Source organism: Stenotrophomonas sp. FR024 (genome assembly GCF_047500745.2).
Taxonomy (GTDB): Bacteria; Pseudomonadota; Gammaproteobacteria; order Xanthomonadales; family Xanthomonadaceae; genus Stenotrophomonas; species Stenotrophomonas maltophilia_A.
This window is the reverse complement of record NZ_JAXAXM020000019.1, coordinates 1-54479: the sequence shown is the minus strand read 5'-3', so window position 1 is coordinate 54479 and position 54479 is coordinate 1. Positions and strand designations below refer to the sequence as shown.

Below are 54479 nucleotides of genomic sequence, written 5' to 3'. Positions count from 1 at the left end.
AGATCGGCGCCAACCGGTTTGATGAATGAGGGAAAGCTTGCATTTTTTGGAGCCAACGCTCATAATTCCGCTTCTGATGCGGGGTGGAGCAGTCTGGCAGCTCGTCGGGCTCATAACCCGAAGGTCGCAGGTTCAAATCCTGCCCCCGCTACCAAGTAAAGAGATCGCCTTCGAAGTCCTGCTTCGAAGGCGTTTTTCTTTGGGGGCTGCGTCGTTTCTGTGTGATTGGGGTCAGATCCCTTTTCCCGTGGGAAAAGGATCTGACCCCGGGTCCGCACCTTGCACCAGCGCGGTGCAGTCGCTATCATCAGCGGCCTAGCAATACCCCTGAAGGCGGCCTCCCGGCGGGAGTCCGGACCCGGAAGGAGGGCCGCAACCGGCAGGCACTGCAGGTTGCAACCGGAATCCAGTCACCGGAGTCTTTCCGGAAAAGGGGCCCAGCGGGCCCTTTGTCGTTTCCGGGGCGTCATGTTTCCATGCCGGCCAAGGCCGGCACCCAACCAAGAGATCAAGGCAGGCTGTGAGCGACAAGGCAACCGACATCGCGAATCTGCTCGCCCCGACCGTTGTGTCGCTGGGCCTGGAGCTGCTGGGCGTTGAGTATCTGCCGGCCCCCGGCGGTGCGACCCTGCGCCTTTACATCGACGTGCCGCTGGCTGAACAGCCCGAGCGCATCATCAATGTCGACGACTGCGAGCGGGTCAGCCGCGAAGTGTCGGCGCAGCTGGACGTCGAAGACCCGATCAGCGGCAATTACACGCTGGAAGTGTCCTCGCCGGGCGTGGATCGCCCGCTGTTCAACCTGGAGCAGTTCGCTCGCCACCAGGGTGAATCGGCCAAGGTCACGCTGAAGCTGCCGCAGGACAACCGTCGTCGCCTGCAGGGCCGTATCGAGGCAACCGACGAGGCCGCAGGCACCATCACCTTCATCGTCGACAAGACCGAAGTGGTGGTGTCGGCCGACAACATCGACAAGGCACGGATCATGCCCGACTGGGTGGCGCTGGGGCTGGCCCCGAGCAAGCCGACCGGTCCGGCGCCGAAGCGTCCGAAGCCGAACACGAATTCTTCTTCCAACGAGCCGGCGGCAAAGAAGCCGCGCGCGGAGTGAGCCAATGAGCAAGGAACTGTTGCTGGTAGTCGACGCGGTCGCCAACGAGAAGGGCGTGCCGCGTGAAGTGATCTTCGATGCCATCGAGGCCGCCCTGGCCTCGGCAGCGAAGAAGCGCTATCCCGACGAGGAAGTGCTGACCCGCGTGGTCATCGACCACAAGGATGGCAGCTACGAAACCTTCCGCCGCTGGGAAGTGGTGGCCGACGACGTGGTCATGGAATCGCCGGACCGCCAGATCCGCCTGATGGACGCCGTCGACGAAGCCGAAGGCGTGGACGTCGGCGACTACATCGAAGAGCAGATCGAGAACCCGGACTTCGGCCGCATCGCCGCCCAGGCCGCCAAGCAGGTCATCGTCCAGCGCGTGCGCGAAGCCGAGCGCCAGCAGGTCGTGGATGCGTGGAAGGATCGCGTCGGCGAACTGATCACCGGTGTGGTCAAGCGCGCCGAGCGCGGCAACATCTATGTCGACCTCGGTGGCAATGCCGAAGGCTTCATTCCGAAGGACAAGGGCATTCCGCGCGACGTGCTGCGCGCCGGTGACCGCGTGCGCGGCTACCTGGCCGAAGTCCGTTCGGAACCCCGTGGCCCGCAGCTGTTCATCAGCCGCGCCGCCCCGGAATTCATGATCGAGCTGTTCAAGCTGGAAGTGCCGGAAGTCGGCCAGGGCCTGGTGGAAATCAAGGCCTGCGCACGTGATCCGGGTGACCGCGCCAAGATCGCCGTGCTCGCCCACGACCAGCGCACCGATCCGATCGGTGCCTGCATCGGCATGCGCGGTTCGCGCGTGCAGGCCGTGTCCAACGAGCTCAATGGCGAGCGCGTGGACATCGTGCTGTGGAACGACAACCCGGCCAACTTCGTCATCAACGCGATGGCGCCGGCCGAAGTGCAGTCGATCATCGTCGATGAAGACAAGCACTCGATGGACCTGGCCGTTGCCGAAGACCGCCTGGCCCAGGCGATCGGCAAGGGCGGCCAGAACGTGCGCCTGGCCAGCCGCCTGACCGGCTGGCAGCTCAACGTGATGACCCAGGACCAGGTCACCGCCAAGTCGGAGGCCGAGCAGGCTTCGGCCCGCCAGCTGTTCATGGACAAGCTGGAAGTGGACGAGGAAATCGCCGGCATCCTGGTCAGCGAAGGCTTCGGCACCGTCGAGGAAATCGCGTATGTCCCGGTCGGCGAACTGCTGGCCGTGGAAGGTTTCGACGAAGACATCGTCGAAGAGCTGCGCGCTCGTGCCCGCGATGCGCTGCTCAATGAGGCCCTGGCAGTCGAAGAAGGCCTTGAAGACGGCCAGCCGGCGCAGGACCTGCTGTCCCTGAAGGGCATGGACGAAGCCACCGCATATGCGCTGGCCGGCCACGGCGTGCGTACCAGCGAGGACCTGTCCGACCTGGCCGCCGACGAGGTCATGGACTTCGGCATCGAAGGACTGGATCAGGCGCGCGCCGCTGCGCTGATCCTGGCCGCCCGTGCCGAAGAGATCGCCCGACTGGAACGCGGCGAATGAGCCGGCAATGAACAGGGCCCTGAGCCGCTCAGGGCGTAGAATCCGCGCCGCCTCCAGATGCGGGGGGGCGCCCACAAGATCATAGGATCCGAATGTCGCAGCAAACCACCATCCGCAAGCTTGCCGAACTGGTCAACACGCCGGTCGAAAAACTGCTGGAACAGCTGGCCGGTGCCGGCATGAAGTTCAGCGGTCCCGACCAGGTCGTGACCAGCTCCGAGAAGGTGAAGCTCCTGGGCTTCCTTCGTCGTTCGCACGGCAAGCCCGAGCAGGCCCCGGAAGAGAGCGATCAGTCTGCAAAGAAGATCACGCTCAACCGCCGGAAGCAGCAGGAAGTGACGGTCAATTCCGGTCGCAGCAAGACGACCGTGAATGTCGAGGTGCGCCAGAAGCGCACCTACGTCAAGGATGGTGCGCGCGCCATGACGCCGGACGAAGAGCGCGCCGACATCCTGCGCAAGCTGGAAGAGTCGCGCGCCCGCAACCTCGCCGAACAGCAGGCCCTGGCCGAGAAGGATCGTCTGCGCGACGAAGCCATCGTCCGTGCCCGTGAGGAAGAGATTGCGGCCAAGGAACGCGCAGAGGCCGAGAAGAAGGCTGCCGAGGAAGCTGCGGCCGCCGCCAAGGCTGCCGAGGCACTGGCTGCCACCAAGCCCAAGCGCGCTCCGATCGATGAAACCGCGCCGCGTCCGCCGCGCACGCCGGCCGCCGCTCCGGCTGCGCCGCGCAGTGCGCCGCCGCCGCCGCGCAACGACGACCGCAACAACCGCAGCGCGCCGCGCAACGAGCGTGGCCCGGGCGACCGTTTCGCCGGCCAGATGCACCTGTCGGCTGCCGACCGTGCGCGTCGTGGCAACAGCAACAACAGCAACACCCGTGGTCGGCCGGGTGGCCGTAACCAGGCCGGTGGCCGTCGCGACATGTCGCGCGGTGGCAACAATGCCGGCCCGCACGCCTTCGAGCGTCCGACCGCGCCGGTGGTGCGTGAAGTGGCGATCGGCGACACGATCACCGTGGCCGACCTGGCGCAGAAGCTCGCGCTGAAGGGCGGCGAGGTGGTCAAGGCGCTGTTCAAGATGGGCGTGATGGCCACCATCACCCAGTCCATCGACCACGACACCGCCGCGCTGGTGACCGAAGAACTCGGCCACAAGGCCATCCGTGCCAACGACAACGACGCCGAAGACGCACTGCTGGCCTCGACCGGTGAAAACCAGGGCGAAGCCACCCAGCGTCCGCCGGTGGTCACCATCATGGGCCACGTCGATCACGGCAAGACCTCGCTGCTGGATTACATCCGCCGCACCAAGGTCGCCACCGGCGAAGCCGGCGGCATCACCCAGCACATCGGTGCCTACCACGTGGATACGCCGAAGGGCGTGATCAGCTTCCTGGATACCCCGGGCCATGCTGCCTTCACCTCGATGCGTGCCCGCGGCGCCAAGCTGACCGATATCGTGGTGCTGGTCGTGGCCGCCGATGACGGCGTCATGCCGCAGACCAAGGAAGCGATCCAGCACGCCCGTTCGGCGGGTGTGCCGCTGATCGTGGCGATCAACAAGATCGACAAGTCCGACGCCGACCCGATGCGGGTCAAGAACGAACTGCTGTCCGAGCAGGTCGTGGCCGAAGATTTCGGTGGTGATACCCAGATGGTGGAGATCTCGGCCAAGACCGGCCTGGGCATCGACGATCTGCTGGACGCCATCTCGATCCAGGCCGAACTGCTGGAACTGAAGGCCGTCGACGAAGGCCGCGCCTCGGGCGTGGTGATCGAATCGTCGCTGGACAAGGGCCGCGGCCCGGTCGCTACCGTGCTGGTGCAGCAGGGCCGCCTGAAGAAGGGCGACTACCTGGTGTGCGGCATCCAGTACGGCCGCGTGCGTGCGCTGTTCGACGAAACCGGCAAGCAGCCGGAATTCGCCGGCCCGTCCATCCCGGTGCAGGTCCTGGGCCTGTCCGGCGTGCCGGAAGCCGGTGACGACTTCGTGGTCGTTGAGGACGAGCGTCTGGCCAAGGACGTTGCCCAGCAGCGTGAGACCAAGCGCCGTGAATCGCGCCTGGTCGCCACCGCCGGCAGCCGCATGGAAGACATCATGGCGACCCTGGGCAAGGGCGAGGGCCAGCAGGTCCTCAACCTGGTCATCAAGGCCGACGTGCAGGGTTCGGTGCAGGCCCTCAGCCAGGCGCTGGTGGCGCTGTCCAACGAAGACATCCGCATCAACGTGATCCACTCCGGCGTGGGCGGCATCACCGAATCGGACGCCAACTCGGCGGCCGCTTCGAAGGCCACCGTCATCGGCTTCAACGTGCGTGCGGACGCTTCGGCCCGTCGCATCATCGAATCCAACGGCGTCGATCTGCGTTACTTCTCGATCATCTATGACGTGATCGATCAGGTGAAACAGGTGGCTTCCGGTCTGCTGGGCGTGGAGATCCGCGAAGAGATCATCGGTATCGCCGAGGTCCGCGACGTCTTCCGCAGCTCCAAGCTGGGCGCCGTGGCCGGCTCGATGGTCATCGAGGGCGTGGTCAAGCGCAACAAGCCGATCCGCGTGCTGCGCGACAGCGTGGTGATCTTCGAGGGCGAGCTGGAATCGCTGCGTCGCTTCAAGGAGAACGTCGAGGAAGTCCGCAACGGTACCGAGTGCGGTATCGCGGTGAAGGCCTACAACGACGTCAAGCCGGGTGACCAGATCGAGTGCTTCGAGCGTATCGAAGTGCCGCGCACCCTGTAATGTGATGTGGCCCGACCAACGGTCGGGCCCTACCATGATGTAGAACCCGACCAACGGTCGGGTACCATGTAGTAGCGCCCGACCGTTGGTCGGGCGACAATCGAATCAAAGGTAGCGCCCGACCGTTGGCCGGGCGACAACTGAACCAAGAGCTCCTCGTGCCAAAGACTTTCCATCGAACCGACCGTGTCTCCGCCCAGCTGCGCCGTGAACTCGGCACCCTGGTGCACAACGCCGTGCGCGAGCACGGGTTGCCCTCGGTGAGCGTGTCCGACGTGGAAATCACCCGCGACATGGCCCATGCCAAGGTATTCGTCACTGCGCTGATGCCGGAACGTTCGGCTGAAGCCGTGGCCGGCCTGAAGGAGCTGGGCTATCGCCTGCGCATGGACCTGGCCCGTGCGATGAAGCTGCGCCACGTGCCGGAGCTGCATTTCCACTACGACGACTCGGTCGACCGTGGTGAGCACATCGACAACATCCTGCGCGACCTGCCTGATACGCTGGCCGCCGAGAAGCGTCGCGAGAGCGACGAAGAATAACCGCGCGACGCCGGGCATGCCCGGCGTTGTTGCATTCCGGCTGCGCGATGTCTGATGCAGACCGCGCTGCAGCAGTCGGGCATGGCTCGACTCTACAAAATCCTGTCATGACCCGAATTCAGTTCCGCCGCCTGGATGGCATCCTGCTGCTCGACAAGTCGACCGGCATGAGCTCCAACGCCGCCCTGCAGGTGGCCCGTCGCCTGTTCCGTGCCGAAAAGGGTGGCCATACCGGCAGCCTCGATCCGCTGGCCACCGGCCTGTTGCCGCTGTGCTTCGGCGAGGCGACCAAGATTGCCGGTCTGCTGCTCGGCTCGGCCAAGGCCTACGACGCCGAGATCATGCTGGGCCAGACCACCGACACTGACGATTCCGAAGGCCAGGTGCTGCTGCAGCGCCCGGTGCCGGCGATCAGTGCCGAGGCCCTGCAGGCGGCGCTGGCGCCGCTGACCGGCAGCATCCGCCAGCGTGCACCGATCTATTCGGCACTGAAGCAGGGTGGGGAGCCGCTGTATGTGAAGGCCCGCCGTGGTGACGTCATCGAAGCGCCGGAGCGCGAGGTGCAGGTGCACGCCATCGAGGTGATGGAGCAGCAGCCCGAGCGGTTGCGGCTGCGCGTGACCTGCGGCTCCGGCACCTACATCCGCAGCCTGGCCCGCGACCTGGGCGAGGCACTGGGCTGCGGCGCTCACATCACTGCGTTGCGCCGGCTCTGGGTCGAGCCGTTCCATGAACCGGCGATGGTCACCCTGGACCAGCTGCGGGCGATGGTCGAGGCCGGTGACGAGGCCGGGATGGACGCGCTGCTGCTGCCGCTGGCGGCCGGCCTGGCTGAATACCCGCGGGTCGACCTCGATGCCGACCAGGCCCACCGCTTCTGCGTCGGCCAGCGCCAGCGGGACCTGTCCTGGCCGCATGGCCTGGTGGCGGTGTTTGGTCCGGACGACGCTGTCCAGGGCCTGGGCCAGGTCGACGAAAGCGGCCTGCTGGCCCCGCAGCGTCGTTTCAACCTCTGACCGGGCCCGGGCGGTTCAGCCCCGGTCCTTGTCCCGGAAGCCCCCGACCGTTACAATTTCGCGGCCGTTTTCCGGCAGCCTGCCTGGCGCAGGTTTCATCCTCGTAGTCCACGGCGAGCCTGGCGGTGCGCGAAGCGCGTTCCTGCCGGCCACGCATCACAGAGAAAATGAAATGTCGATCGACACCCAGAAGGTCATTGAAGACAACAAGCGCAGCTCGGCTGACACCGGCTCCCCGGAAGTCCAGGTTGCGCTGCTGACCGCCCGCATCGAACTGCTGACCGGCCACTTCAAGACCCACAAGAAGGATCACCACAGCCGCCGCGGCCTGCTGCAGATGGTCAACCGCCGTCGCAGCCTGCTCGACTACCTGAAGAAGAAGGACGTCGAGCGCTACAAGGCCCTGATCGAGAAGCTTGGCCTGCGTCGCTAAGCAACGAATCCCCCGCGGCGCAGCGATGCGCCGCGGTTTTGTTTTGTAGTACCGCAATCCCCGATTCGGGCCGGAACGATCCGGCCACCCGCTGGCGGCAAGGGTCGCCGACGGTCCAAATTCGCAGACAGCATCCCCAAGGACACCCTCCGTGGCAAAAATCACCAAAACCTTCCAGTACGGCAAGCACACCGTCACGCTTGAGACCGGCGAAGTCGCCCGTCAGGCCAGCGGCGCCGTCATCGTCAAGATGGACGACACCGTACTGCTGGTCACCGCCGTCGCCGCCAAGAGCGCGCGCGAAGGCCAGGACTTCTTCCCGCTGACCGTCGATTATCAGGAAAAGTTCTACGCCGGCGGCCGTATCCCGGGTGGTTTCTTCAAGCGTGAAGGCCGTGCGACCGAGAAGGAAACCCTGATCTCGCGTCTGATCGACCGTCCGATCCGTCCGCTGTTCCCGGAAGACTACAAGAACGAAGTGCAGATCATCGCCACGGTCATGTCGTTGAACCCGGACGTGGACGGCGACATCCCGGCCCTGATCGGTGCCTCCGCTGCCCTGGCCCTGGCCGGTACCCCGTTCATGGGTCCGATCGGCGCTGCCAAGGTCGGTTACAAGAACGGCGAGTACATCCTGAACCCGACCGTCAGCGAACTGGCTGACTCGCAGCTGGAACTGGTCGTCGCCGGTACCTCCAACGCCGTGCTGATGGTTGAATCCGAAGCCGCGCTGCTGTCCGAAGAAGTGATGCTGGGCGCCGTGACCTTCGGTCACCGCGAAATGCAGAAGGTCATCAACGCGATCAACGAGCTGACCGTCGAAGCCGGCACCAAGCCGTCGACCTGGGAAGCCCCGGCCAAGAACGACGCGCTGATCTCCGCCCTGAAGGAAGCCATCGGCCCGCGCCTGGGCGAAGCCTTCCAGGTGCGTGACAAGCTGCAGCGCCGCGACGCCATCTCGGCAATCAAGAAGGACGTGTTCGAAACCCTGGCTGGCCGCGTGGCCGCCGAAGGCTGGAACCCGGCCGAGCTGTCGAAGGAATTCGGCGAGCTGGAATACCGCACCATGCGTGACTCGGTGCTGGACACCAAGGTCCGTATCGACGGCCGTGCGCTGGACACCGTCCGCCCGATCGCCGTGAAGACCGGCGTGCTGCCGCGTACCCACGGTTCCTCGCTGTTCACCCGTGGCGAAACCCAGGCCATCGTGACCATCACCCTGGGCACCGCCCGTGACGGCCAGGTCATCGACGCCGTTGCCGGTGAGTACAAGGAAAACTTCCTGTTCCACTACAACTTCCCCCCGTTCTCGGTGGGTGAGTGCGGCCGCATGATGGGCCCGAAGCGCCGCGAAATCGGCCACGGTCGCCTGGCCAAGCGCGGCGTGCTGGCTGTCATGCCGTCGCTGGAAGCCTTCCCGTACACCATCCGCGTCGTCTCGGAAATCACCGAGTCGAACGGTTCCTCGTCGATGGCCTCGGTCTGCGGCTCGTCGCTGGCCCTGATGGACGCCGGCGTGCCGGTGAAGGCTCCGGTGGCCGGTATCGCCATGGGCCTGGTCAAGGAAGGCGAGCGCTTCGTCGTCCTGTCCGACATCCTGGGTGATGAAGATCACCTGGGCGACATGGACTTCAAGGTCGCCGGTACCGCTGAGGGCATCTCCGCCCTGCAGATGGACATCAAGATCGAAGGCATCACCGAAGAGATCATGAAGCAGGCCCTGCAGCAGGCCAAGGCTGGCCGTCTGCACATCCTGGGCGAAATGGCCCACGGCCTGACCGCTCCGCGTGAAGAGCTGTCGGACTACGCGCCGCGCCTGCTGACCATCAAGATCCACCCGGACAAGATCCGCGAAGTGATCGGCAAGGGTGGTTCGACCATCCAGGCCATCACCAAGGAAACCGGCACCCAGATCGACATCCAGGACGACGGCACCATCGTCATCGCTTCGGTCAACGCCATCGCTGCGCAGGCCGCCAAGGCCCGCATCGAGCAGATCACCTCGGACGTCGAACCGGGCCGCATCTATGAAGGCAAGGTTGCCAAGATCATGGACTTCGGTGCGTTCGTCACCATCCTGCCGGGCAAGGACGGTCTGGTCCACGTCTCGCAGATCTCCAGCGATCGCGTCGAGAAGGTCGGCGACGTGCTGAAGGAAGGCGATGTGGTCAAGGTCAAGGTGCTGGAAGTCGACAAGCAGGGCCGTATCCGCCTGTCGATGAAGGCCGTTGAAGAAGGCGAAGCCGCCAGCGCCGAATAATCGACCTCCGGTCGATTACGGTAGGTGTCAACCTTGGTTGACACGCTTCTGGAATCGCTGAATTGAAAAAGCGGGCTTCGGCCCGCTTTTTCTTTGCCTCGCTGTTATGAAGAGCCGCGCACCCAGGTCGTTGCATGTCCTGCCGCAGTGCACGAGAGGCGCTACGCAGCCATCGTTCTGTCGCGGTTGCGCGGATCGCACCTGTCCACTGGACGACATGCCGCGACAACCGTCCCGCAGCCCCATCCGTTTGCTAACGTGGCGGCGCCTTCGAACCGGGAGATCCTATGTTCCGCCAGACCGTGGCCGTCCTTGCCGTGCTGATTGCCGGCGCCCTGCCCATTGCCTTGCATGCCGCGCCCGCACAGCCGCCGATCTTCGGTGCCTACTACCCCGGCGGCTCGGCCGAGCGCTACCCGGTGTCGAGCATTCCGGCCGAGCGCCTCACCCACCTGTTCTACGCGTTCTCCACCATCGAGGACGGCCGCTGCACGGTCGGCGCCGAAGCGCCGAAGAATTTTGCTGCGCTGGCCGAGCTGAAGAAGGCGCACCCGCATCTGCGCACGCTGATCTCAATTGGCGGATGGGGCGCAGGTGGATTCTCCGATGCAGCGCTGACCGAGGCCAGCCGCAAGCGCCTGGTCGACTCATGCATGGCGCTGTTCTTCGATCGTCATGCTGGCAGTTTCGATGGCGTGGACATCGACTGGGAGTTCCCGGTCAGTGGCGGACCGAAGGAGCTGGCACACCGCCCGCAGGACCGCGCCAATCTGACCCGGCTCGCGCAGGCGTTCCGCGTGGCCCTTGATGCGCATGGCCGCAAGGCGGGGCAGCCGATGCTGTTGACCGCCGCACTGGCCGCCGGTCGCCTGCAGACCGATGGCCCCTATGATCCAGCCGCAAGCTATGACCTGCCGGCGCTGGCCAAGGTGTTCGATTTCATCAACCTGATGAGCTACGACATGGGCACCGGCTTCTCGGCGGTGTCGACGTTCAATGCGCCCCTGCATGAAGTGCCGACCGATCCGCTGGCGCCGGAACTGCGGCGCTGGAACAACGTTGCCGGCGCGGTGCAGTACTACCGCGAGCGCGGGGTGCCAGCCCACAAGCTGGTGCTGGGTGTGCCGTTCTACGGGCGCGGCTTCAAGGTCACCGGCGATGCGCCGGATGGGCTGTACCAGTCCTACAGTGCACCGGCCGATGCCGGCGACTGGCGCGTGATCAAGGCGCGCTATCTCGACCAGCCGGGCTGGACGAAGCACTGGCAACCACAGGCGCAGAGCCCGTGGCTGTACAACGCCGAGCAGAAGGTTTTCATCAGCTATGAAGACCCGCGCTCGATCGGCCTGCGTGCGCAGTTCGCCCGCGAGCAGGGCCTGGCCGGCGTCTTCATGTGGGAGCTGACCGGCGACGACGAACAGGCCAGCCTGCTCAACGCCATGCTGGGCCCCTGGCAGAAGGCACGCATCGGCGATTGAGCTGCATCAGGCGATGTCCGGCGCAACGCCGCAACGCCATCGGCCCGACCCCGCACAGCATCTCCATGCCCGCAGCGCTACGCTGCGGGCATGATCCATCTCGAACGCCTGGACCATCTGGTCCTCACCGTCGCCGACATCGACCGCAGCTGTGATTTCTACCGGCGCGTGCTCGGCATGCAGGTCGTGCGCTTCGGCGCCGGTCGTACCGCGCTGCAGTTCGGCCAGCAGAAGATCAACCTGCATCCGGCCAGCGCCCCGCTGCAACCGCATGCGCTGCGGCCCATGCCGGGCAGCGCCGATCTGTGCCTGGTCACGCGCACGGCGACGACCGATGTGCTGGCTCACCTGCAGGCGCAGTCCGTTGCAGTGGAGGAGGGGCCGGTCGCACGTACCGGCGCGCTGGGGCCGATCGAATCGGTGTACTTCCGCGACCCGGATGGCAACCTGATCGAAGTGAGTCGTTACCCCGGCGAGGCATGATCCTGCTTGGGTAGCGTCGAACTTGCTCGACGGAGCTTGGCGCGAGATCAACAGCTGTCGAGCATGCTCGACGCTACAGGGGGCGTTGCGCGTAACGGTCGGTAGCGCCGGGCCATGCCCGGCGACGGCTCAGTTGGCCCAGACGCTGTTGGGGTCGCCATTGCGGGCGCGGCGTTGGCTGGCCACAGCCAGGCGGGCGAAGCCGAAGGCCATGGCCAGCGCGATGGCATCGACCCAGAACAGCGGCCAGTGGCCACGCGCGGCCGCACGCCACAGCCAGTCACCATTGAGCGCGCCATGCAGGATCGGCACCAGCGCGGTGCTGATCGCCGCCGCCCACAGCAGTTCGCGTGCCGCCTGCGCCGGGCGTCGCAGCGCGGCCCACAGCGCACAGGCCGCCCAGCTGCCGAAGCAGGCCCAGCGGATGCCGTGGTCGACCGCGGACGGTGCCAGCCGCTCCAGCACCAGTGCGGTGACGAACGCCACCGAAATCGCAACGCACAGCCCGATGCAGACGCCGACCGTGGCCCGTGCCATGTTCACCCCGGCACGCGGTTGCTGCGGCTGGCGACGCTTGCGCCGCGATTCGATCCACAACAGGTTGCCGGAGTAGAACAGGAAGGCACCGCCAAGGCCGAGCAGGAAGTACAGCCAGACCACCACGCCGTTGCCGAACTCGCCGAAGTGCAGCGCGTAGGCGGCGCTGAGCGTGGCGTGGTTGGCGTCGCGCTGGCCGGGCAGCTGCGAGGCCAGGACGTTGCCGGTGGCCACGTCCAGTGCCACCGCGCCGAGCGGGCCGAGCGTGCCGGTGGATTCGCCGGTGATCTCGATGGTGGCGTTGGCATCGCCGGCGTTGGCCAGCTTCAGGTAGGCCGGTTCGAAATTGGCCACGCCCTGTGCGCGGGCCACTTCAAGCGCGCGTGCATACAGCAGGCGCAGGCTGCCAGGCGGTGCCGGGATGCCGCTGGCGTCGCGCACAGGCGCGGTGTCCATTGCGGTCGGTACCGCCTGCAGGGCCTTGCCGTCGTAGATCAGCGGGTTGAGCAGGGCCATCTGCACGAACACCAGGCAGAGCAGGGCGCCAGTGACCGCGAACATCAGGTGGAAGGGCAGGCTGAGCACGCCGATCACGTTGTGCGCGTCCTGCCACAGCTGCTTCAGGTTGCGGCCCGGACGCAGTGCGAACAGATCACCGAACAGCTTTGGCAGGTGGATCACCAGGCCGCTGAGCAGTGCCATGCCATACAGCAGGCTGACGATGCCCATCACGTAGATGCCGGCCACCGGCAGGCCGAGGCTGTAATGCAGCTCGTTGACCAGTTCGGCCAGCCCGGTCTGTGGCGGCGTCGGGCTGCCGGCGATCTGTCCCGGCCAGGCGTAGCGCCAGCTGCCGTCATCGGCCTGCCAGTAGGCCAGTGGCTGCGGGTGTTCGGTGCCGGGGAAGGTCATGCCGACGTGGCGGCGCGCTTCCGGATGCGCGGCAAGCACGTCTTCCAGCAGGTACTGCGCGTCGTCCAGGCCGGCGGGGAGTGCGGTGGCTGCACCGGGCGTCTGCCACAGCGGCAGGTCGTGGTGGAACAGGGTCAGCGCACCCGCGTAGAAGGCCACGAACAGGCCGAAGCCGGCAACCAGGCCGACCCAGGTGTGCAGGGTGGTGAACGTGCGCAGCGTCTGCGAACTGAACTTCATGGGAAAGGTCTCATTGCACCGCGCCGGTCAGGCGCAGCAGCCCGAGCACGGCAAAGCCGGCGGCGGCGCTGCCGGCCAGCACCAGCCAGGCGCGCAGCGCGCTGCGGAAACTGAACGCCCACAGGGCGGCCAGCATCCACAGCGGGATGAAGGCGATGAGGGTCGGCACCAGCGCCCGTTGCCACGGGCCGGGCGGCAGCCAAGCCAGCAGGCCGGTGACGGCGGCGGCGAGGAGGAAGCCGGCGATGATGCCGGCAAGGGCACGCGGCCACATCAGGGCGACTCCGTACCGGGGCGGTGCCAGGCTGCCAGCGCCGGCAGCAGCATGGCGGCCAGCATCCAGGTGCACAGCATCGCCACCAGGCCGGCGGCAAAACCAAACTCGGCCATCCACAGCCACAGCGCGGCGGCAGCGGCGACCAGGCCGATCTGGCGGCCAAGGCGGCCGGCACGGCGCAGGCGCGGCCAGCGGCAGTGTGGCGAGGCGGCATAGAAGGCCAGCGCCGAGAACATCGCCGCCAGCATGCCCAGGCTGCAGAAGCCGAGCGTGGAAAGGCCGACGGTGATCATCGCGGGCGGCCAGCGTGGCAGCGGGCCGGCGAACGCGGGGCACGGGCGGGGCCGGCGGGAGCCGGTCGGAGCGGGTGGCGCATCACGGGGTCCTGGGGGAAAGCGGGCAGGCTGGCACAGGGCGGCCTGCGCCGACATGGTAATCATTGCAATTTCACGCTGCCAGCGAGACCCATTCAGCGGACCGTACGGTAGGCCTTGGGCTTTCCCCTGCGCTGGTTTAAGATCAGCGTAGAACCCTGACTGGAACAAGGTGGCCCGCGCCCAGCGCCGGCCGAGCGTGCGACATGAGCACTACCACCGCCCACTGTTGACCTGCCCCCGAAGGCCCTGTGTTCCAGGCGCCCTCGTGGCGCTTTTTTATTGCCCGGGCGCCGCCCCGGGAACGCTTTCCAGCCCGCCCCGCGGGCCCCGCACGAAGCCACTGCGATGATCAACATTACTCTTCCCGACGGCAGCCGCCGCGAATTCGAAAACCCCGTCAGCGTCATGGAGGTCGCCCAGTCGATCGGCGCCGGCCTGGCCAAGGCCACCATCGCCGGTGCCGTGGATGGCGTGCTGGTCGATGCCAGCGACGTCATCGACCACGATGCCAGCCTGCGCATCATCACCGCCAAGGACGAGGAGGGCGTGGAGATCATCCGCCACTCCTGCGCCCACCTGGTCGGCCACGCCGTCAAGCAGCTGTACCCGGACGTGAAGATGGTGATCGGCCCAGTGATCGCCGAGGGCTTCTACTACGACATCTACTCCGAGCGCCCGTTCACCCCGGACGACATGGCCGCGATCGAGAAGCGCATGGGTGAACTGATCGCCCAGGACTACGACGTCATCAAGAAGGTGACGCCGCGCGCCGAAGTGATCGAGATCTTCAAGGCCCGTGGCGAGGACTACAAGCTGCGCCTGATCGAGGACATGTCCGACGACATCCAGGCGATGGGCATGTATTACCACCAGGAATACGTGGACATGTGCCGCGGCCCGCACGTGCCGAACACGCGCTTCCTGAAGGCCTTCAAGCTGACCCGCATCTCCGGTGCCTACTGGCGCGGTGACGCGCAGAACGAGCAGCTGCAGCGCATCTACGGCACCGCCTGGGCCGACAAGAAGCAGCTCGAGGCGTACATCAAGCGCATCGAAGAAGCCGAGATGCGCGACCACCGCCGCATCGGCAAGCAGCAGGACCTGTTCCACCTGCAGGAAGAAGCGCCGGGCCTGGTGTTCTGGCACCCGAAGGGCTGGGCACTGTGGCAGGTGGTCGAGCAGTACATGCGCAAGGTGTACCGCAAGACCGGCTACGGCGAAGTGCGCTGCCCGCAGATCCTGGACGTGAGCCTGTGGCAGAAGTCCGGCCACTGGGACAACTACCAGGACGCGATGTTCTTCACCGAATCGGAGAAGCGCACCTACGCGCTCAAGCCGATGAACTGCCCGGGCCACGTGCAGGTGTTCAACCAGGGCCTGCACAGCTACCGCGACCTGCCGATCCGCTATGGTGAGTTCGGTGCCTGCCACCGCAACGAGCCGTCCGGCGCGCTGCACGGCATCCTGCGCGTGCGTGGTTTCACCCAGGACGACGGCCACGTGTTCTGCACGGAAAACCAGGTCGAGGCGGAAGTGACCGCGTTCCACCAGCAGGCGCTGGCGGTCTACCAGCACTTCGGCTTCGATGAGATCCAGGTCAAGATCGCGCTGCGTCCGGAATCGCGCCTGGGTGACGACGCCACCTGGGACAAGGCCGAGGGCGCGCTGCGCTCGGCACTGTCCAGCAACGGGGTGGAGTGGCAGGAGCTGCCGGGCGAGGGCGCCTTCTACGGCCCGAAGATCGAGTACCACCTGAAGGACGCGATCGGCCGTACCTGGCAGCTGGGCACCATGCAGGTCGACTTCATGATGCCGGGCCGTCTGGGCGCCGAGTACGTGGACGAGAACAGCCAGAAGAAGCACCCGGTCATGCTGCATCGCGCCATCGTGGGCTCGATGGAGCGCTTCCTGGGCATCCTGATCGAGCACCATGCCGGCCAGTTCCCGACCTGGCTGGCGCCGACCCAGGTGGTGGTGGCCAACATCACCGACGCTCAGGCCGAGTACGTCTCGGGCGTGACCAAAACCCTTGCGGAGCAAGGCTTCCGCGTCAGCTCGGATTTGCGTAACGAGAAGATCGGCTATAAAATCCGCGAGCATACGTTGCAGCGCGTGCCCTACCTGCTGGTCATTGGTGACCGCGAGAAGGAAAATGGGGCTGTGGCGGTGCGTACGCGTTCTGGCGAAGACCTGGGCAGCATGAGCCTGCAGGCCTTCATCGAGCGGCTCCAGGCCGAGGGCGCGTAAGCAAAGGTCCGGTCCGGGGGCACAGGCACCCGGACCGGTTCGATACCCTTGGGAGAACGTAATATCAGCACCCCTGACAACAAACAGAACCGCAAGAATCAGGAAATCCGTGTGCCGCGCGTCCGCGTGATCGGCAGTGACGGAGAAATGATCGGCGTGTTGTCGCGCGACGAAGCGCTGTCCATGGCCGAAGATGAAGGCCTGGACCTGGTCGAAATCCAGCCGCAGGCCGATCCGCCGGTCTGCAAGATCATGGACTTCGGCAAGTTCAAGTTCGAAGCGCAGAAGAAGGCCAGCGAGGCCAAGAAGAAGACCAAGCAGGTCGAGATCAAGGAAGTGAAGTTCCGTCCGGTCACGGACGAGGGCGACTACCAGATCAAGCTGCGCAAGATGCGCGGGTTCCTCGAAGATGGTGACAAGATCAAGGTCAACATCCGTTTCCGTGGCCGTGAAATGAGCCACCAGGAACTGGGCCGCGAAATGGCCAACCGGATCGAGACCGATCTGGGCGAGGACATCGTCATTGAATCCCGTCCGCGCCTGGAAGGGCGTCAGATGGTCATGATGATCGCGCCGAAGAAGAAGACCTGAGGCCTGACGGGCCGCCTTCCGGGGCGCCTGGCTGAATGGTTCAGGGTAGAGGGACGCCATGGGCGTCCCTTTGCTTTTGCAGGAAGCCGGTGAATTGCCGGCGAAAGGGTTGCAGGGGCTGGTGGCAGGGCGGTTTTGCCTGTATCATGCCCGGCTCGACCCACCCAGGACGGGTCGTACGCCGATCATGGCAGGACGGAAAGAGCGGCCCAGGCCGCCGCCAGATCAGTCAGAAACCAGGGTCATATCCCATCAAGGACATTGCAATGCCCAAGATCAAGACCAACCGGGCAGCGGCCAAGCGTTTCCGCAAGACCGCCTCGGGCAAGTACAAGTGCGGCCACGCCAACCGTAGCCACATCCTCACGAAGAAAGCGACCAAGCGTAAGCGTAATCTGCGTCAGACGGGCCATGTCCGTGCAGAAGACGCAGGCCGTCTGGACCGCATGCTCCCTTACCTCTGAGGAACTGAAAAATGGCACGAGTTAAGCGTGGCGTACAGGCGCGTCGCCGCCACAAGAAGATTCTGGATCTCGCCAAGGGCTATTACAACGCCCGTCGCAAGGTCTTCCGCGTCGCCAAGCAGGCGGTCATCAAGGCACAGCAGTACGCCTACATCGGCCGTAAGCAGAAGAAGCGCAACTTCCGTTCGCTGTGGATCACCCGTATCAATGCGGCTGCCCGCATCAACGGCCTGAGCTACAGCCGCTTCATGAACGGTCTGCTGAAGGCCGGCATCACCCTGGATCGCAAGGTCCTGGCTGACATCGCCGTGCACGACGCAGCCGGCTTTACCGCGCTGGCCGAAAAGGCCAAGGGCGCGCTGGCGGCATAAGTCCTTCCCGATGCCGTAACCGTTCACTCGGAACGGTGTCAGGTCAAGGCAATGCATGGGGAAGGGCGCAAGTCCTTCCCCATTCTTTTTTGGGTCCCGGTGAGGCCATGACGGCAGCGCGGGGACGGCGGTGGCGACAGGGGTCGGCCCTTCGCGCATCGCGATGGCAGATCGACTGGAGTTCCGGCCCCCCATGAGCGACATCCAATCCCTCACCACCCAGGCGCTGGCCGATGTGGCCGCCGCACAGAGCCCCGACGTGCTGGAACAGCTGCGCGTGGCCCTGCTTGGCAAGAGTGGCAGCATCACCTCGCAGCTCAAGCAGCTCGGCGCCCTGCCGGCCGACGAGCGCAAGGCCGCCGGTGAAGCGATCAACCAGGCCCGCGACGCGCTGACCCGCGCGCTGGGCGAGCGCAAGGCGCTGCTGGAAGACGCGGCACTGGATGCGCGCCTGGCCGCCGAAGCCATCGACATCACCCTGCCGGGCCGCAATGGCGACCGCGCCGGCCTGCATCCGATCACCCGCACCCTGGAGCGCATCACCGGCATCTTCGGCCGGCTGGGCTACGAGCTGTCGGAAGGGCCGGAGATCGAGGATGACTGGCACAACTTCGAGGCGCTGAACTTCCCGCCGCACCACCCGGCGCGCGCCATGCACGACACCTTCTACTTCGGCGACGGCCGCCTGCTGCGCACGCATACCTCCGGTGTGCAGGTGCGCTACATGGGCGACCACGCGCCGCCGCTGCGCATGATCGCCGCCGGCAAGGTGTACCGCAGCGACAGCGACCAGACCCATTCGCCGATGTTCCACCAGGTGGAAGGCCTGCTGGTGGACGAGCATTCGACCTTCGCCGACCTGAAGGGCACGCTGGCCGAGTTCGTGCGCGCCTTCTTCGAGCGCGACTTCGAGATGCGCTTCCGTCCCAGCTACTTCCCGTTCGTTGAACCGGGCGCGGAAGTGGACATCGCCTGGCAGCAGCCCGATGGCAGCACCCGCTGGCTGGAAGTGCTCGGCTGCGGCATGGTCCATCCGAACGTGCTGCGAAACGTCGGCATCGATCCGGAGCGCTACACCGGCTTTGCCTTCGGCATGGGCGTGGAGCGCTTTGCGATGTTGCGTTACGGCGTCAACGATCTGCGCGCGTTCTTCGAGAACGACGTGCGCTTCCTCAAGCAGTTCGCGTAAGCGCCGGTCCGTAGAGTCGAGCTTGCTCGACTGCTTCTAAATTCGCAGGCCCAGGCGCATGCGCCGGGCCCACCAGGGTGACACCATGAAATTCTCCGAAAACTGGCTGCGCAGCCACGTCCCGACCCGCGCTTCGCGCGATGAACTGAGTGCGGTGCTGACCGCCATCGGCCTGGAAGTGGAAGACGTGACCGCGCTGGGCGAAGGCCTCGAGCACGTGGTCGTGGCGCGCATCGTCGACGCCGTACGCCATCCGGAAGCCGACCGCCTGCAGGTGTGCAAGGTCGATGCCGGGCAGGGCGAGCTGCTGCAGATCGTGTGCGGCGCACCGAACGCACGTCCGGGCCTGGTTGCGCCGCTGGCGATGGTCGGCGCGCAGATTGGCGAGCTGAAGATCAAGCCGGCCAAGCTGCGCGGTGTCGAGTCCAACGGCATGCTGTGCTCGGCCAAGGAGCTGGGCCTGGACAACGATGCCTCCGGCCTGCTGGAACTGCCGGATGACGCACCGGTCGGCCAGGCTCTGGTCGAGTACCTGGGCCTGCCGGACGCCAGCATCGAGATCAAGCTGACCCCGAACCGCGCCGACTGCTTCAGCCTGCGCGGCATCGCCTACGACGTCGCCGCGGCCACCCGCAGCGACGTGCTGGATTTCACCGCCGAGGCGATTCCCGCCATCGGCAGCCGTGAGCTGGCCATCCAGCTCGACGCCGGCGCCGAAGCACCGCGTTACCTGGGCCGTGTCATCGAAGGCGTCAACGCCGCCGCCAGGACCCCGCTGTGGATGGCCGAGCGCCTGCGCCGCAGCGGCGTGCGCCCGGTCTCGCTGCTGGTCGACATCACCCAGTACGTGATGCTCGAGCTCGGCCAGCCGATGCACGCGTACGACCTGGGCACCCTGCAGGGCAGCATCGCCGTGCGCCGTTCGCGTGCCGGCGAGAGCCTGAAGCTGCTGGACGGCCGCGATGCCGCGCTGGACGACAGCTTCCTGGTGGTCACCGACGCCGATCGTGCGGTCGGCCTGGCCGGCCTGATGGGCGGCTTCGACACCCGCGTCACCGACGCGACCACCGCCGTGTTCCTGGAAGCCGCGCACTTCGCGCCGGCCGCGATCATGGGCCGTGGCCGCAAGCTGGGCCTGCACACCGATGCCGGCCACCGCTTCGAGCGCGGTGTCGACCCGGCACTGCCGCGTACCGCCATCGAGTACGCCACCCGCCTGGTGCTGGACCTGGCCGGCGGCACCCCGGCGCCGGTCACCGAGGCCGTGCGTGAGGCCGATCTGCCGCAGCCGGCAACCATCGTGCTGCGCCGCGCCCGCATCACCCGCGTGCTCGGCATCACCATCGAAGATGCGGAAGTGGAGCGCATCCTGCGCGCGCTGGGCATGGACGTGGTTGCCACCGCCGACGGCTGGCAGGTCACGGCGCCGAGCCGCCGCTTCGACATCGCCATCGAAGAAGACCTGATCGAAGAGCTGGCCCGCATCCACGGTTACGAGCAGATCCCGACCACGCTGCCGGGCGGCGCCTCGCGCGTGGCGATGCCGAGCGAGACCCAGCTGGACGCGCTGAGCGTGCGCCGCCAGCTGATCGCCCGTGACCAGCAGGAAACCGTCAATTTCGCCTTCGTCGACGATGCGCTGCTGAGCCAGTGGCAGCTGCGCGACAACCTGGTGCCGCTGGCCAACCCGCTGTCGGCCGAACTGGCGGTGATGCGCCCGTCGCTGCTGCCAGGCCTAGTCGCCACGTTGGGCCGTAACGCCGCCCGCCAGCTGGGCCGCGTGCGCCTGTTCGAACTGGGCCGCGTGTTCGCCCAGCCGGCCGGCGACGGCCGGCCGGCGCCGCTGGAAACCCCGCGCGTGGCCGCTGCGGTCTGTGGCGATGCACAGGCACTGCAGTGGGGCCTGCCGGCCCGCAAGGTCGATTTCCATGACCTGAAGGGCGATCTGGAATCGCTGGCCGCTGCCAGTGGTGCGGTACTGGAGTTCCGCCCGTCGGCCCGCCCCTACGGCCACCCGGCCCGTTCGGCCGAGGTGTTCCGCGATGGCGTGGCGATCGGCTGGATCGGGCAGATCCACCCGCGTCTGGCCAAGGCAATGGACATCGAAGCCGACGTCTACGCCTTCGAACTGGACCTGGGGCCGCTGACCGCCCGCCGCCTGCCGCGTGCCGGCGAGCTGTCGCGCTTCCCGGCAGTGCGCCGCGACCTGGCATTCCTGGTGCCTGAACAGGTGGCCTGGGCCGATCTCGCGGCCACCGTCCGCCAGGCTGCTGGCCCGCTGCTGCGCGACCTGAACCTGTTCGACCGCTACGTCGGCCAGGGCGTCGAGCCGGGATTCAAGAGTCTCGCTATGGGCTTGATTTTGCAGGACAAGTCGCGCACTCTGACGGACCGCGACGTGGATGCGGTGGTGGCCGAGGCGGTCACTGCCATCGAGCGTGAACATCACGCCCGGATCCGCGGCTGAGCGGGCAGCACTCGGGGGTAGCAGGCAATGGCATTGACCAAGGCGGAGATGGCGGAAAAGCTGTTCGACGAAGTCGGTCTGAACAAGCGGGAAGCCAAGGAATTCGTCGACGCGTTTTTCGATGTGCTGCGTGAAGCATTGGAACAGGGACGTCAGGTGAAGCTGTCGGGCTTCGGTAATTTCGATCTGCGGCGCAAGAACCAGCGCCCGGGTCGCAACCCCAAGACCGGCGAGGAAATTCCGATTTCCGCCCGTACGGTGGTCACCTTCCGTCCGGGCCAGAAGCTCAAGGAGAGGGTGGAAGCTTATGCTGGATCCGGGCAGTAACCGCGAACTACCGCCGATCCCGGCCAAGCGCTACTTCACCATCGGTGAGGTCAGCGAGCTGTGCGACGTCAAGCCGCACGTCCTGCGCTACTGGGAAACCGAGTTTCCCAGCCTTGAGCCGGCCAAGCGCCGAGGCAACCGCCGCTACTACCAGCGCCACGACGTGCTGATGGTGCGGCAGATCCGCAGCCTGCTGTACGAACAGGGCTACACCATCGGTGGTGCACGCCTGCGTCTGGATGGTCCCGATGCCCGCGAGGAATCGGCGCTGAGCAACCAGATCATCAAGCAGGTGCGCATGGAGCTGGAAGAAGTGCTGCAGTTGTTGCGCCGCTGATCCCATTTCCATCGTAATCCGCTATACTTCACGGCCCGCCGCACTGGCGGGCACATCGCAGCATCAGTCGGGGCGTAGCGCAGCCTGGTAGCGCATCTGCCTGGGGGGCAGAGGGTCGTCGGTTCGAATCCGGCCGTCCCGACCACTGTGATGAATCAAGAAGCCTGCGCAGCAATGCGTGGGCTTTTTTCTTATCAAACCCTATCCCCGCCTATCCAAGGTGATCAGAGTTCTTGAGTACCCTTCATAAGGGGATGATCACGTCATAAGGGGATGATCACGGTGGCAGACCCGTGCGCTACACTTTTTGGACTTGAGAAGTCGCAATCTGTGAGATAGATGAGTGTTCTCATCAACCATAGCAGGACAATGGACATGAAACTGCGCAAGTTGAAGGATGGCTTCGAGGCCCTCAGGCGGCAAGCTCGTCCGTGGATACGGTCGCGAAGGATGGAGATTTCGGTGCTGGTTGTTTGTTCATTTATGGTGCTCCTTGCCCCGCTGTATGCACTCGGCAACCCTTCTGTAAACAAGTCGTGGGTGACCGTTTATGAGGCACCGAAAGCCGGTGGCACATCCGTCTCGTCACCGCCTGGCCAAGTCGAGAAGCCCTCAAGTGATGAGGCCTTTGGAAGGCATCTGGATACGGTGACCGGTCTTTACAGTACTGTCATCACGGTGCTTACCGTAATGCTGGCGGCAGTAGTGTCCCTAGCCTTCTTCACCGTTAGGGCGGGTAGTCGAGCGGAAATGGATAAGGCACTTAGAGATGTTGTTGAATCGCAGGATTTTAAGAATTTCCTCCAGACGAAGATTCAAGCCGGCGTCGCGACCGGCATCGAGAACGAACTCGGGAACGTCCAAGATCTGGTCGATGAGTTAAGAAGAATGTATGAGGCATTGGACGACGTTGCAGTGCTAAGCGAAAGCGAGAATTCAGATGGCGATAGTAAAGCTTAGAACTCCCATTGGCCCGCCCGCCGCGAAAGGTTCTCCACAAGGGGCTATAGAGTCGCTCGCCACTCTCCAGGCCGAGATGGCCAATCGAGGTATGGGCTCCGCTCCGTGTCGCGTCGATGATGTGGCGCAAATGCTCGGCATCAAAGTTGTGCATGAGCAAATGGATGACGAAGTTTCCGGCTTTCTTGAAAAAAGGGGCGACATTTGGGTTGCAGGCGTGAATTCGTACCATCATCGGGTGCGTCAACGCTTCACCATCGCTCATGAAATTGCGCATTACATCCTGCATAGAAGGGAACAGAATCAGTTCCGTGACTACACCTTTGCTCGGCGCAACGACGATCGCTCAGACATGGAGCGTGAGGCTGACCAGTTCGCCGCCCAACTACTGATGCCGGAGGACGAGGTGCGGGCTGCAGTTGACAAAGGGTTGAGAAACCTTAACGATCTAGCTCGTCACTTCGATGTGTCCACCTTGGCGATGCGCTATCGGCTGGATAATTTGGGCTACCGGATGGGTTAGAAATGAACGAAGTTGCAGGGAAGCGATACGTGCCGATTCTTCGCTCGCGAGATGCTGAAATTCGCGCTTATGCTGAGCTCTCTGGCTCAGTAAAAGATGCTCTGCTTCCCGTCGTCGAGTACACAAAATCGCGCCGGACGAAGAAGAATACAGAGGGCTCTGTGAGCGTCTGCGTGTCTAAAATTGAGGAGCATCTTGCCGGGCGCTCCTACATTGCTGACGTTACTACGATGGATAGCCTCAGTAACGCAGAAACGGCCATGTTGCTGGATGCCGACAACGGATTTCGCAATTGGCGAGCATTTGTGCTTTCGTCGCTTAATTCAGCCTGCATACCGACTGTCCACCTCACCGATCCGTTCGATGAAAGAAGCGTGTTGGTGCAGTGCAAGGCGTTTCTAAATCGCTCAACGCATATTGCATTCCGTATCCCTGTGGATTATGACTCTACTTCCCGACTTGTTGATGTTCTCAAGAGAGAACTCGGCGGATTGGAGCAAGTGATTCTCATCTGCGATGGTGGCTATGTAAGCAAGTCCACTTACGCAGCGGCTCTGGCTGACAGCAAGCAAACCCTAGTGGCCGCTGGCGCTGGTTTTGCGTTGCGAGCTGTAGCCTGCAGTAGTTTTCCGAAGAGTGTTGTGCTTCCCGACTATGGTGGTGATGAGTATGGGAAGTTTGAACTGCTCGAGGTGAAACTCTCAGAGGATGTGAGGGCTGAACATGGTCTCGGTGACGTGGTTCATGGTGACTATGCTCTCGTTCATCCAGAAGACTTCAAGGGGATCGTGACCAGTTGGGTGCCCCGCGTAGATGTTCCCTTGGATCAGACACTTTTCTATCATCGTTACCGCCGTCCGAACGGGGGGTATGATCTCGCTGCAGATAAGGCATTCCACGACCCAGACTACGTTGCTCTCGACTGCTGGGGGCATGAGAACATTAAAAGTGCTGCTGGCGGCGCAGTTCAAGGCAGATCTCCTGCTCACTGGATATCTGTTCGCATCAACTTCCATCTTTCTCGACAGTCAAATCGGATCGAGCTAGCGTATCTTCTTAGGTAGTCGGAGAGTTTCGACGTCATCCAGCGTCAGACGCTCACCTCGCTCCGAGTTGAAGATTGCGAACTTCTGGTTCGCTCGGTTGTAGATGGACGTGATTGCACTGTGTGACAATTGCGCCGTCGTCAGAAGATTGACCGCAGATTGGCGGAGCATTTGGATATTGCTCGGGCCCCTGCGCGCGCCTAACATCTGGCGTAATTCGTCAGCTCTGAGCCACTGAATTGCTCCTGTCTTAGACAGGCGCTGCCGTTTGGCTGAGAGCCGACGGCGGCTGATCGTAGTTTCGCCTAAGTCGATCAGTCCAATCCTTTCCGGCATAATATCCTTAATCGTGGGCATTAAATTGGGTGCTGCCGCGACATAGACCTCGAGAAATCCCTCTACGTAGTCTTCGACCTGTCTGGAGAGCTTTGCTAGGTTGTCCCTAGGCCCTTTCACCTCGATGGCAACCAGGCGATTAGGTCCGACGATTGCGATATCGGCTTTTCTGCTCACATCCTTGTAAGGTAGTTCGAGAGCAATTATCTCGTCTTGCTGCAATTGGGGCAGCAGCCATCGAATTAATCTCAGTGTTTCATCTGCGGCGTAGTTCATAGGTCGCAATTCAGCTCCAAGTCCAGAATTTTCGCGCCCAGGAAGGTAGTCTATCGCCATCGTTAGGCATGCGCTCGCTCCCAAGCTCGTTCTCGGCTTAGCCTGAGGGGGGGGGGGCTCAGTCCATGGCACGTCTGCCTGTCCTGGTTCACTGCTTTCCTGGACAGCTGCTCTGCGCTTGCCAAGCGATAGATGAGTTCCGGAGCGCCCTCGTCCAGCCCATGCAGGATGCCGCTGCCCACGAAGCCGTGGGCAGTGAGCAGGTGCTGCATGCCGATGTTGGAGGCATTGGTCGAGGTGAACAGTTTGCGCCGGCCGTGCAGTGCGATGGCCTGGCGCAGCAGTGCGGTACCGATGCCCTGGCCGCGCTGTGCGTGCGCCACCATCAGCATTTCGACGAAGGCTTCGCCGAAGAAGTGGTGATGAATGACCAGGTAGCCGACGGCCCTGCCGTTCTGCTCGGCAACCTGCACGCCGCCGCGTGCCAGCCAGTCGCCGATCTGCAGGGCCCGGCCTGGATCGTTGGCCGCCACGCTGTCGAGCGCAATCAAGGCATCGGCGTCCTGGATGCTGCCGTCACGCAGGTGTGCGGAGTGGGAAGTCCGGCTCATCGCGGGCGCAGCTGCAGCAACAAGCCGCCGCCCGACACAAAGCAGGCGAGCAGGACGGCGATCGACAGCGGCAGGTGGAATTCATCGCGACCGAACAGGGCAAACGCCAGATGGATCAGCGCCGTGCCAATACCGAGTGCGCCACAAACCAGCGCATGGTCGCGCGCCGACGATGTGCCCAGCAGGGTCTGGCGATACCCCCAAAGCACGAAGCCGATCGCAAGCAGGTTGAACAGCAGGAAGCCCCGGATGCCACCGGGCACATGGAACATGGCCCATTCCTGCCAGAACGCAGCGTCGATCTGATGCAGGATCAACGCCAACAGCGTCGCCAGATACCATCGTTCCATGTCGCGCTCCCTGCCATGTACAGGCCATAGTCTATCGGCTCTGTCCCGCACGCATGCCTACCCGCCGCAGCCAGCGCGTGCTCGGCAGTCAATACACGCGGAACTCGGCCCGGCAGCCGTCGCTGACCCACACGCCGCGGCGGTCCCAGCCCCAGTTGCGGTCCTCGATGCAGGCCGTCACCGACTTCTGCTTGACCAGGCGCACCTCGTGGCGCACACGGATACGGCATTCCTTGTCCTTCTTTTCGTAGGACTCGCAGACCAGGCGCTCGCCATCATCGTCACGGTCCCTGCCGCGGCCCGGCCAGCGTCCGCGCCCATAGCCGTCGGCGACGAACTCGGCGCGGCAACCGTCGGTCACCCACAACGTGCGGCGGCTCTGGCCCCAGTTCTGGTTCTCCACGCACCGGGTCACCGACAGTTGCCTGGCCAGGCGCATGGGGCCCTCGATCGGGCATTGCGCGGTCTTGTTGAACTGCGATTCGCAGCGCAGCGCCGGAATGTGATCGGTGTCGTAGTCCTGTGCGGCTACGGTGGTGGCGGCCAGCAGCAGGGCAAGGGAGGTGCCGGTGATCGTCAGCAGCAGGCGATGGGACATGTGCAGGCTCGGTGGGGATGGGGCGGCAAGAATGGCCCAGTCCGGGGCTGCCGGAACGCTTCGTTCCGAAGATGGCTCAGTGGCGGTTTAGTAGTACGCGCGGGCCCATGCAGAGGCTTACATCCCGTATCATCGCTGCACATCCGATCGCATCGGTTTACACCCTCTTACATGTCTCCCACGCCGGTCGGCACAGCCTGTGGCTGTTGTCACTGGCATGCGGCCGGCGCGTGGAGGAGGATGCGCGGACCACGACGACCACAGGGGGTTGCGTTGATCAGCAGTACCGTCATTCATCGCTCGGCCGACGCAGGCGGCGCCGAGGTGCGGGTCCTGGACACTACGTTCAAGGGCAAGCATGTGTTCATTGCCTGGGGCCTGCGCGGGCCGGAACTGACCCGCAGCGCGGACCCGGCTGCCACCGTGGCCGCACGCAAGGCGCTGCACGCGGTTGCCGGCCACAGCGAGGGGCCGCGCAGCCCGGAAGTGTTCATCGCCAACCAGTCGGCGGTGGCGATCACGGTCTATCGCCTGCTTACCGAGGCGCGCTCCGGCGATGCCATCTTCTTCCTGTGCGATTCACAGGCGGTGGTCGATTGGCTCATCACCGCGCTGGAAGTGCAGGGCGCGGACTGATCCCGCGCTCCGGCGCGCATGGATTCACGCCAGCGCCGCGTCCACCGCAGCCCGTGCGTGCAGTGCAGTGGTATCGAACAGCGGCACGGCGCTGTCCTCCGGCCCTACCAGCAGCATGATCTCGGTACAGCCCAGGATGATGGCTTCGGCACCGCGCGCCACCAGTCTCGCGATCACGCCGGCGTAGACCTGTCGTGAGTGCTCGCTGACCACACCGGCGATCAGTTCCTGGTAGATGATGTCGTGCACGCTGCGACGATCATCGCCTTCGGGAACCAGCACCTCCAATCCGAAGCGATCCTGCAGCCGGCCGCGGTAGAAGTCCTGTTCCATGGTGAAGGCGGTACCGAGCAGGCCCACCTTGCGTGCGCCTGCCTGCACGATGGCCTGGGCGGTGGGGTCGGCGATATGCAGCAGCGGCAGTGGGCAGACCGCCTCGATGCGGTCGGCCAGCTTGTGCATGGTGTTGGTGCAGATCAACAGCAGATCGGCGCCACCGGCCTGCAGGCGCCGTGCAGCGTCGGCCATATGGTCGCCCAGCGCATTCCAGTCGCCGTCATGCTGCAGCTGCTTGATGCCGGCGAAATCCACCGACCACAGCAGCAGCTGCGCCGAATGTGCGCCACCGAGGCGCTGCCGCACGTCCTCGTTGATGAGCCGGTAATACTGCGCCGAGCTTTCCCAGCTCATGCCGCCGATCAGGCCAAGGGTCTTCATGCACAGCTCCATGCCGGGGAGCCGTCATTGCAGCACAGCCGATGCGGGAGTTGCACTAAACATTAGTGATTGCTAATGTGTTGGTCATGATCGAGAACGCCCTCTTCAAAGCGCTGGCCGACCCCACCCGCCGCCACATCTTCGAAAAGCTGGCCGAGGGCGGGCAGCATGCCAGCGCGCTGCGCGAGGGCATGGCGATCAGCCAGTCTGCGATGTCCCAGCACCTGGCGGTGCTGCGCGATGCCGGGCTGGTGAGCGAACAGCGCCAAGGCCGTTTCGTCCACTACGAGGTCGATCCGCGCGGGCTGGCGCACATCGGCAACTGGCTGCAGCGCTACCGGGCCTACTGGCCCGCGCGGATGGATGCCTTGCAGGATCTGCTGAAGGAGATGGACTGATGGACGATGTTCTGAACGAAGCGGCTCCCGCGTTGGTGATGGAGCAGTGGCTGCCAGCGCCACCGGAACGGGTCTGGCGCGCACTGTTCGATCCGGCGCTGCGTGAGCGCTGGTTGCCTGCGGCCGATCTTGCCGATCCGCAGCCTTGCCTGTGCGAGGAGGGGCGGGAACTGGGGTTCCGCCTGCGCGATGCGCAGCCCCCGCATCTGCACAGCCTGGTGTGTTTCCGGCTGCGCGCGGATGACGGCGGGGGGACGGTGCTGACCATCGTGCATCGGCTCACCGACCTGCGCGCGCTGCTGCCGTTGGCCGCCAACGACGATCATCGCACCATGATGCGCGCGGCCTGAGCCGGCGCCTGGATCGAACGCTACAGGGAGCAGGCACATGCGGGACAGAATGCAGCTGATACCAATGGTCGTGGAACGCAGCGAGCGCGGTGAGCGCTCCCATGACATCTACTCGCGGCTCCTGCGCGAGCGCATCATCTTTCTCAACGGTGAAGTCGATGACACTGTGTCGGCGCTGGTCTGCGCGCAGCTGCTGTTCCTGGAATCGGAAAACCCGGAGAAGCCGATCCATCTGTACATCAACTCGCCGGGTGGAGTGATCTCCAGCGGCCTGGCGATGTACGACACCATGCAATACATCTCGGCCCCGGTGCATACGCTGTGCATGGGCACCGCGCGGTCGATGGGTTCGTTCCTGCTGATGGCCGGCGAGCCCGGTCACCGTGCGGCGTTGGCCAATGCCAGCCTGCATGTGCATCAGCCGCTGGGCGGGGTGCAGGGCCAGGCGTCGGACATCTTCATCCATGCCGAGGAAATGCAGCGCACCAAGCAGCGCATCACCCGGCTGTATGCGCAGCATTGCGGACGCAGTGTCGAGGAGGTCGAGCAGACCCTGGACCGCGATCGTTTCATGAGTGCCGAGCAGGCATGCGAATGGGGCTTGATCGATCAGGTACTGGTACGGCGCGACGCGCTCGCGGCCTGAGCCTGCCTCTGTAACCACCGCATCCATGCTGCGCTGTGTGTGCCGCGCCAGGCCGGCGCACTCTATGCTGGTGGGATCTTCTGAAGTGGATGTCCGATATGGCCCTGCATACCTGGTGGTGGTTCCTCGCCACGGTGTTCGTTCTGTGTGGTACGCCGGGGCCGAACATGCTGCATATCCTCGGTCGCAGCGTCGGGCTCGGCTTTCGCGGTAGCGTGCCGGCGATGGCTGGCTGCCTGCTGGCGATGCTGCTGGTGCTGGCGGCCTCCGCAGCAGGCCTGAGTGCGCTGCTGCATTCCTCGCCGATGCTGTTTGAGGTGCTGCGCTATCTGGGCGTGGCCTATCTGGCCTGGCTGGGCCTGAAGGCATGGCGTGACAGTTGCCGGCCGGCACCACCGGTGACGGTCGATGCCGCGTTGCCGGTTGCGGCGTCGCTGGGCGCGTGGAAGGTGTTCCGTGGTGGCCTTCTGGTGGGCCTGAGCAATCCCAAGCTGCTGCTGTTCGCTGCGGCGTTCCTGCCGCAGTTCGTCGACCCGTCGCGTGGCCAGGCGCTGCAGTACAGCGTGCTGGTCGCCACCTTCGCCGGCTGCGAACTGTTCTGGTACGTGATGTATGCCGCCGGTGGCCATGGCCTGCGCCGATGGTTGGCCAAACCCTTCGCGCGGCGCTGGTTCGAGCGGCTGGTGGGCAGCGTTTTCCTGGCCTTTGCAGTGGCCCTGCTGCGTTTCCGCCCGCGCTGATTCACGCCGCGCACGCGGCCTGTTCACGACTGCCGCATCGGCTACGGCCTAGCCTGATCATCCAGTACGCAGTCCCCACGGGGAAAGGTTTGACATGATCAAGTGGGCCATCATCTTCGCCATCATCGGCGTCATTGCGGGCGTGCTCGGCTTCGGCGGCATTGCCGGCGCCGCGGTCGGCATCGCCAAGTTCCTGTTCTGGGCCGGCATCATCATCGCCGTGGTGCTGTTCCTGCTCGGCATGACCGTAGCGAAGAAGGTCAGCTAGCGTTGATCGCGCAGCAGCGTACTCAGTGTGCGCTGCTGCGCGAGAACAGATTGATCACCAGTACGCCAGCACAGATCAGGCCGATGCCGATCAACGCCGGTGCATCCAGGCGCTGCTTGAACACCACCAGCCCGATCAACGAGATCAGCACGATGCCGACGCCGGACCAGATGGCGTAGGCAATGCCGGTCGGTATCGATTTCATGGTCACCGACAGCAGGTAGAAGCACAGTCCATAGCCGACCAGCGCGCCCAGTGTCGGCGCCAGCCGGCTCATGCCGTCGGATGCCTTCAGCAGCGACGTGGCAATTACTTCCAGCACGATGGCAGCGGCAAGGTAGAGATAGGGATTCATTGAGCGCTCCTGCTCACTGCGGGTCGCATAGTTTCAGGGCCTGTTCGGCCATCGCCAATGCGTTGGCGCGTTCTTCCTCGTCCAGCGGACGCCCATAGGCCGTGGCCCAGTAGCCATCGGCAGCGCAGCGCGCCGCATACAGTCGCGGATCGTTGGCTTCGCCGGCGAACTCGGCCAGCATCGCACGCTTCCAAGTACGCCAATGCGCGAGCAGGGCTGGTTCCATCAGGTTGCCCAGGGTCAGGCCGATGTCGTTGTCCTGTTCCTGCTGCAGCAGATGCTCGAAATTGGCCTGCACATAGGCGCGGCTGAAACGGCCATGCCCTTCGGGGTTTTCCTGCAGCAGGGCACGCACCCGCGCTTCGAATTCGCCGATGAGCGCTCCGATGGCTTCATCCACCAGTGCCTGCTTGCTGCTGAAATGATGGAACAGCGCACCCTTGCTGACACCGGCGGCCTGTGCGACGTCCTGCACGGTCAGCGCGGCCAGGCCATTACGGCCGATCACTTCAATGGTGGCCTGCAGCAGTGACTGGCGCACGCTGTCGGGCGCCTTGCGGCGCGAACGGGAGGGGGATGCGGACATGGCGGGAAGAAACCGACTGGACGGTACGATTGTAACGCAGGCCCGTGGTGTCACCGCGCTGCCGGCCAGGGCCGGCAGCGGAACCGTCATGCGTCGATGCGGGCGAAACGCGGCTGCGGTCCGTGTTCGCCCGGTACCTGTTCGACGAACATGGCATACGGGCGCACCCACAGGCCGCCTTCGCCATAGAGCGCGCGATACAGCACCAGTGGCTCCAGCGTCTCGCTGCTGCGGACGATATCGAGCACTTCGTACTCGCCGCCCTTGAAGTGGCGGTAGCGACCCGGGGCCAGGGTGGGTAGCGGGCTCAGCTCAGCCATGGGGTGCGAGCCTCACTTGCGTGCCGGGCTGGTCGGCTTCGCGCAGTAGGCATCGATGGCCTCGGCGGTATTGGCCAGGCCCTGTGCCTGTGCCAGTTCCCACGGGCGTTCGCAACGCTGGTTGTGCTCGCACCACTGGTAGCCGGCCGAACCAATGCATCCGTGGGCATCGCGATCGCCGCCCACCTTCGGTACCGCAGACGAGGTGGGCGCCGCATCGGCACGTGCGGCGGCGTCGTGCTGGTTGGCGCACGCGGTCAGCACCAGCAGGACTGGAATCAGAAGAAGCGCTTTCATCGGGCGGGCTCCGTGCCTAAAGCGACAGTGTCTGTCGCAAATAGCCCTCCAGCAAGCGCTCAGTGCATGGCGGCGCGGATCAGCTCTTCAATCAGCACCAGATAGCTGGCCACGAAATAGAACTTCAGCAGCGTCCAGCGCTGCTGCGAGAAGAAGGTGCGCATGTGGAAGGGGCCCCTGTTGGTGACGGTAGTGTGAAGCTCCGTCAACTCCGTGACAAGGGTCACGGAACGCCTTCACTAAACAGCCTCAGGGATGTGAGGGTTGGGAAGCGCCCGACCGAATCCTGAGGCATTTTCGTACAAATCTGATGGGCCATCTCCGACGCGATCGATAGCCTGAGGGTGTACTGGCACGTGGCCCTGCCGCCTGTCACCGCCTCTTTCCTTCCGCAGGAGCTTCTCATGGTCTTTACTGTCCAATGCACTGCCCGGCACTGGTCCGTGTTGCATCCGAAGGCGGGTGACGCCACCCGTTACGCCCGCGGTGCCGATGCCTTCGACGCGGCCGCTGCGCTGGCCCTCGAGCACCATCGTCGCACCGGCCAGCGCAGCACGGTCCGGGTCGAGGCGCTCGGCAGCACCGTGGATGCGCTCCATATCGGGGAGTGACGCCACCGGCCGAGGCGCAGTCAGCCACGGTTGAGTTGTTTGAATGGGGAAAAAACCGCCGTGGTGCGACCCCCTGTGCGCCGCGCCACGAATCCCGGATGCTTGCGCCATCGTATTCATCCGGAGATTCCGATGGGCAAGGCACTCACCTGGCGCACCCTGGCCTGCACGCTGCTGCCGATGCTGGCGGCCGCAGGCGGCGCGCAGGCGCAGAGCTATGGCTACGGTTATGACGATGATCGCTATGGCGGTCGTGATGGCGGCGGCATCGTCCGCTGCGAATCGATCAAGAACCGCAGCAATGAATGCCGTCTGGAAGGCCGTGCCCGGATGATCCGCCAGTTGTCCGGTTCGCCGTGCGTGGAAGGCGAGACCTGGGGGCAATCGCGCTACGGTGTGTGGGTCACCCAGGGCTGCCGTGCCGAGTTCGTTGGCGAGTACCGCCGTGGCGGTGGCTGGGGTGGTGGCCATGGCAACGGCTGGGGCAACGGTGGCAATGGCTGGGGCGGGGGTGAGGTGATCACCTGCCATTCCAACGGCCACCGCCAGGAGTACTGTGATGCCCGCATCCGTCGTGGTGTGCGCCTGGTGCGTCAGGATTCACGCAGCGCCTGCATCGAGGGCCAGACCTGGGGCTGGAACCGTCGTGGCATCTGGGTCAGCGACGGCTGCCGGGCGCAGTTCCAGGTGAATTGAGCTCGCCCATCGAAAATCAGAATAATCTGATACAGCTCACATTTTGAACGTCGTATCTTCTGTGATCAGGGCACCCTGCGTGCCCCTGATCCGTCGCGATGAAGTCTGCCGAAACCGGCACGCCCGTCCCGCCACCGTCGATACGCTGCCTCAAGGAGTGAGCTGCATGTTGATCCGCCTGCAATGCGAGCAACGCCAATGGCGCGTGCTGCACCCGGACCGGCCGGAACCGATCGAGTTCCGCGATGGTGCCCGGGCCTACGATTTCGCTGAAACCCTTGCACGCCTCCACTTCGTCGACACCGGGCAGCGCGCTGCGGTGCGGGTGGAGGCCAGCGGTGCGTTCGTGGAAGCGGTCAGCTACGGCTGAGGGTTGGGGTTTCCGGCCAGATCATCGTTCCGGAGCCCGCTAGCCACGCACGGCGTGGATCTACTTTGCATCTGTCTCCACGCATGGCGTGGATCGACCCCTGTTCCGCAGTAGATCCACGCCATGCGTGGATCTACTGGTGGTGACCGGCCTCAGCCTGCCGCGCTGAGCGGCGGGGTCCCGGCAGCCAGCTGCGGCCAGCGCTTGAGCACCGCCGCGCGGATGCCCGCCGCATCGATACCGGCTTCGGCCAGCAGGTCCTCACGGCTGGCGTGGTGCTGGTAACTGTCGGGCAGGCCCAGGTGCAGGATCGGGCGCAATACGCCTTCGGCGTTGAGCAGTTCGCCGACGCCGGAGCCGGCGCCGCCGGCCACCACGTTGTCTTCGATTGTGACCAGGCCCTCGTGCTGGGCGGCCACGGCCAGCACCAGCTCGCGGTCCAGCGGCTTGATGAAGCGCATGTTGACCACGCTCAGGCCCAGTTCGCGCCCGACCTGTTCGGCGGCGGCCACGGTGCTGCCAAAGGCCAGCAGTGCCACGCGGCTGCCCTGCAGGCGCAGCTCGCCCTTGCCGATCGGCAGGGTCGACAGGTCGGTGCCGGCGGCAACGCCGGTGCCGGTGCCGCGCGGATAGCGCACGGCGGCCGGGCCCGGGTGCTGCAGGCCAGTGCTGAGCATCTGCCGGCACTCGGCTTCATTGGACGGAGCCATCACCACCAGGTTCGGCACGCAGCGCAGGAAACTCAGGTCGAGGTTGCCGGCATGGGTCGCGCCGTCCGGGCCGACCACGCCGGCGCGGTCGATCGCGAACAGCACGTCCAGGTCCTGGATGGCCACGTCATGCACCAGCTGGTCGTACGCGCGCTGCAGGAAGGTCGAGTAGATCGCCACCACCGGCTTGCCGCCCTGGGTGGCCATGCCGGCGGCGAGGGTGACCGCGTGCTGCTCGGCAATTGCCACGTCGAAATAGCGTTGCGGATATTCCTTGCTGAAACGCACCAGGCCGGAGCCTTCGCGCATCGCCGGGGTGATGCCGTACAGGCGTGGCTCGGCAGCGGCGGCATCGCACAGCCAGTCGCTGAACACATCGGTGTAGGTCGGCTTCTTGGCACCGGCCTTGGCCACCAGGCCCTTGTCCGGATCGAACGGGCCGACGGCGTGGTAACCGATCTGGTCGCCTTCGGCCGGCTCGTAGCCCTTGCCCTTGGTGGTCATCACGTGCAGCAGCTTCGGGCCCTTGGAGGCGCGCAGCGTCTTCAGCGTGGACAGCAGGGCCGGCATGTCGTGGCCGTCGATCGGACCGGTGTAGTGGAAGCCCATTTCCTCGAACATCGTGGACGGCACGAACATGCCCTTCCAGTGTTCTTCCCAGCGCTTCACGAAGCGCGCCGGGTTGTTCTTCTTGTCGCCGAGGATCTTCTTGCCGCCTTCGCGCAGCGCATTGAGCGTGCGGCTGCCGGTGGCGCGGCCGAGCATCTTGGTCAGACCGCCGACCGCCTCGGAGATCGACATGTTGTTGTCGTTGAGGATCACCAGCAGGTTCGGCTCGGGCTCCATGCCACCGGCGTGCATCAGCGCTTCGAACGCCATGCCGGCGGTCATTGCGCCATCACCGATCACTGCAACGACCTGGCGGTTGTCGCCTTCGGACTGGCGGGCGATGGCCATGCCGAGTGCGGCCGAGATCGAGGTCGAGGAGTGGCCGACGCCGAAGGTGTCGTACTCGCTCTCTTCGCGCTTCGGGAACGGCGCGACGCCGTCCTTCTGCTTGACGGTGTGGATCTCGTCGCGGCGACCGGTCAGGATCTTGTGCGGGTAGGTCTGGTGACCGACGTCCCAGACCAGCTGGTCCTGCGGAGTCTGGTACAGGTAGTGCAGCGCCACGGTGAGTTCGATCACGCCCAGGCCGGCGGCGAAGTGGCCGCCGCTCTTGCCCACCGACTCGATGAGGTAGGCGCGCAGTTCGTCGGCGACCGCCCTCAATTCGGATTCGTCGAACGTGCGCAGGTCATCCGGTGTCTGGATGCGCGCGAGGCGGGGATAGCGGGCAGAGTCGATCATCATGTTCGCACTTGTTCTGAACGCCCATTTTCGCCCTCAAACGGGGGTGGGGCAAGCAAACGCCGCCGCCCGTGACAGGACGGTGAGGGTTGCATTTTCAGCGATTCAGGTGCTCAGTTTTGACCGCTTGGGCAATTGCGCCTTCAGGAAGGCCATCTGGTCGGCCAGGATGTTGCGGTTGGACAGGATCAGATGCTCGATCCAGCTGGGCCGGTAAGGCACCGCCAGCAACGGCATTCCGGCCTGCTGCGGGGTGCGGTCGCTCTTGCGCGAGTTGCAGTGGAAGCAGGCGGTGACCACGTTTTCCCAGCAGTCCAGGCCACCCTTGGACAGCGGCATGACGTGGTCGCGGGTGAGCGTGGGGCGGTTGAACTGCTGGCCGCAGTACATGCACAGGTGTGCGTCGCGGGCGAACAGGGCCGGGTTGGTCAGGTTCGGCGTGGGGTCGATCGCGCGGGAGCGGGCGTGGCCGCGGGCGGCGATGATCGGGTGCAGGTCCATGCCGCTCTGCAGTCCGCTGAAGCGGTTGGTACCGCCGTGGATGTGCAGGCAGGGATCGCCGAGTGTCCAGGCGACGGCTTCGCGGGCGTAGAGGCACGCCGCATCCTGCCAGGTGATCCAGTCCAGTACGCGTCCGTGGGCATCAAGCGAGAGCAGCCGGACCGAACCGGGGCGATGCAGCGTCGTGGCGTTGGGCGATGCTTCGGCGCCCGGAGCAGAAAACGGAGCTCCGGCTTCGATCAGACCCAAGCGTGTAGTGTCTGTCTCCATCGGGAGAACAGCTTATACCTGAATGTTGACGATTTGTGTATCGCCCCGAGGGCGATGCCCAAATCGCAATGATTCAGGTCCACGCATTCCTCCTATCCCCCGCACCTGTCGGTGCGCCCCCTTTAGCAACCCAGCCCGCCGTTGGCGCGCTGGGTTGCCCGCGCATTCTTCCTAATCCCCGCGCCTGTCGGCGCGCCCCCTTTAACAAAAGGGGGCTTTTCTCCAGATGGATTTCGGTGGTTTCCATCCACGCATGGCGTGGATCTACGGTGTCGACCAAGGTCGACACCTACCAGCAGCAGAAATCTGTCGAGGGCGGGGTGGGTCCGGTTGCGGGGGCGTGAGCCGCATGGATGCGGCGACCGAGCTTACATGGACGTACTTGCAGCGTCCCCCGCAATTGGACCCACCTCGCCACCCAGCAGGAAGCCCGCTCTTGCCGTTGCTGTTGCTGTTGCGGTTGCCGGCCAGCGGCCGGCACTACCGCGGGTGCCGGGCGCCGCCCGGCTCAGGCGCCGAAGCGCTCGTCGTCCATCGCCATCAGCGGGGCGGCGCCGGCCTGGATCGCGGCGGCGTGGGCGAGGGTGCGCGGCAGCACGCGGGCGAAGTAGAACCGTGCGGTCTCGCGCTTGCCCTGAGCGAAAGCGGCGCCGTGCGCGCTGGCATCGGCGGCGGCCACGCTGCGGGCCCACCAGTAAGCCAGCACCACGTAACCCGAATAGAACAGGTAGTCGTAGCTGGCCGCGCCGAGTTCGTCCGGATTGGAAGCCGAACGCTGCAGCACATCCATGGTCAGCTTGCCCCATTCGGCGGCCTTGGCGCGCAGCGGGCCGATGAACTCGGCCAGCGCTTCGTTGCCCTCGTTGGCCTTGGCGAACGCCTCGATCTCGGCCAGCATCAGCTTCAGGCCGGCGCCCTGGCTGGACGCGGTCTTGCGGCCGATCAGGTCCAGCGCCTGGATGCCGGTGGTGCCTTCATACAGCGTGGTGATGCGCGCATCGCGGGCCAGCTGCTCCATGCCGTGTTCGCGGATGTAGCCGTGGCCACCGAAGCACTGCAGGGCGTTGTAGGTGTTCTCGATGCCCCATTCGGTCTGGCAGGCCTTGGAGATCGGGGTCAGGAAGCTCACCAGGGTGTCGGCGCGCTCACGCTCGGCGGCATCGTCGGCGTGGTGGGCGACGTCGATCAGGGTGGCCGCGTGCAGTGCCAGCAGACGGCTGCCTTCGACCAGTGACTTCACCGTCAGCAGCATACGGCGCACATCCGGATGGACCAGGATCGGGTCGGCCGGCTTGTCCGGGAACTTTGCGCCGCTCAGGGCGCGCGACTGCAGGCGCTCACGGCTGTACTTCAGTGCGTTCTGGTAGGCGCGCTCGGACAGGCCGATGCCCTGCAGGCCGACGCCCAGGCGCGCGGTGTTCATCATGGTGAACATGGCCTGCAGGCCCTTGTGCGGCTGGCCGACCAGGTAGCCCTGCGCACCATCGAAGTTCATCACGCAGGTGACCGACCCCTTGATGCCCATCTTGTGCTCGATCGAGCCGCAGCGCAGTGCGTTGCGCTCGCCGACGTTGCCTTCGCGGTCGACCTTGAACTTCGGGGTGACGAACAGCGAGATGCCCTTGGCACCCGGAGGGGCGTCGGGCAGCTTGGCCAGCACCAGGTGCACGATGTTGCCGGTCAGGTCGTGCTCGCCGGCAGTGATGAAGATCTTGGTGCCGGTGATCGAGTAGCTGCCATCGGCATTCGGCTCGGCCTTGGTCTTGAGCAGGCCCAGGTCGGTGCCGCAGTGCGGCTCGGTCAGGCACATGGTGCCGGTCCAGCGGCCCTCGATCAGCGGCTTCAGGAAGGCCTCGTGCTGCCAGGCCTCGCCGTGCTGCTTCAGCGCTTCGATGGCGCCGTGCGAGAGCAGCGGGAAGTTGCCCCACGCCAGGTTGGCGGCGTTGATCATCTCGTTGAGCGGCACGCCCAGGGTGTGCGGCAGGCCCTGGCCGCCCAGCTCCGGCGACGCGGTCAGGCCGGTCCAGCCGCCATCGACGAACTGGTCGTAGGCCTGCTTGAAGCCGGGCGGGGTGGTCACTTCACCGGTGGCCTGGTCGAGCACGCAGCCGATCTCGTCGCCGACGCTGTTGAGCGGGGCCAGCACGGTGGCGCTGAAGCGGCCGGCTTCTTCCAGCACGGCATCGACCACGTCGGCGGTGGCGTCGGTGAAGCCCAGGCGGGCGAACAGGGGTTCGACCTTGAGCACATCGTGCAGGGCGAAACGGAGGTCGGAAAGCGGGGCGGTGTAGCTGCTCATCGGTACGTCTCGATTTGATCAGGGACAGGGGGAGCGGCGCCGGGCGCCGCGGCGGAAAGCGGGAGTCAGCGCAGCACGCCCGGCAGGCCCGGGGCCTGGTTGAGGGTGCTGCGGCTGCTGATGTCGAAGCTGCGCTGCTTCTTTTCCTGCGGCGTTGCTGCCACCGTTCCCTTCAGGCCATAGGCCAGGGTGCGGTTGCTGGCCAGCGCATCGGCCACCACCAGGCGTGCGGCCGAGCTGGGCACCAGATCGACCTGGATGACGTCGGCCGAGGTGCCGCCGATGGAAATGCCCGGCTTGGCCTGCAGGGTGCCGGCGTCGCTGTCGCCGACGGTCAGCGCCAGCGCGACGTCATCGAAGGTCATGGGCATGGAGCTGTAGTTCTGCAGGCGCAGGGCTACGGTCCAGTTGCCGTCGGCGCGCACGGTCAGCTGCTGCAGGCTGGCCGCCGGTTCCGAAACACGCTTGACGATGCCGTTGTTGCAGGCAACAAGGGCGAGGGTGCACAGGACGATCAAGGCGATACGGAAGCGGTGGAGCATGGGCGCAGGTCCTCTGGAGGGGTGCGTTGGATAAGCATACTACGGCGTATGGTCGTTTGGATCGCCTGTGGCGACCCGTCGCAGAGGGTAGCGCGTGAAGATGGCGGCCGGGCGTGCGCGGCGCCGGATGGCGCGCGCGTGGTGCGCCGGATACGACGCGGTTCAGTCGGCGGGCGTATCGCGAATCGGAGCCATCAGGCGCAGTGGGCCGAGGTCGTAGCCCATCGTCTCGGCTTTCTCTTTCAACTGTTCGAACCGGGTGCGATCCATTTCCGGCAGGCGCGAGAGGATCCACAGGTACTTACGGTCCGGCTCACCGACCAACGCCCACTGATAGTCCGGGTCCAGTGCCAGGACCCAGTAGTCGGCCCAGACCAGCGGCACCCAGCTCAGCCAGTCCGGCACGAAGCGCACCTGCAACTGGCCGGGATGGCCGGCAACCGGGCGTGCAACGCCTTCAGCAACCACGCGTTCTCCGTCGCCGTTGCGGCAGGCATTGGTGACACTGATGCGGCCATCGCGGCGCAGCCCGTAGTTGGCGGTGATCTCGCCGACGCACTGCTTCTGGAACGACACCGGAAGATGCGCGATCTCGTGCCACTGGCCTGCGTAGCGATCAATGTCCAGCGTGTCGACTGCGCGCACCGGTTCGGCGGCGATCACCGGGGAGGCGGCCAGCAGCAAGCAGGCGAGCAGGGCGGGGCGCATAGGCATCGGCAGGCTCCAGGCAGGAGTCCTGAGCTTAGGCGAGCGGCCACGGGCGCGTGTAAAGGTTCCATGCGCCGGCACCATTGCCGTCGTCAGTTGGGGCTACTGCTCGAACGGGCGTTGACTGCGCTCGTCGCCGTCAAAGGTAAGTGTCCGCGTATGCAACGTGCCGCTGCTCATATCCCATTTGAAGGTGTCCAGCCCTCCGCCGCCAGTTCCCTTGGAATGCAGGCGTACTGCGCCGCGGGTCAGATTGTCGGTCAGCAGCAGTTGCGCGGAGCCGTCGGCGTCCACACGGAGTCCGGCCCGGTCCCGCCACCGGTCCTCGCCCTGTCCCTTCGGGGCGTCCAGAGCAAGAGCGACGCTGTTGTCCTCGAACGTGCTCAGGCCGCCTCGCTCGGCGCCGGAAGCGTCGAAAATCAGGATGCCGGCAGCGCGGCTTCGTCGCCCTTCTTCTACGCTGTCCTGGCCAATCTCCACCCGTACCACGCCGTGCTCGTCGAGTACCTGCAGCTGCCGCGTGCTCAAATGATCGACGTGTAATGGGGCATCGCGCTGCGAAAGCAGCCAGGCCGTGACTGCGGCCAAGCCAAGCAACAATACGGACAGCCCGGCAACCACCCATTGCAGGCGACGCAGCGATTGCTGTAGTTGGGACAGGGAAGGGGTGTCATCCATGTCATCAGTGCTCCATGCAGTGAACCAAGGACGGTACTACAGAGACGGCAGGCACGGTCGCGCAAAAAAAAGACCTGCATTTCTGCAGGTCTCTGAAGATGGTGGCCGAAGACGGAATCGAACCGCCGACACGGGGATTTTCAATCCCCTGCTCTACCAACTGAGCTACTCGGCCAAATTGTGTGGCAACCGTGATCAAACCCGGTTTCCGGAAAAAAAAGACCCGCATTTCTGCAGGCCTTCGAAAGTGGTGGCCGAAGACGGAATCGAACCGCCGACACGGGGATTTTCAATCCCCTGCTCTACCAACTGAGCTACTCGGCCACATTTTTCGTTGCAGCGAGGTCGCTGCCAAGGACGCGTATATTACGGAGGTCGGCTGCCTTCGGCAAGCGTTTTGCCAAGATTTCTTCACATTGCCGTCTGCGCGCTCGCAAGTGCTTGATCCTCCGTTCTGGGGCGGGGCGTGGCCAGTCGATAATCGTCTGCGATGGAAATCAGCAGGTCGCCGCAAGCGCCAATGCTGCAAGGGCAAGGGCCGTGCCGGACCCGCGCCGGTCCGGGCAATGGAACGCTGTTTTCGTGGCCACCATCGGGGATCGCTGCGGCGTAGTGTCGGCACTCCTTTCTCCTGATGCTGGCAACAGCAGAGACCTGGCCATGTCCGATTCCTCGACCACCTCCCGCATCGTGCTCGCCTCGCGTCCACAGGGCGCACCGACCGCCGGCAATTTCCGTCTGGAGCAGGCCACGCTGCCGGCGCCCGGGCCGGGCGAGGTGCTGCTGCGCAACCGCTACCTGTCGCTGGACCCGTACATGCGTGGGCGCATGGACGAGGGCCCCTCGTATGCCGCGCCGGTGGCGGTGGGCGCGGTGATGGAAGGGCAGACCGTGGCCGAGGTGCTGCAGTCCAACGCCGAGGGCGTAGCCGCAGGTGAGCTGGTGCTGGCGCCGGGTGGCTGGCAGACCCACGCGGTGCTGCCGGCCAGGGCACTGGGGCGCCGCCTGGACCCGGCCGGACTGCCGCTGAATACCGCGCTGGGCGTGTATGGCATGCCCGGCTTCACCGCCTATTCCAGCCTGCATGAAATCGCCCGTTTGAAGCCGGGCGAGACGCTGGTCGTGGCTGCCGCGACCGGGCCGGTGGGCGCGACCGTGGCCCAGCTGGCCAAGCTGCAGGGCGCGCGCGTGGTCGCCATCGCCGGCGGCGAAGCCAAGCGTGCCTATCTGCAGACGCTGGGCGTGGACGTGGCGCTGGATCATCGCGCCGCTGATTTCGCCGCGCAGCTGCGTGCGGCGGTGCCCAGGGGTATCGACGTGTATTTCGAGAACGTAGGCGGGCACGTGCTGGATGCAGTGCTGCCGCTGCTCAACGACTTCGCCCGCATTCCGGTGTGCGGCACCATCGCCACCTACAACGAGCGGGGCGTCGAGCAGCCCGGCCCGGACCGGTTGCCCGCACTGTTCAGCCAGATCCTGCGCCAGCGCCTGACCGTGCGTGGTTTCATCGTGCACGACTTCAACCACCTGTGGCCGGAGTTCGAACGCGAGATGCCGCAGTGGCTGCGCGACGGCCGCATCCAGTACCGCGAGGATGTGGTGGAAGGGTTGGAGAATGCGCCGGAGGCGTTCTTCGGGCTGTTGCAGGGGCGCAACTTCGGCAAGCTGGTGGTGAAGCTGGATTGAGGCCTTGGCGGTGTGCCGACCAAGGTCGGCACCTACGGGAAGCTGGGTGTGCCGACCAAGGTCGGCAGCTACGGGAAGCTGGGTGTGCCGACCAAGGTCGGCAGCTACGGGAAGCTGAGTGTGCCGACCAAGGTCGGCAGCTACGGGAGGCTGAGTGTGCCGACCAAGGTCGGCAGCTACGGGAAGCTGGGTGTGCCGACCAAGGTCGGCAGCTACGGGAAGCTGGGTGTGCCGACCAAGGTCGGCAGCTACGGGAAGCTGAGTGTGCCGACCAAGGTCGGCAGCTACGGGAAGCTGAGTGTGCCGACCAAGGTCGGCACCTACGTCAGGCAGTCGAGGCCTTTTCCCGGCGCAGCAGTTCGCGCTTGCGCGCTACGCCCCAGGCATAGCCGGACAGGTCGCCATCGCGGCGCACCACGCGGTGGCAGGGCACGGCCACCGCCAACGGATTGCTTGCGCATGCGCGTGCGACGGCACGGCTTGAGCGCGGCGCGCCAATACGCGCGGCGATATCCGCATACGAGGTAGTGTGCCCGCGCGGAATCTGCTGCAGTGCCTGCCACACCCGTTGCTGGAACGCGGTGCCACGGATATCCAGCGGCAGCGTGGCGCCCCGCGAAGGATCCTCGACCATGCCTACGACCTGTGCCACCAGTTGCTCGTAGCCTTGGTCGGCGCCCACCAGTTCGGCCTGTCGGAAGCGTTGCTGCAGCGACTGCAGCAGGGTCTCCGGATCGTCGCCGAGCAGGATCGCGACCACGCCGGTGGCACTGCTGGCCACCAGCACGCTGCCCAGTGAGCTTTCGGCAAGCGCGAAGTGGATGACTTCGCCGCGCCCCCCTGCGCGCCATTGCTTGGGCGTCATGCCCAGCAACTTCGGTGCGTTCTCGTAGAAGCGTCCACTGGAACCGAAGCCAGCATCGTGGAAGGCGTCGGTGATGCGTTCCTGTTGTTCCAGCCCGGTGCGCAGGCGGTCGGCGCGGAGCGCGGCGGCGTACTGCTTGGGGGTCAGCCCGGTGGACTGCTTGAACAGGCGATGCAGGCGCGTCGGGCTGCAGCCAGCAATATCGGCCAGTTCCTGCAGCGAGGGTTCGTCGAGGCTGGTCTGCAGGTGGCGGCAGACCCGTTCGATGCGGTCATCGAGGGCGGTGGTGGCGGTACTGTCCATGGCCGGATTCTGGCACGTGCCGGTGCTGCGGAAACTCCGTTTCCTGCACTCACCTGTGAGGCCCGGAAACGGAGTGTTGGCGGGCCGAACGCACGGCATCGTGGCGGCCACTTCACAACCGGTACCACGACCATGCGCCTGAACAACAAGATCGCTCTCATCACCGGTGCCAGCGCCGGTATCGGCCGCGCCAGCGCGCTGCGCTTCGCCGCCGAAGGAGCAAAGCTGGTGCTCAACGCACGGCGGCCGGAGCCGCTGCAGGCGCTGGCCGAGCAGATTCGCGCTGCCGGTGGCGAAGCCGTGGTGCATGCCGCCGACGTGGCCAACCCGGGCACGGCGCAGGCGCTGGTCGATCTGGCCCAGCAGTCATTCGGCGGCCTGGACATCGCGCTCAACAATGCCGGCATGCTCGGCCCGGGCGTGCCGGCGGCGGAGTTTCCGGTGGATGCCTGGCGCGAGGTGATGGCCACCAATCTCGACGCCGCCTTCCATGCGGCACGCGCGCAGCTGCCGGCACTGCTGGCGCGCGGCGGCGGCTCGCTGGTGTTCGTCGGTACCTTCGTCGGCCACACCGTGGGATTCCCGGGCATGGCGGCCTATGCGTCAAGCAAGGCCGGGCTGATCGGCCTGAGCCAGGTGATCGCTGCCGAATACGGTGCGCGCGGCGTGCGCAGCAACGTACTGCTGCCCGGTGGCACCGATACGGAGATGGGCCGGCAGGCCGCACCGACCGGCGATGCCCGCGACTTCGTGCGCTCGCTGCACGCACTCAAGCGCCTCGCCGAGCCGGAGGAGATCGCCAATGCGGCGCTGTTCCTGGCCAGCGATGAGAGCAGTTTCGTTACGGGCACCGCGATGCGCGTGGAGGGTGGGGTGTCGATCACCCGTACCTGAGCGCGGTCACGTGCGTGGTGAGTAGCGAATGCCGCTGCTGGCCATGAAGCCTTTCGGATCGAAACGGGCCCAGGCTTCGCCCCAGTTGAACCGGGCGCAGCCGCCGGTCAGTTTTCGCCCCAATGCCGTGGCCAAGGTGCGGCGCATGAACGCGACTTCGGCATCGATCGCTGCCTGGGTTGGCCAGCCGTCTTCCAGTGTTGCACCGGGTAGATCGACGCCCATCGTCACCATGTCGAGCTGTTGCCCGTGGAAGCACAGGCTGATGCCAGCGGGCGCACCGCCCAGGCTGAGCCGGTGCAGGCTGAGCCAGTGATAGCCGGTGCCGACGTCGTGCTCCCCTCGCACCAGCGTGGCGAACGCGATACGCGCCTCATCCCGTGACAGGGTGGGGCCGATCAGTGTCGGCAGATTGCCGAGCTGGATGCTGCCGTCGGTCGCATCGAGGCGCATCGGCACGGCGTGTGCTGCGTGCTGGGCAGAAGAGGGCATGGCATACCGGTGGGCGTGGTGCCTCGGATTCTGGCTGCACGGGGGCCGCAGCGGCAAGCCAGTGCCTGCACATGACGTTGGCACAGGACTGACCTGTGGCTTACCCGGCAACCTCTAGCGTGATGGGCAACGTTGGCGTTCCGCCGGCGAGGGAGATTTCAATGAACGAGCGAGGCAAGGATCAGGACCCGAAGCAGGGCATCCAGGAAAGCCGCCAGGACAGGAAGCAGGACGACGTGGCCAAGCAGCGGCCGGGGCAGCGCGATCAACAGGTGCGCGATACGCACTCGCGCAGCCCGCAGCGCAAGGACGGCGGCGAGGAGCCGGCCTGAGCCGCGGGCGCTGAAAAGAAAAAACCCGCAGATCACGGAGATCTACGGGTTCTTCTGAATAGTGGTGGAGCCAAGGAGGATCGAACTCCTGACCTCGTCATTGCGAACGACGCGCTCTCCCAGCTGAGCTATGGCCCCACGGCAGGGCATCAGTCTAGCCAAGCGCCTGCCGCTTGCCAAGCCGATCAAAGGAATTCCATGTCGAGACGCGAGGCACATCAGCGGGTGACTGTGCCGAAACCGCTTGTTTCGCCGGGTTTGGGTGCTGCGCAACGAAATCGTAACAATTTGGGGGATAATGGCGGCTTGCGCAGTTATCCTCCTTTTTGCCGCCCGGCTCGCGCAGGCCGCACGGACGCCTCCTCAGAGCATTTCATGCCCTCCCATTCCGATTCCCGCCGCCTGTCGGGTATGTCGTCTTCCTTTGTTTCCTTCCGCCGCCATCCGCTGGCCCTGGCCTGTGCCGGCCTGGCCCTGGTCGGCAGCTTCGGCGCCGCCGCACAGGACAGCGCGCCGACCCCGACCGGGCTGGACACGATCACCGTGACCGCCGAACACCGCGAGCAGAACCTGCAGGAAGTGCCGGTCTCGGTCGGTGTGGTGCAGGGCGAGCGCATGCGCGACTTCACCGCCGGCGGCGACGACACCCTGCTGGCGCTGTCCGGCCGCGTGCCGAGCCTGTATGCGGAAACCACCACCGGCCGCATCTTCCCGCGCTTCTACATCCGTGGTCTGGGCAACATCGACTTCTACCTGGGTGCCTCGCAGCCGGTGTCGATCATCCAGGACGACGTGGTGCTGGAGCACGTGGTGCTGAAGTCCAACCCGGTCTATGACGTGGACCAGGTGGAAGTGCTGCGCGGCCCGCAGGGTTCGCTGTTCGGCCGCAACACCACCGCCGGCATCGTCAAGTTCGACACCCTGAAGCCGACCCAGGACTACACCGGCCGCGTCAGCGCCAGCTATGCGACCTACAACAGCGTGTCGATCGACGGCGGCTTCGGCGGCCCGATCAACGACATCGCCTCGTTCCGCGTGTCGGCCCTGTACCAGCACCGCGACGACTACGTCGACAACACCTACAAGGGCCCGAGCGCCGACGGCACGGTCAGCCCGAAGAAGAACGCCATGGGCGGCTTCGATGATCGTAACGTGCGTGCGCAGCTGCTGCTGACCCCGAGCGACCAGTTCTCGATCCTGGCCTCGGCCCACGCCCGTGACTACGAAGGCACCTCGACCCTGTTCCTGCGCGGTGCGCTGACCAAGGGCTCGAACAAGACCGACGTGCCGCGCGACAAGGTCGCCTACGACGAAGCCGGCAACAACCCGCAGGCGTACAAGACCTATGGCGGTTCGGTGAAGGCGCGTTATGACTTCGGCGCGATCGACTTCACTTCGATCACCGCCTACGAAACCACCTCCGGTTACAGCCGTGGCGACACCGACGGCGGTGCCGCGGTGAACTTCCCGGTCAACGGCGTGCCGAACGGCTACGGCCAGTCGATGGGCCGCATCCGTGACCTGGACCAGTGGACCCAGGAATTCCGCCTGGCCAGCCATGACGACAGCGCCCTGCAGTGGCAGGCCGGTGCGTTCTACTTCAACGGTAGCGACACCACCGACTTCTACCAGCGTGCATGGTTCCTGCAGGGCGCGGCCCGCAACCCGAACAACTGGGTGCGCCTGCGCAACAAGAACACCTCGTGGGCCGGGTTCGGCCAGATCAGCTACGCCTTCACCGACAAGTTCACCGTCACTGCCGGCCTGCGCCAGACCAAGGACGAGAAGCACACCCGCCTGCTGAAGACGGCTGACACTGCCGCCGGCGTGGTCACTTACAAGGGCCGCACCGACGTCAAGATGTCCGATACCACCCCGAGCTGGGATCTGAGCGCGATGTACCAGATCACGCCGGACGTGAGCGTCTACGCCAAGGTCGCACGCGGCTTCCGTGGCCCGACCATCCAGGGCCGTTCGGCGGTGTTCAATGCCGACTTCACCACCGCTGATTCCGAGACCATCCTGTCCTGGGAAGCGGGCGTGAAGAGCAGCCTGTGGGACAACCGCCTGCGCCTGAACGCCACCGCGTTCACCTACACCGTCAACGACATCCAGCTCAACGGCAACGATTCGGACGGCAATGGCGTGCTGTTCAACGCCGACAAGGCCAAGGCCTACGGCTTCGAAGCGGACATGGAGCTGCGCCCGATCCCGAACCTGACCCTGAGCGCCGGCCTGAGCCTGCTGCACAGCGAGATCAAGGACAAGCGCGTCTACGCGCAGGTCTGCGGCCTCAATGGCCAGGTGGTCTGCACCGTAGGCGACCCGACCATCAAGGTCGGTGCCAACACCTTCGCGCAGATCGACGGCAACCCGCTGCCGAACGCGCCGAAGTACAACGTCAACCTGGCGGCCCGCTACGACTTCCCGGTGAGCGACGCCGGCACCATGTTCGTGTCCACCGACTGGAACAAGCAGGGTTACACCAGCTTCGTGCTGTACGACAGCAAGGAGTTCAACTCCAAGGGTGACTTCGAGGGTGGCCTGAAGATCGGCTACTCGGGTAACTACGGTGCCTACGAAGTGGCGCTGTTCGCGCGCAACATCACCAACGAGAAGAACCTCAAGGGTGTGATCGAGAACTACATGGCCGCGGTCTACAACGAGCCGCGTACCGTCGGTGTCTCGCTGAACATGAACTGGTAATGCGCTGTCGCGATGGCGGGCCAGCCTGCCATCGCACTGCCTGAATCAAGAGGGCGGCCCGGTGATCCGGGCCGCCCTTTTCGTTGCGTCAGACCGCAGTGAGGTCGCTGTCCTGGCTGCGCTGGCCGAAGGTCAGGGCCCAGGTGGCGCTGTCCACCTGCTGGCGGTCCTGTTCCTGCTGCTTGCGTGCGCGGCTGGCACCGAACCAGCGGCCCTCGCCGTTGATCAGCGGCGCCATGCGCACCACGTCCACATACTCCGGATCGATCTCGCTGGCGCGCTGCAGCCAGGTCAGCGCCAGGAACGCATTGGCCGGGACGCCGTTGCCGAAGTGGTAGACGTCGGCCAGGTAGCCGGCCGCCCACAGTTTGTCGTCGTCCTCACCGCGCCACCACAGCGGAATCAAGGCGCGTTCGACCGCTTCGCGCTTGTGCGCGTCGGCCTGGCCATCGAATGCCAGGCAGGCCAGGTTGCGGCAGGTCGGGCCCCACACGCGCTCACCGGCGTCGGCTTCGCGCAGGCAGCGCAGGTACAGCTCGCGCGCACGCGCTTCATTATCCGCGCCGCCTGCAGCGACGAGGCGCACGGCCAGGTTGTAGGTGGCGATCAGGTCGCCGCCTTCGACGGCACGCTCCTGCCAGTACAGGGCTTTCTGGGCATCGACGAAGTCCGGCTGGTCGCGGCCGCCCAACCGGCCTTTGTACAGGTCGCACAGCGCGGCCATCGCACCGGCGTCGCCGTCGTCGGCCATGCGCTGCAACAGCGACAGGCCTGCGGCCTGCGAGACATCGCAGAACAGATTGGAAGCGAAGGTGACCGTGGACGTCTTCTGCTGCGCCGCCAGTTTCAGGGCGCGCTGCAGCAGGGGGTGCGCACGTGCCGGATCGGCTGCCTGGCCGAGCAGCCCATGCTCGATGGCGGTTGCGGCCCAGAGCAGGCCGAGCGCGGAATCACCTTCGCGCGCGGCGTAGTCCACCACCTGCGCGAACAGCGCTTCGGCGCCGTCAACATGGGCGAACCAGGTGCAGGCTTCCAGGCTGCTGAAACCTCCGTGCAGGACCATGTCTCGATCCAGCACCCAGGCCTGCTGCAGGTCCTCAAGCACGGCCTGCATGCATCCGGCATCCCATTGCACCTGGTCTTCGATCTCCTCGATGCGCCCGAGATGAAAGCGGAGTGCAGCACGCTGGGTCAGGACTTCAGCACGCACGTAGCCCTCCAGGTGCCAGTCAAGGATCTGTGCATACGCGCGCTCATGCACGGCTACCGCTTCGGCATCCCCGCGGCGCGGCAGGTCTCCCATCCAGTCCTGTTCCTTGCACCAGCGCAACGCATTGCGCTGTGCCAGCTCCAGGCCACGACACCAGCCGCCATCGATGAAATCCTCCATCGCTTCGTGACTGCCGCCCCAGCGCGGGTACAGGTAGTAGAGGGTGTCTTCCAGCGTGCCCAGGTCGTCCGGTCGCTGCTCCAGCACCAGGCGCATCCAGTACGCGAGAGGCGCATCGAAATCGTCCTCGCTGCGATCGCGCAGCAACGTGGGCAGCGTATCCGGCAGCGTCTGCAACGGGGCACCGAAGCGCGAAAGCAGCTGCAATGCCTGCGGCCAGGCTTGCGGATAGTGCTCGGCCAAGGCGGCTTCATCGGATTCGGGCGATTGCCCCGCCTGCAGTGCGCGCAGCCAGTTTGGCTCGCGCAGGTAGCTGGTGATGCGCTTGATGCCATCCAGCGCCAACGCCGGGCGCTGCGACAGCGCGATCGCCTGCAGGTAGGCATGCACGGCGTGGTCGCGTGCCTGCTGTGCGGCCAGCCACTGGCTGTCTTCCACCAGTGCGGCCACATCGGCGCTGCGCAGGGCGCCAGCGGCCGACTCCCAGCAGGCACCGAGGCGCAGGTGTGCGTAATAGCTGTTGGGAGCAGCGGCAACCCATCGTTGCGCCTGCTGCAGGCGCTCATCCAGGGGCAGCGCCGTGTCCTGCAGGTTGCGCAGGCGCCAGCGGATGCCGGGCAGCGGCCGGGTGCCGTTCAGCCAGGCCTGTTCGTGTGGGGCAAGCAGCGCCTCAAGTGCTGCATGGTCGTGTTCCTGCAGCGCGGTGCGCGCCTGCGCGCGCCAAGCCAGGTCGTCCATGGAAAGGCCGTCTTTTGCAAGTCCATTTGTCATCTGATGCAATCCAACAATAGCGGGGACGCTATTGGACAGGCCCGCGCCCGCGTCGGCAAGCATGGCAGATGCTCATGTTTGCGGCGCCGGCGCCGGGTTGCCCGGCGCCGGTTGATCTCAGTGTGCGGGCAGCAGCGCCTGCAACCGCGATTCCAGTTCCTGCTGGCGCCAGCCGGCCAGTGCTGCCGGCCATTGGCGGCGTTCCAGATAGCTTTCCAGATGCTTGCGGGAGGCCAGCACGCCATCCGGCAGGCCCAGCTCGCGGCTGCGCTCGGCCACCGCGTCTTGAAGCTTCTTCACCGCCTGCTTGTTGCTGTCGTTGGCGGGTAGCGCCAGCGGTGCCCCGGCCTCATCGGCCAGCGGTGTGGACAGCGCCTGCCAGACCGCGCCGGCAAGCTTGCGCGGTGCCTTCGGGAACTGCTCGAACAGCTTGCCCAGCGCAGCCTCGTCGGCCGGTGGCGTGCGCGCCAGGGTGGTGGCCAGTTCGTTGTCCAGGATCCAGCTTCGCGGGCGGTCGCTGTTGCGTGCCTGTACATCACGCCAGCGCAGCAGGCGCAGCAGGCGGTGCTGTGCGGCCGCGTCGAGGAACTGCGCCGAGCGCATCGCCAGATGCGGCCAGCGGTCTTCGTCGTTGGCGACGCTGGCCAGCAGGCGCTCGCCATCGTCGTGCAGCCACTGCTGGCGGCCGAGTGCCTGCAGCTTGGCATCAATGGCGTCATGCAGCGCGAACAGGTGCTCGACGTCGTCGGCGGCATACTGCAGTTGCGACTCCGAAAGCGGGCGGCGCATCCAGTCCGAACGGGTTTCGCCCTTGGCCAGGGCGACGCCGGTGATTTCCGCCACCAGCTTCTGGTAGCCCATGCCGCCGCCGATGCCGGCCAGCGCAGCACCGATCTGGGTGTCGAACAGCGGCCGTGGCAGCACGCCGCACGCCCACTTGAAGGCGACCAGGTCTTCGCTGGCGCTGTGCATCACCTTGGTGATGGATTCATCGGCCAGCCACGGCGCCAGCGCCTCGGTCATGCCGGGAATCAGCGGGTCGATCAGCAGGATGTCCTGCCCGACCGCCATCTGCACCAGGGCCAGCTGCGGCCAGAAGGTGCGCTCACGGATGAATTCGGTATCCAGGCCGATGCGGGTCGGGCGCTGCTGGAAGTACGCATCCAGCTCGGCGGGGGTGGTGATCCAGGTTGCCACGGGTCAGGGCCTACTACTCGGGTTTGCTCAGGCAGGGGAGAATAGCCTAACGTCGGTGCGCGTCCGTGCCGAAGGAGGCTCTGCTTGCGTTTTTCGTTGTCGCCCGTGCTGTGCACCGTCCTGGCCTTGGCCCTGGCCGGCTGCACGCCGTCGCCCCCCACGGCAACGGACCGGAGTGCCGGGGAACAGGCGCGCCCGTCCGCGGACGCAGACAGCGACGAGCGCCCGCAGGCCGGGCAGGGCAGCGTGACCATCGCCGGTGAGGATGCCGCCGAGGATGTACAGCAGTGGACGCCGCCGCGGGTGGACCGCCAGGGCCGCAGCCTGGCCCAGTTGCGCCGCGCCGCCGAGCAGGCGTTCGCCGAAGGACGGCTCTATGAGGATGCCGATGCCGCCATCCCGCTGTGGCTGGCGGTACAGGAAGAGGATCCGGATGACCGCCAGGCCCGCCAAGGCCTGCAGCGCGCCCGCCAGCGCCTGCAGCAGCAGGCGGATGCGTTGCTGGTGCGGCCGCTGAAGCAGCGCGAGGCGCTGGCCGAGGCCAGCCGCCAGGCGCTGGTGTTGCTGACGCTGGCGCCAAAGGACGAAAAGGTGCGTGCGCTGCAGGGACGGGTGGAGCTTGCCCAGCGTGTGGTGGCTTACAACCGCGCCGGCGAAGAGGACCTGCGCTCGGACCGGATCGGCGAGGACGGGGACGGGGCCATCGGCAACTTCCGTGAGGCACTGGCACTGGATGAGGACAACAGCCGCGCACGGCAGGGACTGGCCGCGGCCGAAAGTGGACTGATCCGCCGCGCCGAAGACGCGGCACGCACGCGCGATTTCGCCAGCGCCGGCACCTGGCTGGCCGAAGCGAGCAAGGTGCGCGACTCGTCGCCCACCATCGCCGACGCGTTCGAGCGCATCGAGCAGATCCGTGCGGCGGCATTGCTGCAGCTGCGCGATGACGGCCTGCGCGACCTGTCCACGCCGCAGGGCCTGAAGCCGGCGCGCGAGAAACTGGCCGAGGCCCTGCGCATCGCCCTGCCGGGAGACGCGGTGGTGGCCCAGCTGCGTGAGCGTATCGACCTGGCCACCCACTACGGCAGCTTCCGCCCTGGGCAGGTGTTCAGCGACGCCATGCGCGATGGCGGACGCGGGCCGCAGATGGTGGTGGTGCCGCATGGCGGTTTCCAGATGGGCGCCGGCGATGCCGAGCCGGGCTCGAGCGATGCCGAGCGACCATCGCACTACGTGCGCTTTGATCGAGGCTTTGCGATGGCGATCACCGAGGTCACGGTCAGCGATTTCCAGCGCTACGTGAAGGCGACCAATGCGCGCCCACGGGCGACGCGGCGCGGCCATTCGGTGGTCTATGACGAACGCAGCGGCAACTTCATCCGCCGCAGCGGCGTGGACTGGCGCTCGGATTACGACGGTGGCCGCGCGATGGCCAATTCGCCGGTGATGCACGTCAGCATCCGCGATGCCGAAAACTATGCGGCGTGGTTGTCCGAGCAGACCGGGCGCAGCTACCGGTTGCCCAGTGAAGCAGAGTTCGAGTACGCGCTGCGCGGTGGCAGCAGTGGTCGCTACCCCTGGGGCGATGCCGGCACGCCGCCGCCGGGCAGCGGCAATTTCACCGGCAGCAAGGACGTGTCGCCGTCCGGGCGGCATTGGCACAACGCCTTCATCGGCTATGGCGATGGCTGGTGGGGGCCGGCACCGGTAGGGAGTTTCCAGGCCAATGCCTTCGGCCTGCACGACATGGGCGGCAATCTCAGCGAATGGGTGGCCGATTGCTGGCATGCCAGCTACCGGCGCGCGCCCTCCGATGGCGCCGCCTGGTTCAACCCGGGCTGCCGCGCACGGGTGATCCGGGGCGGCAACTGGGCCAATGCGCCGGAGCAGACCCGTGCCGCCTGGCGGCAATCCCAGGACTCGGATACCACCAACGCGCGCATCGGCTTCCGCCTGGTACGCGGCATCTGATCGGCGGCCGGCTTCACCCGTTGCTGGCATCGGCGCACTAAGATTGCGCCGTGCCCGCCGGCCGGCGGGGCCTGCTGGAAGCCGACCCGATGCGCAATGATCCCTTCTCCCGCTCGCCGCAAGGCCCGCAACGGCGCGGCCTGTTCGGCAACATCCGCTGGTGGGTGCTGTTGCTGGCCGCCGGCTATGCGGTCTTCTACTGGTTTTCCAACCGCACGGTGGATCCGTATACCGGCGAGAAGGTGATGATCGACAGCAGCCTGGATGCGCGGCAGGAGACCGCTTTGGGGCTGCAGGCCTACCAGCAGATCCTGTCGCAGGAACGGCCGATGGATCCCAATGCGCCGATCGCGCGCGATGTGCGTGACATCGCCCAGCGGCTGATTACCAAGGTCGATGTGGTGGAGACCGCGCTGGCCCAGGAGCACGGCGTGCAGCCGGCGCATTTCGCGCGGGATTTCCAGTGGGAAGTGAATGTGATCCCGTCCGAGCAGGCCAATGCGTTCTGCCTCCCGGGCGGCAAGATGGCGGTCTACACCGGGCTGGTGCCGGTGGCGCGCACCCGTGATGCGATGGCGGTGGTGATGGGCCATGAGATTGCCCATGCGCTGCTGCGCCACGGTGCACAGCGGATGGCCCAGCAGAAGCTGACCCAGATCGGGCAGGTGGCCGGCGCCGCCAGCGGCATGGATGCGCAGCAGCAACAGATGATGATGTCGGCGATGGGTTATGGGTATCTGCTGCCGTATGCGCGCAGCCACGAGACGCAGGCCGATGAAGTGGGGCTGATGCTGGCCGCGGCAGCGTGCTTCGATCCACGCGAGGCGGTGCCGCTGTGGCAGCGCATGAGCCAGGCCAGCGGTGGCCAGGCGCCGCCGGAATTCTCCTCGACCCATCCCAACCCGGGTACCCGCATCCAGAACCTGCAGGCGCTGATGCCGAAGGCACTCGAGTACCGGCAGAAGTTCTGCGAGCAGGCAAAGTAGGGGGTTGTTCGGCAGGGCTGCGCCCTGCACCTGCTACAAGCCAGAGCAACAGCAACAGCAACAGCAACAGCGTGCATTCCGTGGGATGGCGGGGTGGGTCCGGTTGCGGGAGACGCCGTAAACCCGTCCATGAAGTGACCCCCGAGACTTGGACGGGGTCAGGCGGCCGATTGGGCCTGCTCCCGGTACTTTACCGGGCTCAGACCTTTCAGTTTCAGTTTGATG

56 protein-coding genes, 5 tRNA genes and 1 pseudogene are annotated in these 54479 nt (G+C 65.5%); 37 read left to right on the top strand and 25 right to left on the bottom strand.

Going from position 1 to position 54479, the window contains the following annotated elements; genetic code table 11:
• Positions 1 to 77: 77 nt before the first annotated feature.
• The 10 genes from ACMZ91_RS18110 (at position 78) to ACMZ91_RS18065 (ending at position 11577) form a co-directional block, all read left to right on the top strand.
• Positions 78 to 154: transfer RNA gene (locus ACMZ91_RS18110), tRNA-Met, on the top strand.
• A 366-nt stretch (positions 155 to 520) separates the two neighbouring features.
• On the top strand, positions 521 to 1111 hold the full coding sequence (gene rimP / locus ACMZ91_RS18105) for a ribosome maturation factor RimP (RefSeq protein WP_005410450.1): 591 nt from the start codon (positions 521 to 523) through the stop codon (positions 1109 to 1111).
• Between the two features lie 4 nt (positions 1112 to 1115).
• On the top strand, positions 1116 to 2627 hold the full coding sequence (gene nusA, locus ACMZ91_RS18100) for a transcription termination factor NusA (RefSeq protein ID WP_005410449.1): 1512 nt from the start codon (positions 1116 to 1118) through the stop codon (positions 2625 to 2627).
• Positions 2628 to 2719: 92 nt separating this feature from the next.
• Positions 2720 to 5365 (top strand): translation initiation factor IF-2, encoded by a 2646-nt coding sequence (infB, locus tag ACMZ91_RS18095; protein ID WP_414578023.1) that lies wholly within the window; start codon positions 2720 to 2722, stop codon positions 5363 to 5365.
• Positions 5366 to 5523: 158 nt separating this feature from the next.
• Positions 5524 to 5907, top strand: coding sequence for a 30S ribosome-binding factor RbfA (gene rbfA / locus ACMZ91_RS18090; RefSeq protein ID WP_005410447.1), 384 nt, complete (start codon positions 5524 to 5526; stop codon positions 5905 to 5907).
• Positions 5908 to 6014: 107 nt separating this feature from the next.
• Positions 6015 to 6923 (top strand): tRNA pseudouridine(55) synthase TruB, encoded by a 909-nt coding sequence (gene truB / locus ACMZ91_RS18085; protein ID WP_134951919.1) that lies wholly within the window; start codon positions 6015 to 6017, stop codon positions 6921 to 6923.
• A gap of 172 nt (positions 6924 to 7095) precedes the next feature.
• On the top strand, positions 7096 to 7356 hold the full coding sequence (gene rpsO, locus ACMZ91_RS18080; RefSeq protein WP_005410445.1) for a 30S ribosomal protein S15: 261 nt from the start codon (positions 7096 to 7098) through the stop codon (positions 7354 to 7356).
• 151 nt (positions 7357 to 7507) lie between these two features.
• Entirely contained in the window at positions 7508 to 9616 is a 2109-nt protein-coding gene (gene pnp, locus ACMZ91_RS18075) for a polyribonucleotide nucleotidyltransferase (protein WP_134951918.1), read from the top strand.
• A gap of 287 nt (positions 9617 to 9903) precedes the next feature.
• Complete coding sequence (locus ACMZ91_RS18070) at positions 9904 to 11094, top strand: glycoside hydrolase family 18 protein (protein WP_414578021.1); 1191 nt, start codon at positions 9904 to 9906, stop codon at positions 11092 to 11094.
• Positions 11095 to 11184: 90 nt separating this feature from the next.
• Entirely contained in the window at positions 11185 to 11577 is a 393-nt protein-coding gene (locus ACMZ91_RS18065; protein ID WP_134951917.1) for a VOC family protein, read from the top strand.
• Between the two features lie 129 nt (positions 11578 to 11706).
• On the opposite strand, the gene ACMZ91_RS18060 is transcribed toward ACMZ91_RS18065, so the two are convergent.
• From ACMZ91_RS18060 to ACMZ91_RS18050, 3 genes are read right to left on the bottom strand one after another with little or no spacing between them, the layout of a single operon-like run.
• Entirely contained in the window at positions 11707 to 13266 is a 1560-nt protein-coding gene (locus tag ACMZ91_RS18060; protein ID WP_414578019.1) for a PepSY-associated TM helix domain-containing protein, read from the bottom strand.
• A 10-nt stretch (positions 13267 to 13276) separates the two neighbouring features.
• Positions 13277 to 13540, bottom strand: a complete 264-nt coding sequence (locus tag ACMZ91_RS18055) for a membrane protein (RefSeq protein WP_032128657.1) — start codon at positions 13538 to 13540, stop codon at positions 13277 to 13279.
• Positions 13540 to 13836 carry a hypothetical protein gene (locus ACMZ91_RS18050; protein WP_049462115.1) on the bottom strand — a complete coding sequence of 99 codons (297 nt, stop codon included), beginning with the start codon at positions 13834 to 13836 and terminating at the stop codon, positions 13540 to 13542. Before ACMZ91_RS18050 ends, ACMZ91_RS18055 begins: the two co-directional genes overlap by 1 nt.
• 429 nt (positions 13837 to 14265) lie before the next feature.
• Between ACMZ91_RS18050 and thrS the strand changes: the two genes are divergently transcribed.
• From thrS to ACMZ91_RS17990, 12 genes are all read left to right on the top strand, one after another.
• On the top strand, positions 14266 to 16167 hold the full coding sequence (thrS, locus tag ACMZ91_RS18045; RefSeq protein ID WP_049401217.1) for a threonine--tRNA ligase: 1902 nt from the start codon (positions 14266 to 14268) through the stop codon (positions 16165 to 16167).
• Positions 16168 to 16215: 48 nt separating this feature from the next.
• Positions 16216 to 16758, top strand: a complete 543-nt coding sequence (infC, locus tag ACMZ91_RS18040; RefSeq protein WP_005410437.1) for a translation initiation factor IF-3 — start codon at positions 16216 to 16218, stop codon at positions 16756 to 16758.
• A 266-nt stretch (positions 16759 to 17024) separates the two neighbouring features.
• On the top strand, positions 17025 to 17222 hold the full coding sequence (gene rpmI / locus ACMZ91_RS18035; protein WP_005410436.1) for a 50S ribosomal protein L35: 198 nt from the start codon (positions 17025 to 17027) through the stop codon (positions 17220 to 17222).
• An 11-nt stretch (positions 17223 to 17233) separates the two neighbouring features.
• The gene (gene rplT, locus ACMZ91_RS18030) at positions 17234 to 17593 is read left to right on the top strand and encodes a 50S ribosomal protein L20 (RefSeq protein ID WP_006380762.1); all 360 of its coding nucleotides are present in this window, start codon (positions 17234 to 17236) and stop codon (positions 17591 to 17593) included.
• A 193-nt stretch (positions 17594 to 17786) separates the two neighbouring features.
• Positions 17787 to 18782 carry a phenylalanine--tRNA ligase subunit alpha gene (locus ACMZ91_RS18025; RefSeq protein WP_005417865.1) on the top strand — a complete coding sequence of 332 codons (996 nt, stop codon included), beginning with the start codon at positions 17787 to 17789 and terminating at the stop codon, positions 18780 to 18782.
• A gap of 85 nt (positions 18783 to 18867) precedes the next feature.
• Entirely contained in the window at positions 18868 to 21249 is a 2382-nt protein-coding gene (pheT, locus tag ACMZ91_RS18020; RefSeq protein WP_049462120.1) for a phenylalanine--tRNA ligase subunit beta, read from the top strand.
• A gap of 27 nt (positions 21250 to 21276) precedes the next feature.
• A complete protein-coding gene (locus ACMZ91_RS18015; RefSeq protein WP_005410432.1) occupies positions 21277 to 21576 on the top strand; it encodes an integration host factor subunit alpha in 300 nt (99 codons plus the stop codon).
• Positions 21557 to 21913 carry a MerR family transcriptional regulator gene (locus tag ACMZ91_RS18010; protein WP_005410431.1) on the top strand — a complete coding sequence of 119 codons (357 nt, stop codon included), beginning with the start codon at positions 21557 to 21559 and terminating at the stop codon, positions 21911 to 21913. The genes ACMZ91_RS18015 and ACMZ91_RS18010 overlap by 20 nt, the downstream gene beginning before the upstream one ends.
• A gap of 68 nt (positions 21914 to 21981) precedes the next feature.
• Positions 21982 to 22058, top strand: a tRNA-Pro gene (locus ACMZ91_RS18005).
• A gap of 230 nt (positions 22059 to 22288) precedes the next feature.
• Positions 22289 to 22873 (top strand): hypothetical protein, encoded by a 585-nt coding sequence (locus tag ACMZ91_RS18000; RefSeq protein ID WP_414578017.1) that lies wholly within the window; start codon positions 22289 to 22291, stop codon positions 22871 to 22873.
• Entirely contained in the window at positions 22854 to 23396 is a 543-nt protein-coding gene (locus tag ACMZ91_RS17995; RefSeq protein ID WP_182266460.1) for an ImmA/IrrE family metallo-endopeptidase, read from the top strand. The genes ACMZ91_RS18000 and ACMZ91_RS17995 overlap by 20 nt, the downstream gene beginning before the upstream one ends.
• A gap of 2 nt (positions 23397 to 23398) precedes the next feature.
• A complete protein-coding gene (locus ACMZ91_RS17990) occupies positions 23399 to 24460 on the top strand; it encodes a beta family protein (RefSeq protein ID WP_414578015.1) in 1062 nt (353 codons plus the stop codon).
• On the opposite strand, the gene ACMZ91_RS17985 is transcribed toward ACMZ91_RS17990, so the two are convergent.
• From ACMZ91_RS17985 to ACMZ91_RS17970, 4 genes and pseudogenes are all read right to left on the bottom strand, one after another.
• Complete coding sequence (locus tag ACMZ91_RS17985; protein ID WP_414578013.1) at positions 24440 to 25054, bottom strand: sce7726 family protein; 615 nt, start codon at positions 25052 to 25054, stop codon at positions 24440 to 24442. The genes ACMZ91_RS17990 and ACMZ91_RS17985 overlap by 21 nt on opposite strands.
• A gap of 179 nt (positions 25055 to 25233) precedes the next feature.
• Positions 25234 to 25665, bottom strand: a pseudogene (locus ACMZ91_RS17980) (GNAT family N-acetyltransferase); the annotation flags it as partial.
• Positions 25662 to 26015 carry a DUF6713 family protein gene (locus ACMZ91_RS17975; RefSeq protein WP_414578011.1) on the bottom strand — a complete coding sequence of 118 codons (354 nt, stop codon included), beginning with the start codon at positions 26013 to 26015 and terminating at the stop codon, positions 25662 to 25664. The pseudogene ACMZ91_RS17980 and the gene ACMZ91_RS17975, both read right to left, overlap by 4 nt.
• 88 nt (positions 26016 to 26103) lie before the next feature.
• Complete coding sequence (locus tag ACMZ91_RS17970; RefSeq protein ID WP_049462116.1) at positions 26104 to 26613, bottom strand: DUF3011 domain-containing protein; 510 nt, start codon at positions 26611 to 26613, stop codon at positions 26104 to 26106.
• Positions 26614 to 26853: 240 nt separating this feature from the next.
• Between ACMZ91_RS17970 and ACMZ91_RS17965 the strand changes: the two genes are divergently transcribed.
• A complete protein-coding gene (locus ACMZ91_RS17965) occupies positions 26854 to 27249 on the top strand; it encodes a hypothetical protein (RefSeq protein WP_100435043.1) in 396 nt (131 codons plus the stop codon).
• Positions 27250 to 27273: 24 nt separating this feature from the next.
• On the opposite strand, the gene ACMZ91_RS17960 is transcribed toward ACMZ91_RS17965, so the two are convergent.
• Positions 27274 to 27966, bottom strand: a complete 693-nt coding sequence (locus ACMZ91_RS17960) for an aspartate/glutamate racemase family protein (RefSeq protein ID WP_414578009.1) — start codon at positions 27964 to 27966, stop codon at positions 27274 to 27276.
• Positions 27967 to 28052: 86 nt separating this feature from the next.
• Between ACMZ91_RS17960 and ACMZ91_RS17955 the strand changes: the two genes are divergently transcribed.
• The 5 genes from ACMZ91_RS17955 to ACMZ91_RS17935 all read left to right on the top strand — a co-directional run bounded on the left by ACMZ91_RS17955 (position 28053) and on the right by ACMZ91_RS17935 (position 30368).
• Positions 28053 to 28364, top strand: coding sequence for an ArsR/SmtB family transcription factor (locus tag ACMZ91_RS17955; protein WP_042358872.1), 312 nt, complete (start codon positions 28053 to 28055; stop codon positions 28362 to 28364).
• On the top strand, positions 28364 to 28714 hold the full coding sequence (locus tag ACMZ91_RS17950) for an SRPBCC family protein (protein WP_253144737.1): 351 nt from the start codon (positions 28364 to 28366) through the stop codon (positions 28712 to 28714). Before ACMZ91_RS17955 ends, ACMZ91_RS17950 begins: the two co-directional genes overlap by 1 nt.
• Before the next feature lie 37 nt (positions 28715 to 28751).
• The gene (locus tag ACMZ91_RS17945; RefSeq protein ID WP_032128666.1) at positions 28752 to 29360 is read left to right on the top strand and encodes an ATP-dependent Clp protease proteolytic subunit; all 609 of its coding nucleotides are present in this window, start codon (positions 28752 to 28754) and stop codon (positions 29358 to 29360) included.
• A gap of 98 nt (positions 29361 to 29458) precedes the next feature.
• Positions 29459 to 30100: a LysE family translocator gene (locus tag ACMZ91_RS17940; RefSeq protein ID WP_032128667.1), complete on the top strand. Its 642-nt coding sequence runs from the start codon at positions 29459 to 29461 to the stop codon at positions 30098 to 30100.
• Positions 30101 to 30194: 94 nt separating this feature from the next.
• Positions 30195 to 30368, top strand: a complete 174-nt coding sequence (locus ACMZ91_RS17935; protein ID WP_006380555.1) for a DUF1328 domain-containing protein — start codon at positions 30195 to 30197, stop codon at positions 30366 to 30368.
• A gap of 22 nt (positions 30369 to 30390) precedes the next feature.
• Here ACMZ91_RS17935 and ACMZ91_RS17930 read toward each other — a convergent pair whose 3' ends face one another.
• The 4 genes from ACMZ91_RS17930 to ACMZ91_RS17915 all read right to left on the bottom strand — a co-directional run bounded on the left by ACMZ91_RS17930 (position 30391) and on the right by ACMZ91_RS17915 (position 31926).
• Positions 30391 to 30723, bottom strand: coding sequence for an SMR family transporter (locus ACMZ91_RS17930; RefSeq protein ID WP_049462119.1), 333 nt, complete (start codon positions 30721 to 30723; stop codon positions 30391 to 30393).
• 13 nt (positions 30724 to 30736) lie between these two features.
• A complete protein-coding gene (locus ACMZ91_RS17925) occupies positions 30737 to 31309 on the bottom strand; it encodes a TetR/AcrR family transcriptional regulator (RefSeq protein WP_049401207.1) in 573 nt (190 codons plus the stop codon).
• 86 nt (positions 31310 to 31395) lie between these two features.
• Entirely contained in the window at positions 31396 to 31629 is a 234-nt protein-coding gene (locus tag ACMZ91_RS17920) for a DUF1653 domain-containing protein (RefSeq protein ID WP_049423874.1), read from the bottom strand.
• 12 nt (positions 31630 to 31641) lie between these two features.
• Positions 31642 to 31926, bottom strand: coding sequence for a hypothetical protein (locus ACMZ91_RS17915; RefSeq protein ID WP_414578005.1), 285 nt, complete (start codon positions 31924 to 31926; stop codon positions 31642 to 31644).
• Between the two features lie 404 nt (positions 31927 to 32330).
• Between ACMZ91_RS17915 and ACMZ91_RS17910 the strand changes: the two genes are divergently transcribed.
• The 3 genes from ACMZ91_RS17910 (at position 32331) to ACMZ91_RS17900 (ending at position 33603) form a co-directional block, all read left to right on the top strand.
• Positions 32331 to 32537: a hypothetical protein gene (locus ACMZ91_RS17910; protein ID WP_049423877.1), complete on the top strand. Its 207-nt coding sequence runs from the start codon at positions 32331 to 32333 to the stop codon at positions 32535 to 32537.
• A gap of 132 nt (positions 32538 to 32669) precedes the next feature.
• Positions 32670 to 33233, top strand: coding sequence for a DUF3011 domain-containing protein (locus tag ACMZ91_RS17905; protein WP_049401711.1), 564 nt, complete (start codon positions 32670 to 32672; stop codon positions 33231 to 33233).
• A gap of 166 nt (positions 33234 to 33399) precedes the next feature.
• Positions 33400 to 33603 (top strand): hypothetical protein, encoded by a 204-nt coding sequence (locus ACMZ91_RS17900; protein ID WP_005417823.1) that lies wholly within the window; start codon positions 33400 to 33402, stop codon positions 33601 to 33603.
• 152 nt (positions 33604 to 33755) lie between these two features.
• Here the strand turns inward: ACMZ91_RS17900 and dxs are convergent, their stop codons facing one another.
• The 8 genes from dxs to ACMZ91_RS17860 form a co-directional block, all read right to left on the bottom strand.
• Positions 33756 to 35663 carry a 1-deoxy-D-xylulose-5-phosphate synthase gene (dxs, locus tag ACMZ91_RS17895; protein ID WP_049462121.1) on the bottom strand — a complete coding sequence of 636 codons (1908 nt, stop codon included), beginning with the start codon at positions 35661 to 35663 and terminating at the stop codon, positions 33756 to 33758.
• A 105-nt stretch (positions 35664 to 35768) separates the two neighbouring features.
• Positions 35769 to 36434 carry an HNH endonuclease gene (locus ACMZ91_RS17890; RefSeq protein ID WP_019336875.1) on the bottom strand — a complete coding sequence of 222 codons (666 nt, stop codon included), beginning with the start codon at positions 36432 to 36434 and terminating at the stop codon, positions 35769 to 35771.
• Positions 36435 to 36942: 508 nt separating this feature from the next.
• Positions 36943 to 38733: an acyl-CoA dehydrogenase C-terminal domain-containing protein gene (locus ACMZ91_RS17885; protein ID WP_414578623.1), complete on the bottom strand. Its 1791-nt coding sequence runs from the start codon at positions 38731 to 38733 to the stop codon at positions 36943 to 36945.
• Positions 38734 to 38798: 65 nt separating this feature from the next.
• The gene (locus ACMZ91_RS17880; RefSeq protein WP_049401709.1) at positions 38799 to 39275 is read right to left on the bottom strand and encodes an LEA/WHy family protein; all 477 of its coding nucleotides are present in this window, start codon (positions 39273 to 39275) and stop codon (positions 38799 to 38801) included.
• Between the two features lie 162 nt (positions 39276 to 39437).
• Positions 39438 to 39989 carry a lipocalin family protein gene (locus tag ACMZ91_RS17875; RefSeq protein ID WP_414578621.1) on the bottom strand — a complete coding sequence of 184 codons (552 nt, stop codon included), beginning with the start codon at positions 39987 to 39989 and terminating at the stop codon, positions 39438 to 39440.
• 96 nt (positions 39990 to 40085) lie between these two features.
• Positions 40086 to 40661 (bottom strand): hypothetical protein, encoded by a 576-nt coding sequence (locus tag ACMZ91_RS17870; RefSeq protein ID WP_414578620.1) that lies wholly within the window; start codon positions 40659 to 40661, stop codon positions 40086 to 40088.
• Between the two features lie 99 nt (positions 40662 to 40760).
• Positions 40761 to 40836: transfer RNA gene (locus ACMZ91_RS17865), tRNA-Phe, on the bottom strand.
• Positions 40837 to 40909: 73 nt separating this feature from the next.
• Positions 40910 to 40985, bottom strand: a tRNA-Phe gene (locus tag ACMZ91_RS17860).
• 336 nt (positions 40986 to 41321) lie between these two features.
• Here ACMZ91_RS17860 and curA point away from each other — a divergent pair.
• Positions 41322 to 42347, top strand: a complete 1026-nt coding sequence (curA, locus tag ACMZ91_RS17855; protein WP_149909447.1) for an NADPH-dependent curcumin/dihydrocurcumin reductase — start codon at positions 41322 to 41324, stop codon at positions 42345 to 42347.
• 325 nt (positions 42348 to 42672) lie between these two features.
• On the opposite strand, the gene ACMZ91_RS17850 is transcribed toward curA, so the two are convergent.
• Positions 42673 to 43515 (bottom strand): methylated-DNA--[protein]-cysteine S-methyltransferase, encoded by an 843-nt coding sequence (locus tag ACMZ91_RS17850; RefSeq protein WP_279943167.1) that lies wholly within the window; start codon positions 43513 to 43515, stop codon positions 42673 to 42675.
• Between the two features lie 132 nt (positions 43516 to 43647).
• On the opposite strand from ACMZ91_RS17850, the gene ACMZ91_RS17845 reads away from it, so the two are divergent.
• Positions 43648 to 44409, top strand: a complete 762-nt coding sequence (locus ACMZ91_RS17845; RefSeq protein WP_032130300.1) for an SDR family oxidoreductase — start codon at positions 43648 to 43650, stop codon at positions 44407 to 44409.
• Between the two features lie 6 nt (positions 44410 to 44415).
• Here the strand turns inward: ACMZ91_RS17845 and ACMZ91_RS17840 are convergent, their stop codons facing one another.
• Positions 44416 to 44901, bottom strand: coding sequence for a hypothetical protein (locus ACMZ91_RS17840; protein WP_414578525.1), 486 nt, complete (start codon positions 44899 to 44901; stop codon positions 44416 to 44418).
• 161 nt (positions 44902 to 45062) lie between these two features.
• On the opposite strand from ACMZ91_RS17840, the gene ACMZ91_RS17835 reads away from it, so the two are divergent.
• Positions 45063 to 45233 carry a hypothetical protein gene (locus ACMZ91_RS17835; RefSeq protein ID WP_165929940.1) on the top strand — a complete coding sequence of 57 codons (171 nt, stop codon included), beginning with the start codon at positions 45063 to 45065 and terminating at the stop codon, positions 45231 to 45233.
• Between the two features lie 62 nt (positions 45234 to 45295).
• Here the strand turns inward: ACMZ91_RS17835 and ACMZ91_RS17830 are convergent.
• Positions 45296 to 45371: transfer RNA gene (locus ACMZ91_RS17830), tRNA-Ala, on the bottom strand.
• 237 nt (positions 45372 to 45608) lie between these two features.
• On the opposite strand from ACMZ91_RS17830, the gene ACMZ91_RS17825 reads away from it, so the two are divergent.
• A complete protein-coding gene (locus ACMZ91_RS17825) occupies positions 45609 to 47939 on the top strand; it encodes a TonB-dependent receptor (RefSeq protein WP_414578523.1) in 2331 nt (776 codons plus the stop codon).
• Positions 47940 to 48027: 88 nt separating this feature from the next.
• Here the strand turns inward: ACMZ91_RS17825 and ACMZ91_RS17820 are convergent, their stop codons facing one another.
• The gene (locus tag ACMZ91_RS17820; protein WP_414578522.1) at positions 48028 to 50067 is read right to left on the bottom strand and encodes a DUF4034 domain-containing protein; all 2040 of its coding nucleotides are present in this window, start codon (positions 50065 to 50067) and stop codon (positions 48028 to 48030) included.
• Positions 50068 to 50217: 150 nt separating this feature from the next.
• Positions 50218 to 51297, bottom strand: a complete 1080-nt coding sequence (rnd, locus tag ACMZ91_RS17815) for a ribonuclease D (RefSeq protein ID WP_414578520.1) — start codon at positions 51295 to 51297, stop codon at positions 50218 to 50220.
• A gap of 84 nt (positions 51298 to 51381) precedes the next feature.
• On the opposite strand from rnd, the gene ACMZ91_RS17810 reads away from it, so the two are divergent.
• On the top strand, positions 51382 to 53268 hold the full coding sequence (locus tag ACMZ91_RS17810; protein ID WP_032130291.1) for a formylglycine-generating enzyme family protein: 1887 nt from the start codon (positions 51382 to 51384) through the stop codon (positions 53266 to 53268).
• An 89-nt stretch (positions 53269 to 53357) separates the two neighbouring features.
• The gene (locus ACMZ91_RS17805; RefSeq protein WP_414578518.1) at positions 53358 to 54254 is read left to right on the top strand and encodes a M48 family metallopeptidase; all 897 of its coding nucleotides are present in this window, start codon (positions 53358 to 53360) and stop codon (positions 54252 to 54254) included.
• Positions 54255 to 54479 lie beyond the last annotated feature (225 nt).

Coding starts and splice junctions, on each gene's coding strand:
- ACMZ91_RS17870 (WP_414578620.1), bottom strand. CDS start 40,661: ATGGATGACACCCCTTCCCTGTCCCAACTACAGCAATCGCTGCGTCGC.
- thrS (WP_049401217.1), top strand. CDS start 14,266: ATGATCAACATTACTCTTCCCGACGGCAGCCGCCGCGAATTCGAAAAC.
- ACMZ91_RS17900 (WP_005417823.1), top strand. CDS start 33,400: ATGTTGATCCGCCTGCAATGCGAGCAACGCCAATGGCGCGTGCTGCAC.
- ACMZ91_RS18000 (WP_414578017.1), top strand. CDS start 22,289: ATGAAACTGCGCAAGTTGAAGGATGGCTTCGAGGCCCTCAGGCGGCAA.
- ACMZ91_RS17965 (WP_100435043.1), top strand. CDS start 26,854: ATGCGCGGACCACGACGACCACAGGGGGTTGCGTTGATCAGCAGTACC.
- rpsO (WP_005410445.1), top strand. CDS start 7,096: ATGTCGATCGACACCCAGAAGGTCATTGAAGACAACAAGCGCAGCTCG.
- ACMZ91_RS18015 (WP_005410432.1), top strand. CDS start 21,277: ATGGCATTGACCAAGGCGGAGATGGCGGAAAAGCTGTTCGACGAAGTC.
- ACMZ91_RS17890 (WP_019336875.1), bottom strand. CDS start 36,434: ATGGAGACAGACACTACACGCTTGGGTCTGATCGAAGCCGGAGCTCCG.
- ACMZ91_RS17905 (WP_049401711.1), top strand. CDS start 32,670: ATGGGCAAGGCACTCACCTGGCGCACCCTGGCCTGCACGCTGCTGCCG.
- ACMZ91_RS17845 (WP_032130300.1), top strand. CDS start 43,648: ATGCGCCTGAACAACAAGATCGCTCTCATCACCGGTGCCAGCGCCGGT.
- rpmI (WP_005410436.1), top strand. CDS start 17,025: ATGCCCAAGATCAAGACCAACCGGGCAGCGGCCAAGCGTTTCCGCAAG.
- dxs (WP_049462121.1), bottom strand. CDS start 35,663: ATGATCGACTCTGCCCGCTATCCCCGCCTCGCGCGCATCCAGACACCG.
- ACMZ91_RS17985 (WP_414578013.1), bottom strand. CDS start 25,054: ATGAACTACGCCGCAGATGAAACACTGAGATTAATTCGATGGCTGCTG.
- ACMZ91_RS17960 (WP_414578009.1), bottom strand. CDS start 27,966: ATGAAGACCCTTGGCCTGATCGGCGGCATGAGCTGGGAAAGCTCGGCG.
- ACMZ91_RS17875 (WP_414578621.1), bottom strand. CDS start 39,989: ATGCCTATGCGCCCCGCCCTGCTCGCCTGCTTGCTGCTGGCCGCCTCC.
- ACMZ91_RS17805 (WP_414578518.1), top strand. CDS start 53,358: ATGCGCAATGATCCCTTCTCCCGCTCGCCGCAAGGCCCGCAACGGCGC.
- ACMZ91_RS17995 (WP_182266460.1), top strand. CDS start 22,854: ATGGCGATAGTAAAGCTTAGAACTCCCATTGGCCCGCCCGCCGCGAAA.
- rplT (WP_006380762.1), top strand. CDS start 17,234: ATGGCACGAGTTAAGCGTGGCGTACAGGCGCGTCGCCGCCACAAGAAG.
- ACMZ91_RS17990 (WP_414578015.1), top strand. CDS start 23,399: ATGAACGAAGTTGCAGGGAAGCGATACGTGCCGATTCTTCGCTCGCGA.
- ACMZ91_RS17950 (WP_253144737.1), top strand. CDS start 28,364: ATGGACGATGTTCTGAACGAAGCGGCTCCCGCGTTGGTGATGGAGCAG.
- ACMZ91_RS17850 (WP_279943167.1), bottom strand. CDS start 43,515: ATGGACAGTACCGCCACCACCGCCCTCGATGACCGCATCGAACGGGTC.
- ACMZ91_RS17955 (WP_042358872.1), top strand. CDS start 28,053: ATGATCGAGAACGCCCTCTTCAAAGCGCTGGCCGACCCCACCCGCCGC.
- infB (WP_414578023.1), top strand. CDS start 2,720: ATGTCGCAGCAAACCACCATCCGCAAGCTTGCCGAACTGGTCAACACG.
- ACMZ91_RS17825 (WP_414578523.1), top strand. CDS start 45,609: ATGCCCTCCCATTCCGATTCCCGCCGCCTGTCGGGTATGTCGTCTTCC.
- ACMZ91_RS17885 (WP_414578623.1), bottom strand. CDS start 38,733: ATGAGCAGCTACACCGCCCCGCTTTCCGACCTCCGTTTCGCCCTGCAC.
- truB (WP_134951919.1), top strand. CDS start 6,015: ATGACCCGAATTCAGTTCCGCCGCCTGGATGGCATCCTGCTGCTCGAC.
- curA (WP_149909447.1), top strand. CDS start 41,322: ATGTCCGATTCCTCGACCACCTCCCGCATCGTGCTCGCCTCGCGTCCA.
- ACMZ91_RS17930 (WP_049462119.1), bottom strand. CDS start 30,723: ATGAATCCCTATCTCTACCTTGCCGCTGCCATCGTGCTGGAAGTAATT.
- ACMZ91_RS17820 (WP_414578522.1), bottom strand. CDS start 50,067: ATGGACGACCTGGCTTGGCGCGCGCAGGCGCGCACCGCGCTGCAGGAA.
- ACMZ91_RS17945 (WP_032128666.1), top strand. CDS start 28,752: ATGCGGGACAGAATGCAGCTGATACCAATGGTCGTGGAACGCAGCGAG.
- ACMZ91_RS18060 (WP_414578019.1), bottom strand. CDS start 13,266: ATGAAGTTCAGTTCGCAGACGCTGCGCACGTTCACCACCCTGCACACC.
- ACMZ91_RS17925 (WP_049401207.1), bottom strand. CDS start 31,309: ATGTCCGCATCCCCCTCCCGTTCGCGCCGCAAGGCGCCCGACAGCGTG.
- ACMZ91_RS17970 (WP_049462116.1), bottom strand. CDS start 26,613: ATGTCCCATCGCCTGCTGCTGACGATCACCGGCACCTCCCTTGCCCTG.
- nusA (WP_005410449.1), top strand. CDS start 1,116: ATGAGCAAGGAACTGTTGCTGGTAGTCGACGCGGTCGCCAACGAGAAG.
- ACMZ91_RS17920 (WP_049423874.1), bottom strand. CDS start 31,629: ATGGCTGAGCTGAGCCCGCTACCCACCCTGGCCCCGGGTCGCTACCGC.
- pheT (WP_049462120.1), top strand. CDS start 18,868: ATGAAATTCTCCGAAAACTGGCTGCGCAGCCACGTCCCGACCCGCGCT.
- ACMZ91_RS17935 (WP_006380555.1), top strand. CDS start 30,195: ATGATCAAGTGGGCCATCATCTTCGCCATCATCGGCGTCATTGCGGGC.
- ACMZ91_RS18010 (WP_005410431.1), top strand. CDS start 21,557: ATGCTGGATCCGGGCAGTAACCGCGAACTACCGCCGATCCCGGCCAAG.
- ACMZ91_RS18065 (WP_134951917.1), top strand. CDS start 11,185: ATGATCCATCTCGAACGCCTGGACCATCTGGTCCTCACCGTCGCCGAC.
- ACMZ91_RS17975 (WP_414578011.1), bottom strand. CDS start 26,015: ATGGAACGATGGTATCTGGCGACGCTGTTGGCGTTGATCCTGCATCAG.
- ACMZ91_RS18070 (WP_414578021.1), top strand. CDS start 9,904: ATGTTCCGCCAGACCGTGGCCGTCCTTGCCGTGCTGATTGCCGGCGCC.
- ACMZ91_RS17840 (WP_414578525.1), bottom strand. CDS start 44,901: ATGCCCTCTTCTGCCCAGCACGCAGCACACGCCGTGCCGATGCGCCTC.
- ACMZ91_RS18025 (WP_005417865.1), top strand. CDS start 17,787: ATGAGCGACATCCAATCCCTCACCACCCAGGCGCTGGCCGATGTGGCC.
- ACMZ91_RS17910 (WP_049423877.1), top strand. CDS start 32,331: ATGGTCTTTACTGTCCAATGCACTGCCCGGCACTGGTCCGTGTTGCAT.
- ACMZ91_RS17915 (WP_414578005.1), bottom strand. CDS start 31,926: ATGAAAGCGCTTCTTCTGATTCCAGTCCTGCTGGTGCTGACCGCGTGC.
- ACMZ91_RS18050 (WP_049462115.1), bottom strand. CDS start 13,836: ATGATCACCGTCGGCCTTTCCACGCTCGGCTTCTGCAGCCTGGGCATG.
- ACMZ91_RS17835 (WP_165929940.1), top strand. CDS start 45,063: ATGAACGAGCGAGGCAAGGATCAGGACCCGAAGCAGGGCATCCAGGAA.
- ACMZ91_RS17880 (WP_049401709.1), bottom strand. CDS start 39,275: ATGCTCCACCGCTTCCGTATCGCCTTGATCGTCCTGTGCACCCTCGCC.
- ACMZ91_RS17940 (WP_032128667.1), top strand. CDS start 29,459: ATGGCCCTGCATACCTGGTGGTGGTTCCTCGCCACGGTGTTCGTTCTG.
- ACMZ91_RS18055 (WP_032128657.1), bottom strand. CDS start 13,540: ATGTGGCCGCGTGCCCTTGCCGGCATCATCGCCGGCTTCCTCCTCGCC.